Raw genomic sequence first — 57671 nt, 5'->3', positions numbered from 1 at the left:
GTCTATTTTCAGGTTGTTTTATGCCGAAATGAGCATGTTTCACAGCTAATATAGAGTTAGTCTCCTTCCTAACTGTTTCGAGTGTGCGCCATTCTTATGATGCAATAATATTGGATAAATCAGTTACTGTTGCCTGGTGGCGCTATGCAGAGGTTTTCTGTATAAGTGTTATTGACCTGTCTATAGCTTCATAGTTTAAAGTAACGACTTCACTGCATAGGGCTTGGCCATGTATCGGATTTCAGAATTAGCAGAGCAAGTGGGGCTATCGCGCTCGACCTTACTGTATTACGAGAAGCTGGGCTTGATAGCCGGAAAGCGGCTCGACAACGGTTACCGCAGTTATAGCGAGCGGGACCTACAGCGCCTGCGTTTATTGCAGCAGTTGCAGGCCGGCGGGCTGACCCTCAAGGAATGTCAGGCGTGCCTTGAGGCCAAGGTCGATCGTCAATTGCTGCTCAGCCGCATGCGTCAGCTAGAGGAAGAAATTGCCCAAAAGCAGCAATCCCGGGATCTGCTGGCTGCGATGCTGGGCGAGTCGGATATGACTGCATGGCATCAGTCGTTGGAGCAGACGGCCCCTGATGCACATTTGGATTGGTTAATGAAGCAGGGCTTTGATGAGAAGCAGGCCCTGAGACTGAAGTGGTTATCTAAAGATATGAATACACACGAACAATATATGGCGGACTTCAACACTATTTTTGAAAGTCTGGATCGCTGGGGGCCAGGCGCAGAATCGGATACGATTAAGGCGTTCAACTTGCTACCATCGGCGCCTCAGAAACTATTGGAGATCGGATGCGGTCAGGGCATAGCAACCACCGTGCTGGCCCGTCAGTCAGCGGCTGAGATCACCGCGATCGATAATCATGAAACCGCACTAAGCAGGTTGCAAGAGCGGGCAACTGAGGTTGGTGTCGCAGACAAGATCATTACCCAGTGTGCCAGCATGACCGATCTGCCATTCGGTGATGCGAGTTTCGATGTAGTTTGGGCTGAAGGCTGCGCTTATATCATGGGGGTCAACGCTGCCCTTAAACAGTGGCGGCGGTTATTGAAAGACGATGGCGTGCTGGTACTGAGTGATTTGGTCTGGCATCGCGAGACTCCAAGCGCGGAAAGGCAGGCGTTCTGGAGCAAGGAATACCCGGACATGACCACAGTCGATGAGCGAATCAAACAGGCGCAGGCTGCTGGTTATGAAGTGCTTAAGCATTTTACCCTGAGCGATGAAGCGTGGCAGGGGTATTTTTTGCCACTCCAACAGCGGGTAAATGAGCTGAAAGAGACCATGGCTGAGTCACAGGCGATAAAGGATATCCAAACAGAATTGGATATCTATCACCAGGGCTTCGAGCAGTTTGGTTACCAGGTGTTTATCTTGCAAAAAAGCTAGTGTAGGAAACATATCTAGCAGGATGGTTGAAGAGTAAAAATAGTAACGGCAGGTTTCGGTATACGTGAAACCTGCCGTTTTTTTATTGAATAAAGAGCTGCTTACGACAGCGTCTTCAGTGGGTTGAACTTGAACATGTTCTCAAAGGTACAGAATTCAACCGGCCCATGCTTAAGCAGGCCGAAGGTGGTTGAAAGACGCTCGGCAATGGCATCTGTTGTTGCTTTCAGTTCTTCTTTCTCATGCTCTTCCAGTTCGATCACCCGGTAGCTCAGGGTAATATGGAAGTGGTAGCTATCGAAGTCCGGCATATCAATGCCAGTCGCTTCGCGTAACTGGTTACGGCAGTTTGCAAGAGCGTCTGCCGTTGCGGTATTTGCTGGCTTGATACGTACTGCCGAGCCGCCAACCGGACAGTTGTAGACATAATCGAAAACCATTTCGAAGCCGGCATGGGTACCGAGGCTATCAATAGCGCTGGCAAAGAAATCGGTGGTTTGCTCAATAGGTGCTTCAAGCGGAAGCTTCGAGGTCCATTTTTCAGTTAATCGTACCTGATCGCAAACACCTTCGAAAATGGTCATGTGCATGGATGAAATAGGGAGATAGGCGAACTTATAACCGCACTTCATGGCTTTGAGTTGCTCTTGTGCCCAAGTTAATTCGCCAATGAGATCCAGCGTTGGGTTAACATGGCAAATAAAGGTATTGCCTGGAAAATGACGGACAGAGCCATCCTCGTGGAATTTAACTCCCACGCTCGGTGCGTATTTCATAGTTTGATGTTCCAGTGACGTTATTTATATTCCTAGCGTGCGGAATACCGGGTACATACAGGCCCCATAGGTATTCAGCGACGTCCCAACCTTAGTTGGGGATAAACGGGCTATTGGGTAATCTCGCTCAAAAGTGGCCCACTGGGTTTCCAAGTCCATCTCATCGATTAACAGTTGGCTCAAGTGGGCAGGACACTCGCCGGCAATAACCACACAATCAGGATCGAGCCAACCAACGGTCAGCATGATTAAGGGTTTTAGCTGGAGTGCCGCATGTGCAACCCAAGCTTTTACGACCGGGTTGGAGCAATCAGGGATATCGTTTGGATCTTGGATCGGGTAACCGGCATCGTTAAGCTGTTTGAGCAGGCCACGAATGGTTGGCTTTTTTTCTTCACCGATCACACTGAAGTAGGTACCGATTTCCCCCGCATTTTGGCGGCTTCCGCGGTACAGCTTACCGTTAACGATAGCGCCACCACCGACACCGTGACCGAGCTCCAGTAGCACCATATTCTTTACTTCTGGCCAGCGGCCGGAATAGTACTCACCGACAACAGCTGCGTTACAGTCATTGTCGATCCAAACCGGCCAGTCGAAGTATTTACCGAACTGATCAGCAAGCGGTTCGTTACGCCAGTGGGCGAGTGCATCGATAGTGTGCACACACTTACGATCCCCTTTAGCTGGACCCGGCATCGACACCCCAAGCCCGAGAATACGAGCATGTTGGAGCTTGTGCTTATCGACCAGATTGCGGATCTCGGTTTGGATATTGCCCAAGACCTCGTCAATCGGTGAGTCCTCTTGGTATTGAAGGCTGATCATATCGACCAACTCGCCACAGAAATTGGCGAGGCCAATATCGATACGCTGGATATGAAAAGCAATGCCAAACGAGAAGGCCGCATACGGGTTTAGTTCCAGCGGAATGATTGGCTGACCACGACCAATACGCACCCTGGCGCCTTCTTTGATCATGTTCATTGCCAATAGTTCTTTGGAAATACTGGTTACACTGCCGCTGCGCAGTCCCGTCAGCTCGACGATTTTCGCCCTGGACACAGAGCCCTGCTGGCGGCAAGTGGCCAGTAGCTTCTTCTGTCCTGGGGTAAGTTCAAGTTGAACGGGTTTGATTGGGTGCAACATACCTATGTATTTCCTTAAATGGCTTCTAAACCAGCTTCATTTACCAGACGTTTCAACATGGCAATATCATCGTGGCTCAACATGTCGATGAGGCCACTTTGTATCCAGTCGATGATTTCACTGTGAACATCGTAGCCATAATACTGATTAAACCATTGGGTGGTATCTAAATTTTTGTCTTTATTAGGTAAGTAGAGACGCGTCGATAGCCCTGCATCTTTATAGCATTGCAGGATCGCTTTGGTGGTGTAGGGATACTCCACACAGACACTGTCGGCATTCGAAGCTAAGACTGCACCGATCTGATCGGCATATTGGGCAAGGGTAACAACTTGAATTCTCAAGTCAGGAACCAGATCCTTGGCACGGTTTACTAAACTGTGGTCAAAGCCTAGCAACACGATTTGGCTAAGCCCTTGCGGATATTGATACAGTAGCTCGGCGAGTACTTTGGCAAATTGCTCATGGCGACGGCGCTGCTTTGCCTCTACGACTAAGCCGACGTTGTGGGTAATGGCCCAGCTTAGTACCTCTTCAAAGGTGCTGATACTTGTGCCTTTATAGGCATTATCAAACCACTCGCCGAAATCAAGCTGTTGCAGTTCGGCAAGGGTCATTTGCTCGACATGACCAGAACCATTCGATGTGCGATCGACACTGGGATCATGGATCACCACCAGTTTATCGTCACTGGTCATCGCGATGTCTATCTCTATACAGCTAGTACCTTTGTTTATCGCGCTCTGAAAGGCAGGCATGGTATTTTCCGGGCAAGCCAAGCAGTCACCACGATGCGGGTTGATCAGTACTTTACCCTGATGGGCTGTATGAAAGTTGAAAGCCATTACACTCAATTAAACTATCCAAAAAAGTTTAATAAAGATTACTCTCTTCCTCACAGCCTTGTCAATGTGATGGCTATCGCAAAAAATCAAAAATAAAAATGTATTTAAAATCAGATGCTTGATTGTTTTATAGTGATCTAAGTGTGATTTTTAGGCAAATTCTATCGCTTGGAAATAATTTTGAAATAAACTAAAAATAGTCTAATGGAAAAGTTAAACTTTTTAATAAAGGTTAATATGAGCATCTTAGAGTTACGTTCTATCACAAAAAACTATGGTGACTTCTTCGCGTCGAAAGACATCTCATTCGAAGTAAAAAAAGGCGAGTTTGTTACTTTGCTAGGCCCAAGTGGCTGCGGGAAGACAACCTTATTAAAAATGATTGGCGGTTTCCAAACCCCGACGAATGGCGACATTCTGATCAATGATAAAGTGGTTACGAAAGTACCGCCCGAAAAACGTGAAACCGCGATGTGTTTCCAATCCTATGCTCTGTTCCCACACCTGAGTGTCTCACACAACATCTGTTTCGGTTTGGTGCAACAAAAAATCGACAAACGCGAGCAGCACCAGAGGCTGGCAGATATTCTGGAACAAGTTGGGCTGATGGACCACAAGGATAAGCTTCCTGGGCAGCTATCCGGCGGTCAGCAGCAGCGAGTCGCTTTGGCCCGTGCCATGGTCACCCGCCCTGATATCATCTTGTTCGATGAGCCCTTGTCTAACCTTGATGCCAAAATGCGCGAAGGGGTGCGTTTTGAGATCAAAGAGCTCCAGCGCAAACATAACCTCACTTCGATCTATGTTACCCATGATCAAGCTGAAGCGCTTGCAATGAGCGATCGCATTGTGGTGCTCAACCATGGTCAAATTGAACAAATTGGCACGCCGGAAGATATCTATTATCGTCCAAACAGCCGCTTTGTGGCTGATTTCATTGGTGCAGCCAACATTCACACCGCTTTTGTCGAAGAAACGGAAGTGCCTGAAAGCTACACTATTAGCTGCAACATGGGCGAATTGGATGTTCAATCAGAAACGACTCCACGTGATCAGCAAGTGTATATCTGCTGGCGCCCTGAAGATGCCGTACTGTGTAAAGAAGGCGAGGCAAACAGCTTTGCAGTAACGGTTGACTCAACGGCATTCCAAGGTAACAACTTGGATGTCTTCGGTTGGGTAGGGGCAATGCAAGATCAGAAAGTACGCTTGCAGCTCAGTGGCCGTGTGACTGCCCGCAGCGGTGATGTCCTCCATGTGAAAATTCCAGCCCATTGTATCCGCTTCCTCGAAGAGGTGGGTGCATGAATCTCAAACCCTACTTGCTGCTGATCCCCGGGGTCGGCACCATTACCTTGCTGATGGGAAGTGCCCTCTATGTGGTGGTGGCACAGAGCTTTGGCATGTTCAGCATGATGGGAGAATCTAATCCGACCATTGAGTACTGGGTGACAATGCTCAATGACCCGATTTTGTGGCGTTCGGTGAGCTATTCCTTGCGTACCTCCATCTTGGGTACGTTAGGGGCAGTCACGCTGGCCTACCCGATTGCCTTGTGGCTACAGAATGATGTGCCGGGTAAACCTGCCATTATTGGTGTATTGCGAGCGCCGATGTTCGTACCGGGGCTGGTTGCCGCATTCTTGTTGATGAACGTGATTGCCTACCACGGCATTTTCAATGAATTGCTATTGACGCTTGGTGTGATTGATAAGCCAATGCGTTTGGCGAACGATGATTTCGGCTGGAGCATTGTGGTGCTGCAGATTTGGAAGAACTTGCCATTCGCGCTGATCCTCATCACCGGTGCGATAGCCAGTATCCGTACCGACTTGCTGGATGCCGCACTCGATTTGGGCGCGACGCGTTGGTCACGTTTTAAAAGTGTGATTTTCCCGCTAACTATTCCAGCCCTGCAAGCGGCTTCTATTTTGGTGTTCATTGGTGCGCTAGGTGATTTCTCGTTTGCCGCCGTTGCCGGATCACGCAGCAGTTATTCGTTAGCGATGCTAATGAATATTACCGCGACTCAATACTACGAATGGGAAAATTCAGCGGTGATCGCCATGGTTATCATGATTCTGGCGGGTATCTCTGCGGTGGTACTGACTCTTCTCACACAACCTTTCGCAACGCGTAAGAAACCGGTTATCCATTCGGAGGCAAGCAAATGAACCGTTTAAGACAACTGTCGAATACTCAGTTGGTGATGGCGATTTCAATCGGTTTCTTTGTACTGGTGAATATCGTTTGGTTGGGTATTCCGTTTGCAATGGCTATCCTGTGGTCGCTGGTGGATCCGGCACACCCATGGAGCTACCCGGATATCTTCCCTCAGGTACTGTCATTTGGCCGCTGGGCGGAAGTGTGGAACAACACTTCACTGCCTGAAGCTCTGCGAAACAGTTATACCGTTGCGCCTGCTGTGGCTTTGCTGACAATTACATTAGCGATGCCGACCGCCTATGCTTTTGGTCGAATGGAATTCAAGGGCAAGAAAATTGCCGAAATGGTGTCATTGCTCCCGATGGTGATGCCGTCGATGATTCTGGCGGTCTTCTTCAGTGCGATGCTGTTGGAGCTGGGTTTGACCGATCCGTATATCAATATCGTCATTGCCCACACGGTACTGGCTCTGCCTTACGCTATCCGCATTTTGTCGGCAGGGTTCAAGGCTATCCCGCAAGATTTGATTGATGCATGTGCTGATATGGGGACGGGCAAGATCGGTACCTTCAAGCATGCATTCTTGCCTATGCTTAAACCGAGTCTGCTGGCCTCGACCATTTTCTGCCTGGTGATCAGTATTGAAGAGTTCAACATGGCTTTCGTACTGGGTGCACCAGACTTTATTACGGTTCCAACTATCTTGTATTCGTTTTTGGGTTATTCCTTTATCCGTCCAGATGCCGCCGTGGTATCCCTGATTCTGGTGATCCCAAATGTATTACTTATGCTTTTAATTGAACGATTATTGAAAGGAAACTACCTGTCGCAATCTACGGGTAAAGCTTAATCCAGAGGATATTATGAAGAGAACATTGTTATCAGTGCTGTTTGCCGCTACTTCATTCTCAGCAATGGCCTACGACGTAAACCAGATGAGCTGGGAGGAAATTGAAGCCCAGGCAAAAGAAGAAGGTTCTATCACTTTCTCTGTCTGGTATTTGCAACCATCATGGCGACAGTTTGTGCAATCCTTTGAGGAAGATACGGGCATTAAAGTGCGTATTCCTGAAGGGACGCACGATGGTAACCGTAATAAGCTGCAGGCTGAAAGCCGTCGCGACAAAGGCTCAATGGATGTTGTGGCACTTGGGCCAACCGCTCTTAAAACGTTCAATATTGATAATACGTTGCTGAAGCTAGAGAAATTGCCAAGCTTCGATAAGCTGCAAACCAATGCTGAAGGTGTAAATAGTCAAGGTTATGGTGTGACGTTCTGGGGCAACCAGACCGGTATCGCTTATGACTCGGGCCGCATTGATGAGGCAGATCTTCCACAAACCTTCAGTGAAGTGGAAAGCTACATTCAAGACAACCCGCAAAACTTTGGGGTGAATGATCCAAATGGTGGTGGTGCTGGTCTGCGTTTCATTGAATCAACGATTCGCCATGTAAATGGTAACTTTGAAATGACCGAGAAGCCGGATCCGCAGGTAGTGAAGTCATGGTCCAAAACATGGGATTGGTACCAGTCGAACAAGGAAGATATCCTTATCACTGCGTCCAATGCAGATAGTCTGACCCGTATTAATGACGGTGAAATTATCATGGCACCGGCATGGGAAGATCATCTTGCCGGTTTGCAGAAACGTGGTGCGATCACTGACCGTATCAAGTTCTACATCCCAGAGTTTGGTATGTCTGGTGGCGGTAACTTCGTCACTGTTGCTAAGAACAGCCAGAACAAAGCGGCGGCTTTGGTGTTCATTAACTGGCTGACTTCACCGGAAGTACAAACGGCGCTGAATGCAGAGTTTGGTTCGGCACCGCAACACCCGGATGCGGATTCTTCGCAATCATTGTTACCGCAAGAAATGCGTGACCGTGCGACTGAACCGTTTAACTCTGAATATAGCGCAATGCTAAAACGACAGTTCACGCGCAATGTGCTGATGCGTTAGTAAAAACCAGTATCCGAATTCATTAATAAAGAGATTAAAATGAAAAAACTATCTTTAGCAATCCTTGCTGCTTCTCTTATTGCTGGTCCAGCATTCGCATTGACCGACGCAGAACTTGAGTCTGCAATTTCAGCAAAATTGGAAACGCAGCTAAAGGACAAGGCTGTTGCCGACTACACTGCTGAGTTCATCATGGAAAACCTGCTTACTTGGGAAGGGGAGCCGTTAGAGTTATCTGAAGCAGATAGTATTATGGCTTTTGCTTTTGGCAACCGCCTAATGGAAAATGGCAACCAAGTTCCTGGTCCAATGAACGAGCAACTGGCTGACACTGTCGTTGAAGTGTACAAAGCGACGGGCAAGCCTGTTTATGCTCAGTGGGAAATTGCACAGTCTATTGGTGACCGTATCCCAGCGGATAAGCTGTTCTCTATTAACCCAGTCATTGCAGCCGATGGAACGCTTACTTACCTAAGCTCAATCGGTGTTGCTGATACTGCCGTTCAAATGGCGGGCGGTGATCTTGGCAAAACAGTGGTTGTTGCATTCCGTGAACATAGCCTACGCACACTGACCACGGCAAAAGCATTTGGCATTGACGCTTACGCGCCAGCTGGTGTTGAGTTGCCACACAAGTATGATACCCAATCTGGACAAGGATGGACCCGTGATCAACAAACATTTGTTTTCCACGAGCTCACATACCGTAGCAAGGCAGAGCGTGATCGCTTAATTAAGGAAGCGAACAAGTAAGAACGTTCCACTACATTCTTGATAATGCATTTTAAGACAGAATGCGTACTTGCTTAGAATGAAAAATCCCTACCAGTGCTCTGGTAGGGATTTTTTTATTTGCGATACCGATTGTTATTTCTGCTGTGTTTAATGCTTGAATCCCTTTAACCAAGCTTGTTGGGCCTCAACCATTTCATTAAACATCTCATCGATCTGCGACAGGGTACAGATAGAGGCGGTAACAGGATCCAGTGCTAGTGCATAGCGGGCTGCCTCGAGGTTATGGCTTAGCGCGGCTTCGACAATCAACTCCTGGACTGCGGTATTGGTCTTGATCAAGCTGGCGCATTGGGTCGGCAGGCGATCCATGTGTTGAGGCTGCAGGCCTTTTTTATCGACCCAGATAGGCACTTCGACAACACAGTTTTGTGGCAGGTTATCGATGAGCAGGCCATCAGGCTGGTGGTTGGCGACATTACCGTTAATGCGAGTACGTTCACCGCTGATCATTGCGTTGATAAGTTTGGGCGCATTGAGCATATTAGGTGCGATAACAAATTTAGCCTTGCCTGCTAGCTGGGCATCGATTTCGGCTTTGCCTGCGGCATGAACCTGTTCTTCCAGTGCCAACAGGTTCCAGCGCTCAGGAAGGAAGTGGTTGATCATCTCTTCATTTTTCCTGAAATAGGGTACGTAATCACTGCAATGCCAGTGGTTTTCGGTACACCAATAGCCGAAGAACTTCAGCATTTCGCAACGTACACCGTCAGCCTGGTAGACTTTCGGATCATTGGCTATATCAGCAAGGTTTGCCAATAGATCCTTACCCTCTGCCTGCATTTTGGTTATCCAGGTCATGTGGTTTATCCCAGCAAACTCGTAATCGATATGCTCGGGGACTTCGTGGTACATCAGCCGTTGCCAGCGCTCAGGGGTAGAAGGGTGATCGACCCATGGGCCCTGCCTGAGATAGCCAGCCAACTGTGCTGCGGTGTAGCGTACGCCGTAACACAGGCCAACAGAGCGGATCGGGCTGAAGTCTTTGGCTGCCCAGGTAAGTGGTGCCAGTGGGTTGGCATAGTTAATAAAGATTGCATCGGGGCAGCTCTCTTCCATATCGCGTAAAATCGCCAGCATCGGTGGAATATGGCGCAGCGCACGGAATATTCCACCGGGTCCCATCGTGTCGCCAACTTCTTGGATAACGCCATACTTTGCGGGAATATTCATGTCCAGACGCCAAGGCTCCAAGCCGCCAACTTGAATGGCGTTGATGACAAAGTCCGCGCCTTGCAAGGCCTCTTTCTGGTTGGTGGACATCTTGACCGTCACCGGCACGTTGGCCTGTTCGATCATTTTTGCTACCACCTCGCCGCTTCGCGAGAGTACTTCGGGCTGGATATCCATCAGCACCAGGGTTGAACCTGCCAGTGATGGGTAGGACAGCAATGCGGAGCAAATCTGGCGGGTAAACATGATGCTGCCTGCGCCAATAATTGTTATTTGTGCCATATCGAATCCTTTTCTTTGAAAATCATTTACTGAAAACCAGCAATACACAGGACGAAAATGCGCCGTTAGGGTCTGGAAAGTAGCCTGCGCCACGTTCCTGAGTACTGCTTGAGTAGAATGCTGTGTACCACCAGAGAAAGGAGGATGATCACGCCGTAGATCAGGCGGGTCCAAAATCCGGCCAAACCGGCGCTGATTATGCCGGCTTCGAGAATACCAATGATGCAGGCGCCAAATAGCGTTCCTATCAGAGTGCCGCGTCCGCCTAACACCGAAGTCCCGCCGATAAATACCGAGGCAAAAACCAGCAGCATGTAGCCTTGTCCCTGATTCGGCCACCAACTGCTCATTTCCAGGCTGACAAATACCCCGACTAAGGCTGATATAGCGCCCATCTGCATGAAAAGCAGCATGCGGGTGCGTTCAACGGGCACGCCCATCATTTTCGCGGCTTTTGGGTTATCGCCGATAAAATTGACGTTGTCGCCAAATACATGCCAAGCCAGCAGCAACCATAGCAACAGCAGCAAAGCACCAGCCCATAGGACCTGTGCCGGGATAACCTCGGCGATACGCCCAACAAGCAGGCTATGTAGCTGGGTTTGGCGGATCTCGGGAATACTCATTGCGATACCGTCGGCAAGAACGGTTGTCAGGCCGCCGAGGAAGAACTGGGTGCCGATGGTGGCGATGATTGAGGGAATACGGAACACCACGACGAGGCAGCCATTGAGTACGCCACACACCGTCCCCGCAACCAATGCTCCGGCCAAGGCAATAACCGGTGATTGTGTTGCCTTGAACAGGGCGGCAAAGACGAAACCGCCGAGGGCGACAACCGATGGGAAGCTCATATCAATTTCACGGGCAATGATCAGCAACGTCAGGGCAAACGCCAGCATGGCCGTGAACGGGATCGTAGACATGAAAGAGGTATAAATACGCAGGTTAAAGAAGGTCTGCGGACTGAGGTAGGCAAAGATTGACCACAGGGAAACCAGTATCAATGCCGTCAGCGCTGGGATACGGTGGCGGGAAAGAAAAGTCATCATCATGCGCCCCTCCCAATCGCATCAAGCATTGCCCGGTGCAACGCTTCCTGCGTCATGTCGGCCTTATGGTATTCGGCCACGATTTGGCCTCTGTCCATTACCACAAATCTATCAGCGACCCGGAAGGCGTCATTCATGTTATGAGTGATTAACAGGCAGGCCCTGCCTTGCTCACGCAATGCTTCGATAAAACACAGCACCTTGTCGACTTCACCAACAGAAAGCGCTGTGGTTGGTTCATCCAAGATCACTACACTGGCATCAAAGAGCATGGCCCGGCCTATCGCTAAACCTTGTCGTTCACCGCCGGAAAGTAGGTTAACCGGTGCATCGATGTTGGCGCCGACGCCCCTGAAATCGAGTTTACGTAGCAGTGCTGAAGCTTGTCGGCGCTCTTCTTGTTGGTCGATAAAACCGAATTTGTTACGACGGTGGCGTCCTAGGAACAAGTTACGCCAAACACTTTGCTGCTCACCCAGCGAACCGGATTGATAGACAGTCTCAATGCCTAGCTGGCGTGCGATCTTTACGTTGTAGCTTTTCAAATCAACGGGTTGGCCACTGACTTTCATTTGCCCTTGTTGCAAATTACCTTGTTGTAAGGCTCCCTGCTCAATGGTCTCGGCACCGCTGATCAATTTGATCAGGGTGGATTTTCCGGCGCCATTGTCGCCAAGCAGGGCACAGACTTCGCCACGCCTCAGTGAAAAATGAATGTGTTTTAACGCGTGGACGGGGCCGAACCACTTGTTCAGCCCCGTAATTTCAAGCACATTGTCAGCCATTAACGAATGCCTTTGGCCGCAAGAGGTGCAATGAAGTCGATATTCGAGGCATTGACGAAACCCGCGCCGGTATTGATATCAAGGCCGGAAAAACCATACCGCTTGCTCAGCACCACCTGTACAACAGATAAGTAGCCCATCAGATAAGGCTGGCTGTCGGCTACAAGCTGAACATAACCTGTTTTGATTCCATCGGCGGTAGCAGGAGAGAGGCTAAAGCCTGCCACGAACAATTCGTGAGGTCGCACACCAGCGTTACGTAAATAGTTGCCCATCTGAGATGTAACTGCAGCATGATCGACCATGATTAATTTCACATCAGGGGTTCGGGCTAGGTAGGCAGACAGTACGCTGGTGCCGAGTGAAGGATCCTTGTCGACTTCAGGGGAAATTTGGATGAAGTCAACATTCAGTCCTGCTTGTTCAAGGGTGGAGATCAGACCTCGGGTGGAGTCGCTGCGCTCGGCGATATCTTTGATCCCCCACACCATGGCACGGTCTCCTGCTTTGAAATGCCCTTCGCGCAGCGCCTGATTGGCAAGCTGTACGCCGCGCTCTGCATTGCTGACGCCGACATAGCCAAATCCATCAGCTTGTTTACCAGCCATGGTTTCCGGTAGAGCGGTATCGACAGCGGTAACCTTAATGCCCTTGTCATAGGCTTCGTCGATTAATGGTTGGTAGGCGCTGTCGCCGGGGTGTCCCATTACAACAATCCCAGTCGGTTTTGCTGCCAGAGCTTGCTTGAAGTTCTCGACCATTTTCTGTGGCTGCCAGTCAGAATAGACAACCCGCAAGTCGACGCCGAGATCATCTGCAGCCTGAACCGCGCCATTTTGCACGACTGTTGCGTATGGGCCACCAACAGGGCCACCGACATCAAACCAAATTGACATGTCCTTGCCGGAAGGGGCGGCATTTAGCGATAGTGACGTTGTTGCGAGTAATGTGGCTGCGGTTAATGCAAGGCGGGATTTGCGTGTTTGATTGCAGAATAATGTCCTGATTTTGGTTGCCATTTTGGATACTCCAATGCTTCATATATACTAATTGCACATGATACTCCTACCATTGCTCATCAATATCAAAATAAAGCACTGAGAACTAAGATCTTATGGCATACCTTTTGTCGAAAAGTTTGACGGGTTTCTCAATCCGCATCAGTTAGTCGATGTTTGCTCAAGCCCCACCGACATCCATTCCCACCTGCGTTGTACCTCAAAGACTTTCTGATTGAGGATTATATCGCGTACATCAGCAACAAATTGCTGAAGTAGGGTATCTGATTCTCCCTTACGTGAGATCACCACCAGCTGTCGGGTCATGCTCGGCTGCGGAAGAGGGTGGCAATCGACGTGATCCAGTAAGTTAATCTGGCGAGCGAGGAAAGTGGGGGTTGTCAGCGACCAGCCCAGTCCTTCGGCGACCATGCCCAGCACATTGTCAGCTCGATCCAGTGAGTACTGGCTGCTGACATTGATATTTCGCCATTTCAGCCAGTTATTGGTTTGGGTTCCGGTCGGCGTCCAGTTTTCATAGCCGACATAGGGTTGGTTGTTGGCTAGTGCTTTGATATCGCGTTGCTTCCAGTCTTTAGGAGTGACGATGACATATTGCTCGTTTAGCAAAGGCATCATTGCCAAACTCTGCGGTACGTCCTGGTTCGACATTGTGATGATGATATCGCTCTTGCCTGCTTGTAGGGAGGCAAGCAACTCAGGCGCGGTGCCAGTAACCTGGTGGACATGGGCGACCTTGGGTTGCAAGTACTTGAGGATCTCGATGCCGGCCAATTGGGTGACAGAGTCCACCATACCTAGCCGTAACCGTGGTAATTTCCCTTTTTCTATCGAATGCATCCAGTCTTGCAGTTTTCGCGATTCGATCAGCAGCTTGCTACCTTGCTCATAGAGCTCTCGGCCAGATATCGTCAGCTGGATAGGGCGCTTGCTGCGGTCGAGCAGTTTGCTGTCCAGCGCCAGTTCAAGGCTTTGGATCAATTGGGAAACGGCTGATTGGGTCTGGTTGAGCTGTTTGGCAGCTTGGCTGAATGAGCCCGATTCGACCACAGAAATGAAAGTGCGTAACTGGCGGAGATCAAAAGCAATATTATCCATAACATACCGGCACTATAAGTTGAGCTAATAGTGTTCATTATATTCTCCACTGCTCATCAAGTACCGATCCACTTCAAATTTTCCTTACTTTATCTGAAATACAATTGCCTCAATTAAACAAATCAGTGGAATTGAGCAATGAGAAAAGAAGTTGATGTATTAGGGGAAATGATGTTGCCGGATGAGGCTTACTACGGCATCCAAACCCAAAGAGCGGTTGAGAACTTTGCGGTTTCCGGTCGTACAGCGGCACAAGTCCCTCATTATATTTGGTCGGTGGCTGCCATTAAGCAAGCGGCCGCGAAAGCAAACTGTCACATTGGTGCCTTGGATAAAACGGTTGCCGATGCCATTGTTCAAGCAGCTCAAGAAGTCATGGATCAGCGCTTCGATGACCAGTTCCCAATCGATGTGTTTCAAGGTGGTGGCGGTACATCGACCAACATGAATGCCAATGAGGTGATTGCCAATCGTGCCAACGAAATCCTAACGGGACACAAAGGCTATGAGGTGGTTCACCCTAACACCCATGTCAACATGGGACAGTCAACCAACGACGTGATCCCTGCGGCAATGAAGATGACTTGTCGGTTGAACCTGCATGCACTTATTGCCGAAGTCGCGGCACTTGAGGCCATGCTGGAACAGAAAACGCAGGCATTTGATCATGTCGTGAAGTTGGCACGAACTTGTTTGCAGGATGCGGTGCCAATTACCCTGGGTCAGCAGTTCAGCGGTTATCTTCACCAAGTTCGCCGTCTACGCCAAGCATTGATCACTGCCAATCAGCAAACATTGGATTTACCGCTGGGTGCGACTGCCGTCGGAACTGGCCTATCAACCCACGAAGGCTACCTCGAGCAGGTGTATGTAGAGCTTCAAGCTATTTCCAATGAGCCTTTTGTTGCCGAGGAGAACTTCTTCGACGGTTTGCAAAATGGTGATACTTACCTCGAAGTTGCTGCTCAATTGAAGAAGTTGGCTGCATTTTTGTCCAAGATGGCGACAGATTTCCGTATCCAAGGCAGTGGCCCTCGTGCTGGTTTCAATGAATTGTTTATTCCTGCTGTACAGCCGGGTTCAAGCATTATGCCGGGCAAAATCAATCCGGTTATGCCTGAGTTGATCAACCAGATCGCTTATCAGGTGATTGGTAATGATGTCGCTATCACTATGGCGGTAGAGGGTGGCGAGCTTGATCTCAATGTGTGGGAGCCGGTGATCATCAAATCCCTGTTTGAGTCTTGCACCTTGTTGACCAATGCGATCCCGCTGTTTGTCGAAAAATGCCTGAAAGACTTGCTACCGAATGAAGCGGTTTGCCGTGAATATGCTGAGAAAAGTACGGCACTGGCGACTGTGATTGCCACCCTATTCGGTTACAAAGTGGGTAGCAAAGTTGCGGTAAGGGCATTTGAAGAAAACCGCACTGTTCGTGACGTGGTATTGGATGAACAGTTGCTTACGCCAGAGCAAGCGGATTACCTGCTGGACCCGATGGTGATGACGGATCCAAAAGCCAGTGCGGCAGCTGTGAAGCGTTACCAGTCAGAAGTGAAAGCTGATGAGGCCGCTGTTTCAACAGCCACTACCTCGACAGATAGCGCAAAGGAAATGGCATGATGAGCACACCTCTATTGGCTCAAATCGCACGTTGGTGCATCAACCTCAAATGGCAGGATATACCCCAGCCGGTGGTTGAGGTGGCACGCACCGCACTGACCGATTATGTCGCGGTAACCATTGCCGGCAGCGAGATGCCGGTTGCCAAGAACATCCAGACTTTAGCGGCATCCAGAGTACCGGCAGGCCCTTGCAGTATTTTGGGGACAACCCAAACAGCCAATGCGGCCTATGCCAGTTATGCCAACGGGGCTGCCTCCCATGCCTTGGACTTTGATGATGTCAGCTGGGCGACGATTGGTCACCCGACTGTGACGGTTGCACCGGCTGCATTTGCACTGGCTCAGGAGCGCCAGTTAGGCGGTGACGCAATTTTACAGGCCTATATCGCAGGCGTTGAAGCCCAGCACCAGATCGCCCGTTGGCTGATGCCGGCATTGTCTCAGCAGGGCTGGCATACCACGCCGACGATTGGCGTATTCGGTGCCGCAGTAGCGGCGGGCTTGCTGATGGAGCTTGATGAAGAAACGCTAACCCATGCCTTGGCCATTGCGGCCTCGTCGGCATCTGGCGTGCGGGGTAACTTCGGCAGCCAAACCAAAGCCATGCATGCTGGTTTAGCTGCGTTCAATGGTGTTAATGCCGCTGAGCTGGCTCAAATTGGCATTACCGGGCAGCCAAACGTTATCGAGGCTGCCGACGGTTTCGGTCAGTGCTTTGCACTGCGCACTGATTTCTCTCAAGCCAAGATCACGCTGGGTAAGTATTGGGACCTGCTGGAAAACGGCTTGGTGTTCAAACAATACCCTTGCTGCAGTGGCAGTCATCCAGCTATCGATTGTTGGGATGAATTGTTGCAAGAGCGTCTGTTGGCGCCGGACGACATTGAGTTTATCCAGGTGGGTGCCAGCTTGTTGGGGCCGAGGGAGTTGGTTTGTCCTAACCCGCAAAATGCCATAGAAGCAAAATTCTCGATGCAGTATGCCTTAGCCGCCCGTTTGATTTACGGCGGGGTAGGGGGGGCAGAGTTTGATGATGCCAAAGTGCAGGATGAACGGATTCAGGCCCTGATGGCAAGGATCCAGATGCGGGTTGATCCGGAGCTGGAAAAGCTCGGCTTTATTGGTACAGCACCTGTCAAAATCTGGGTAACCCTGACCTCTGGCGAAACCCTCTCGATTGCTAATGACCTTGCCAAAGGCAATCCGGAAAAGCCCCTTTCAACCCAAGACATTGAGAAGAAATTCACGGCCTGTGTAGCGGCTAAAGTCGGCGAGGGGAAATGCCGTCAGTGGTTAGCGTTACTGGCTCAATTTGAAACGGCCAGCAGTGCCGACATGAATGAACTCCTGAAAATATAACGGGAGCGGAGGTATCCAATGATTATTATCCATGCGTGTTTACTATTAGGTGCAATTATTCTTGCCGCCCGCCTGGGCGGGATCGGGGTCGGTTTGGCTGGTGGCTTGGGGATGGCGATTGCAGTCTTTGTCCTAGGCTTGCCGCCGGGGGATATCCCGGTGTCAGTGATCTTGATTATTATGTCGGTGATCCTGGCGTTGTCTGTGATGCAGCAGGCGGGTGGGATGAGCTACATGGTCAATGTGGCCGAACGTATGCTGCGTAACCACCCTCGTCATATCAATATTTTGGCACCAGCCACGACATTCGTTCTGACAACCTTGGCAGGGACAGGTTATACCGCCATGTCGGTGCTTAACGTAATCCAGCAAGTTGCCAAGGAAAATGGAGTGCGCCCAAGCCAGCCATTGAGTTCGGCGGTGGTCGCATCACAAATCGCCATCACCGCTTCGCCTATCTCGGCGGCAACCGCGGCAATGTACGTCGTCGTTGAACAAATGGGTGTTAGCTTCGGTACGGCGTTGAGTGTGATTATGCCGGCGGCGTTGTTTGGGGTTATCGTGGCATCCTTTATTGCCAGCCGACAAGGTTGCGAGCTCAAAGACGATCCTATTTTCCAAGAGCGTGTAGAAAAAGGGCTGGTGAACTTTACCCCTGAACAGCAGAAGCATCAGGCGCCATCAGAAGAGGCGAAGCGCTCGGTATGGTTGTTCCTCGCTGGTGTTGTCTTCATTGTCGCTTTGCTGCTATTCAAGCCAATGCTAGGCCATGATCTGGGCTCGCGCGATATCATCGTTATCGTGATGCTGCTGGTCAGCTTCGTTACCGCCATGGTTTGCAAGGTGCCACTGACTTCTATTAAGAAAGCCCCTATTTTTGCCGATGGTGCCGAAAGCTTGGTGGTTATCTTGGGTATTGTATGGCTCAGCGCGACGATTATCGGGGTGCATATCCCATCCATTGAAGCGGTGGCTGGTGGTGTACTGGAGCAGTACCCAGCGTTGTTAGCGGTCGTATTCTTCGGGACATCGGCACTGCTGTTCAGCCAAGGGGCAACCAGTGCACTGCTTATTCCGATTGCGGCTGCTTTGAATGTGGATCCTGCAACGATTCTGGCGAGCTTTGTGGCCGTGAGTGCGCTGTACATGACGAACATCTACCCGACAACGGCATTTGCTATTGCCACCGATGATACCGGTTCATTCCTGAGCCGCCGCTGGAACGGCTGTTACATCGTTAACCACCCGTTCTTCCTTCCGGGCATGCTAGGCATTGTTGCTGCGGTACCGTTTGGTTTCCTATTGGCGAGTATGTTGGTTTAGTGAAGTAGATTGAGCGAATAGGCTCTGAGTGGAAAGCCCCAGCAATGTCATTGCTGGGGCTTTTTGTATTCGTTGGGCTGATGGATCCCGTCCATCAGAGATTAATCAGGTGCGAACGAGATCAGCTCTCGTTGCCGAAGTTGTAGTGGATGAAGCAAGCGGCTCCAGAGATCAGAGTTGCGAGTGAAAAAATAACAAATCCCATACGTTTCTCCCTTCAGGCTCATAAGTCTAAATAACTTCAAAACATGACTTATCAGTACCACGGCTGATGGGGCGGGAACATCATTTTTGATTGATCTGTCATCAATGATTCGCCCTTGCTCACAGATCACGATATTTTACACTAATGTTAATAGCGATATCTGTCTCCTAGAAGCGTTTTGTGTTGACTAGTGGCAGGGTGATGAAATCAATCTACTGCTAGTCAATGGTTCGATGGCCTCACCAGAGAGCTATTTCATTGCCCAAGCTTGGCCACCATCTCGAACGCCAACTTCACCGCCTCTTCTATCAATAAACTATCCGGGGTCGTGATATACGAAACGGTAAAGGTGAGGGGATTGGGAGTCCACTCTGAATCGATAATTGTCAGGCGTCCGTCTTCGAGCTGCTCTTTTATGACCTCCTTGGGCAAGGTCGCAACCCCGACGCCGCTTTCTACCAGTTTCACGCTGGCTGAGAGGGCACTGACTGAGTAGTACTGGACCGGATGGATTTTCTGCCCGGTAAAGTGGCGGTTTATTTCGTGGTAAGGCACGGTGTTACGGGCGTAGGTAATGATTGGCCAACGCGTAAAGGCTTGGGTTGAGCTGGTAGCACTCAATTCAAGGTCTGGGCTGGCGACCCAGTAAAGGGGATATTCACAAATGACATGGTTGATGACTGCAGGCTCAGATATAGGGCCTAGCAGGATGGCGATATCAATATTATGCGCGAGCAGCTCTTTGCTTAGGTTGACCGTTGCATCAACGATCAGCTCGACTTCGACATCTGGGTATTTTTCGTTAATAGAAGCGAGAAACTGAGGTAACCAAGTGTGAACAACGGTTTCAGAGACGCCGATCCGCAATAATCCTGATAGCGCACTGGCAGCATCGGCTTTATAGCAAAGCTGGGCGGTACTGTTGAGGATATTTTCGGCGAAGGGGAGTAACTCCCGTCCTTTGGCTGTAAGTGTGACTGCCCCCTTGTCACGGTTAAACAGTGTCGTGTTCAGGCTATGTTCGAGATTACTGATCCGGGTGGAGATGGCTGGCTGGGTGGTGCACAGGTGTTCGGCTGCGAGGCGAAAGCTTCCGAGGTTGGCGATCCACACAAAGGTTTCCAGCTGTTTTAGGTTCAGCATCAGGTCACTCCCTTCATTCCATTAAGGTATTTACAGCCAATCTTTTATGTCGACATAAATATTTTTTATCAATATACCCAAAAAATCACGAATAGACATTATCTAAATAAGCCGTATCTTTACTTGGTGTTAACAATTTAATTACCAAGGAGCGGTCACATGCCAGAGTCAGTATCACAACTCCCTCTTCCTGCGTTGCGCCAGCGTATTCGTGAAAATGCGTACACCGGCTCGACAAGTGGTTTTGCCAAGGGGTACCTGCAAGCCAATCTCGTGATCCTGCCCGCCGAATGGGCCAATGATTTCTTGCTGTTTTGCCAGCGCAACCCTGTGGCTTGCCCGTTGATCGGTATGACCGAGCCGGGTGAGAAGCACCTTGCGGCGATCGGTTTAGATATTGATATCAGCAGCGATGTGCCTGAATACCATGTGTTTTACGATGGTCAGTTTGAACAAGCCGCGGCTGATCTATCTCAGCATTGGCGTGATGACTTGGTGACGTTTGTTTTGGGATGCTCATTCTCGTTTGAAGAGGCCATGCTGCAAACCGGTTTGCGGGTGCGCAATATCGACCAACAGTGCAATGTTTCGATGTACGACACGAGCATCGCCTGCCAGCCAGCAGGGCGTTTTCAAGGCAACATGGTGGTATCGATGCGCCCATTCACGCCAGCCGATGCGATTCGGGCTATTCAAGTGACGACTCGCTTCCCTAAAGCCCATGGTGCCCCGGTTCATTTCGGTGATCCTGCCGCCATTGGCATCGCTGATATCAATGCCCCCAATTATGGCGATGCCGTAGAAATCAAACCGCAGGAAGTCCCGGTATTTTGGGCATGCGGTGTCACTCCCCAGAATGTCATGCGTAACAGTAAGCCGCCGTTTTGTATCACCCATGCGCCGGGCAAGATGTTGATCACCGACAGGCTCAATGACGAGTTCGCCTTCCTTTAGGCCACATAAGGAGCTAGGCAAGAAGCCAGACAAGGAGATAACAATGAAAATTAACTGTGATATGGGCGAGAGCTTTGGCTTATGGCAGCTAGGCAGCGATGAGCAGGTGATGCCTTATCTGGATATGGCCAATATCGCTTGCGGTATGCATGCCTCTGACCCGGTAGTGATGAAGCAGACTGTTCAGCTGGCCAAGCAACATGGGGTCATGGTTGGGGCGCACCCCGGTTATCCTGATTTACAAGGCTTTGGTCGCAGGCATATGGCAATGAGTCAAGATGAGCTGATTGCCTTCTTCATCTACCAGCTTGGTGCACTGCAGGCGATCTGCCAGAGTGAATCGACAGCGCTGGAGTATGTGAAGCCCCATGGCGCACTCTATAACGCCATGATGAAAAACGATGAGGTTTTTCAGGCGTTACTGTCTGGGATGAAGCAATATAATCCCGAGTTGCCTCTGGTTGTGATGGCTGTACCGGATCATGCCCGTTATCAAGATCTCGCTGCGACGTATGGCATTAAGCTGTGGTTCGAAGCCTTTGTTGATCGGGCTTATGGCGATGATGGGCGCTTAACACCTCGCACGGTCGCTGGCTCTAGTCATAGCTCGCTGGAAAAAATTGAACAGCAGGCCTTGCAGCTTATCGAAGATAAAGCGGTGACCACCTTGTCAGGTAAGACCGTGGAAATCCATGCCGATACCCTGTGTATTCATGGCGATGGACCATTATCACAGCCTACCGCACAGTTGTTGCATGCGAGGTTGAATGGCCTATGAGGATGTCCCCAGTCAACGAAAACACGGTCATGGTGTATTTTTCAGACGCGGTTAGCCCTGCGACAGCAGAGCAGATAGCAGCGGCATTACCTGTGATCCAGACTCACCTAGGGAGATATGTGGTTGATATTGTCCCTTCCTACACCTCTATTTTGATTAGCTTTGATCTCGTTGCAATTGGGCTGCGTGAGTTTAGCCAGCGGCTGCAATGGGTGCTGGCACAGTGCAACCATGCAGCGTCGAGCAGTCAGGTGAAGACCATTGAGTTACCGGTTTACTATGGCCCAGAGGTGGCGCTGGACGCTGAAGAGATTTGCGCGCATACCGGACTGACATTCGAAGAGGTGATCCAAATCCATGCCTCGACGACCTACCGTGTGTATGCCATCGGTTTTGCGCCGGGATTTGCCTATTTGGGCAATACCGATCAGCGGATTGAAATCCCACGCAAGCAAACACCAAGGTTGAAAGTGCCTACCGGCAGTCTGGCGTTAGCTGACCGCCAAACCGCTATCTATCCAAAACAGTCTCCGGGTGGCTGGCAGGTGATTGGCCGTACCCCGGTTAACCTGATCGATTTTGAGCGAGAAAACCTCACGGTATTTGAGATGGGCGCACAGGTCTCTTTCATCCCGGTTGATAAGGCGACATTCCTTGATATGGGCGGTGCCCTACTGCCTGAGGAAATCGCACAGGTAAGGAAGGTGGCATGACACTTCGAATTTTAACCCCTGGCCCGTTGAGTTTGCTGCAAGACCTTGGTCGCTTTGGCTATCAGTCTATTGGGGTCAGCACGGGTGGACCGATGGATGAACATGCTTTCCTTTGGGCTAACCGTCTATTGGATAACGATCGCAATGCTGCGCAAATCGAAGTGACGATGGGGCAATTTAGCGGCGAATTTTACGCCGCAACAACCATCGCTATTACCGGTGCCGATATGGCGGCAACGCTAAATGGTCAGCCGATTGTTCCTTGGCAGTCATATACAGTCAAGCAAGGCGATAGGCTGGCACTGAGGGGAGCTAGGGCGGGGATGCGGACTTATTTAGCGGTGAAGGACGGGTTCAAGGTGCCGAAGCCGCTAGATAGTTGCGCGACAGTTATCCGGGATGAGCTAGGCGGCATGCAAGGCTGTGGTGAAAAACTCAAGGCTAAGGACTTACTGCGTTACTCAGTCAGTAAGCCCATGCTCACCAAGCGGGTTCCGCACCAGTTTATTCCAAGCCATAGCCAGACATTAACCCTTGAGGTGATCCTCGGCTATCAGTATGAGGATTTCTCTCCCCAGCAGCGTGAGCGATTTTTTAATTCTACCTATACCCTGACACCGCAGATGGATCGGATGGGCTGCCGTTTATCGGGAGAGGCGATTGAATGCCAGCGTGACAAGTTGGTATCGGAAGGCATTGCCCTTGGCGCAATTCAGATCCCTGCTGATGGTCAGCCGATTGTTTTGCTAAAGGATAGGCAGACGATTGGTGGCTACCCAAAAATTGGCTGCGTGACGGCGAAGGGGGTGAGCCAATTGGCGCAGTGCCTACCGGGTGCTGAAATTCGGTTCGTGGAAAAAGATCTCTATCAGGCAGAGGCCGAGCGGATGATCGAGCAAGAGTTCTTCCAAGGATATGTGGGAAAGCGACGGGCACCGGCACTAGCCAGCGCAGAATAATTAGTACCAAATGCAGCATTAGGATGTCGCTGCAATGAACAATTACAGGAGTAACACATGGCAGCAGAAAAAGTGATTCAACAACCGGCAAGTGGGGCGATCCCGCAGCAGCCAGCACAAGGGCGCTTTAACTGGTCATTGATAATGGGGGCCGCTTTCCTGATGGCAACATCAGCGGTCGGTCCGGGCTTTCTCACTCAAACGACCGTTTTTACCCAGACCCTTGGGGCAAGCTTTGCGTTCGTGATTTTGGTTTCGATCATTCTTGATATCGGTGCCCAGCTAAATATATGGCGGGTGATTGTTGTCTCGAAAAAACGCGCACAAGATATTGCCAATGATTTGCTACCGGGCTTGGGGATCGCTATTGCCGGAGCGGTTGCACTGGGCGGGTTGGCGTTTAATATCGGTAACCTTGGTGGTGCCGGTATGGGAATGAATGTGCTGTTCCCGGGCATAACTCCTGTTGTAGGGGCCGCGATCAGTGCGGTGATTGCAATAACCATCTTCTTGCTCAAAGATGCAGGTAAAGTGATGGATCGCTTTACCATTGTGATGGGTGGGTCATTGATCGCGATGACGCTCTATGTGCTGTTTTCAACCTCGCCACCAGTGGGTGAAGCGCTGTATCGCTCAGTCTGGCCTGAAAAGCTCAACGTGTTGGCAATTATCACCTTGGTTGGGGGTACGGTGGGTGGCTACATTACTTTTGCCGGCGCGCACCGCCTGATTGATGCTGGTGTCACCGGTAAAGAAGCCTTACCGCAGGTAAACCGAGGCTCAATTTCTGCCATTAGCTTGGCATCGCTGGTACGAGTGATTTTGTTCTTGGCCGCGCTGGGTGTGATCAGCACCGGTGTTGTTCTAGACCCTGAAAACCCACCGGCTTCGATGTTCCAGCATGCCGCTGGTAATATCGGCTACAAACTATTTGGCTTGGTACTGTGGACGGCGGCGATTACGTCGGTGATTGGAGCGGCATATACGTCTGTTTCGTTCTTGAAAACGCTTCACCCCTTTATTGAGCGTAACTCCCGGGCCTTTATCATCGGTTTTATTCTCACCTCTAGCTTGATCTTCTGCTTTATCGGCCGGCCTGTCACGTTGTTGATTGTTGCAGGTGCACTCAATGGCTTCATCTTGCCGGTGACTCTCGGCATTATGTTACTTGCTGCGCGCAAGGCATCCATTGTCGGTGAAGACTACAAACACCCAGTGTGGTTATCCGTATTTGGGTGGCTTATCACCGTGATGATGGCAGGGATGAGCCTCTATACCCTTTACATCATGCTATTTGGTTAATTAAAAGCTACCCATGCAAAGGCCCCGGCTTACTGTTTGGTGAGCCGGGGCTTTTTATTGCCTCTCTTGTTTCTCTTGTCTCTCCCTTGTTCCGCGTTTGTCCTTGCTTTCACCTGTTACATCCTTAGCTGCAAAATTGAGTTGGTAGTGTGGCTAATGTAAGCTTGTCTATTTTATTGATTTATTTGATTAAAATATAAACATTAGTGCGAAGTAAAGAATATGAATAACCGATATTTAAGCGGTGTGGACAAACTGAATGAGCTTGATCCAACTGCTGTAGAAGCAATGACAGAACACTTCAGTGACGTTTGCCCGGATCTCGCCAGATACACCATCGAATACCCGTTTGGCGATGTACTACAACGAGACGGATTGGACTTCAAAACCCGTGAGCTAGCTACAATCGCCGCGTTAACCGCAATGGGCAACTGTCAGCCTCAGCTCAAAGGACACATCAAAGGCGCACTCAATATTGGCTGCACGCAAAAAGAGATCACCGAAATAATCTTGCAGATGTCGGTGTATGCTGGATTCCCTGCTGCAATCAACGGTATGAACACCGCCAAGGAAGTGTTTGAGGAGCAATAAAAAACAAAAGCCTCCCTTCCCCTTTGATGGCTATGTACTGTTGCCCTTGTTGTTGCCATGAGACCGCCGCGCTAATCGACTAGCCCAGAGATTGGCGCTGATCCCATGGGTGATCACACACAGGGTGACAGTACAGACCACAACGTCGATTAAGATTGATTCGCTTTGCAGTGGGTTGCTGATGGCTATAAGTAAGAAGACGATACTGGCGAGCCCTCTTGGGCCAAACCAGCCTAAAAAGAGCTTATGCTCCCAGCACTCATCAGTACCGTGCAGAGATATAACAATAGGGATAATGCGAATTACCGTTAGGCTTAACAGTGAATAGACTAGTACGTTGAGTGATATGCCAAGCCAGACCTGCCCGACAACCGCTGCACCAAAGATGACCCAAGTTATCATGACAATTAACTCGGCGAAGCCTTCACTGGCAAGCACCAATTCGTGGGTGTCTTTTTTTGCAAGCTTGCCAAATAACAGCCCACCAACGAACGCCGCAATGTATCCACTGCCATGCAAAGTTTGCGCGACGGCAAAGCAACTCAACGCCAAGGCGATGACAGGAATTTGCAACCATATACTGGTGAACCATCCCTTGAAGTAGCAATATTGCACCACGCCAGCCCCGATCCCTGTTAAGACCAAGCCGACTAGAGCTCCGATGCCAATCTCTTTGATAAATAACGTTAGCGCCAGAACTGTGCCTTCGGTTTGGCTATTTACTGCCAAGGCGATGAATAAGAAAAGCACAGGAACACATAGCCCATCGTTGAGGCCACTTTCCGCATTGAGCCCTTCCCGGAGGCGGGCAGGAACAGCCTTGTTGCTGACCACGCCTTTGCCCAGAGCCGCATCGGTTGCTGCCAGCATGGTCGATAAAATGCAAAGTTCGAAAAAGGGGATCTGAGGGAAGAAGAGCCAGCCGACCACTACCCCAAGGGCAATAGTTAAAGGCAAACCAATAATCAGCATACGGCCGGGAATGTGGGAAAACTTACGCAACAGGGATAAATCAGCATTGGCAGCATCGATAAATAAGACTAGGGCCAGTGCTAAATCTGCCACGATTCGAAGTTGGACGGCGTCGACTTCAATATTTAAAACGCCCAGCATCATCGGTCCGCTGATGAGGCCAAAGCCGATAAAAATCATAGGGCCGGAAATAACACTCCTTTCAATGCGTCCAGCTACAGCACTAAAAAGGAAGGCGAATATCGCAAGGACAGCAAGGTTGTAGTACATACCTAACCACCGATTGTCAGTAGGGGCGATGGACTATCAATCATTTTAGCTTGCTGGACGTATGCAATGTCCTATTGCTGAGAAACTAATTTGCCGGACACCTCAACTAAAATAGCTATACAGGAAAGTGCCCACTTTTTTATTCCACCGTAACCGTCGTTTACTGAGATGGCCCCGATAGCGAGGGAAGTTGACGGTTCACTATATTCGTAGCTGAGTGATCGCGATGCAAGAGAATGAAAGCGCAGAAGCGGAATCAGAACCAACAAAAGATAGCCATAACAATGACGAGCATGAGGCTCCCAAGCATGGCCATAAGGCCACATTGATTGTGGTATCGCTGACCCTGTTTTTCATGGTCTATTACCTAATCTCTGATCGCTTTACCCCCTATACCACCAACGCCCGTATTCAAGCTTATGAAGTCCCCGTTGTCCCTGATGTGTCGGGCTATATTGATACGGTGTATGTGAAAAAGAACCAAGCGGTAAAAGCCGGTGATATGTTCTTTAAGATTGAGCAACGCCGCTTTGTCTATGCGGTTGAAGAGGCCAAGGCGCAGCTTGCTATTGCCGGTCAAAAGATTGGTTCAGATACCGCAGTGGTTGCCGAGGCTGCAGCCAAGGTGAGCGAGGCTCAAACCATGCTGGATGAAGCAATAACCCAAGCGGCTCGTGTCTATGCATTGGAGAAAAAAGGGATATACCCCAAAGCGGAAGGGGATTCGGCAAGAGCGAGAGTGAAAGCGCTCCGTTCACAAGTCAAAGCAGCGGAATCCCAACTTGAAAGAGCGCGGCAGGAGCTGGGTGACAAAGGCCAGAATAACCCCAAACTGCGTCTTGCGGAAACGCGTCTCGAACAAGCTTTACTTGATTTATCCCGGACCGAATTACGTTCCGCTTCTGACGGTTATATTGGTTCGATTAAGCTAGAGCGTGGCAACTATGTGACTGCGGGCCAGCCCATTATGAGCTTTATTTCTACCACGGATCTATGGATAGAGGCGTATATGTCAGAAAACAATCTGGGCAATATACGAGTGGGTAATCCGGTTGAAATTTCACTCGATGCGTTTCCTGGCAGAGTTTTCAAAGGGAAGGTAAAAAGCACGGCTGTGGCTGTATCGACCGGAAAGCCCTACGCCCAAGGCTCGCTCAGTGCTGCTCCAAAGTCTACAGGTTGGCTGCGAAGCCCCCAGTTGTTCTCAGTTATTATCTCGCTAAAAGATTACCAATTGCCAGAGGATGAGATGGTTAACCTGCGTCACAATGGTCAAGCCGATGTGGTCGTCTATACCAGTGATAGCGTGATTTTGAACTCTCTGGCACATCTATGGCTACGCCTAATGAGCATACTGTCTTTCGCTTATTGATACAGATCTTACATGATAGGTTATTTATGATTGGTAGCAGAGCATGACTGGTGGCAGAGCATGGCTGGTATAGCTCCCTCCACGGAACATTGGCCACGCAGAGCCAAGCGCCTTGCTGTTGGCGCGACGGCAGCACTTCTGCTTTCCCAGCTTATACATTGGAAGTTCGGCTATATCTGCCCGTTGATGACAGTGATCTTGTTACAGGACTCAAAAGCACAAACGTTCAAGCAGATCTTGAACACCCAGTTGTGGGTAACCCTGCTGTTATTTAGCCAGAGTTTTATCTTTTTATTTCTATCCCCATACCCACTGGTGTTTCTTGTTTATGTCTGCTTGGCGCTGTTCTGGTTCTACCGCTGGGCGCTGGAAAGTGGGGTACATATCCTTGCCATTGCCGCCGGGGTGATCAGCCTAACGGCGATTCCGGTCGTGGTGACGATAGACCCAATCACAGCTTGGAAGAGTGCCAATGGCTTATGGGTTAACTTCTTGGTTGCTATGTGTCTTTCCAAATTATCTTTTTGGTTTTTGCCGCCGAAATACCAAGGAGGTTTGGATAATAGCCTCGGTCATCATCACGGTCCACAGGGTGACATCACAGCAGTTGCGCTAACCATGGCTGTCACCATGATGCCGCTGGTGGCTTTTGTCATCACCTTTAGTATCACTGACTTACTGATACCTATTTTTGCAGCCTTTTTTGCAATGGAGCTGAGTAGTGTTGGTGCATACCGTGAAGGCCGGGCTGGTGTGTTGGCCAATATGTTTTTTGCTGGTATCGGCTCGGTGATTTTCTATGAACTTATCGTGATGTTTCCGCATCCCGTTTTTTTGGGCCTTTTTGCCATGTGCTTTGTTTTGTTCTGGGGAGGGAAAATTTTTAGAATGACCAAAACGTCTTTGTTTTGGTCATCCGGTCTCAATGGGTTCCTAGTGCTTATTGGCGGAGCAATGTATTACGAAGACAGTGATGTGGGTATCAGCCTATTGAAACGGGTGGTACAAATATTACTGGCTGGCGTGTATGTGTGGATCGCGTTTAAGGTAATGGATATGTGCCGGTACTACTTATCACGATTTTCCTTCAAGCGTTCAAAAAAAGCTTAGCAAGATAGCAGTTTCTGCTAAGCCCTTTAATCAAGCTCGTAAATATACGTATGCTTTTAATTTGTAGACAAAAGTCACTGCATCAAGCTTTTTGACTTAATGGCTTTTTTGGATAGCTCTTTGGCGAACTCGGCAATGTCTTCTTCGATGGTGCGGACTGCCTGTTGCATCTCATCCATATCGATATTTTGGATTTCCCGATCTGCCATCACGATGTCGCCATTGACGATAGTGGTGCTGACATTGCCCGGATTGGCTTGGTACACCAAGGTCGCGTATGGGTTGTAGTTCGGCATCATGTTCGGCGATTGGGTTTCGACAATGATGATATCGGCTTTTTTGCCGACTTCCAGCGAGCCGATTTTATCTTCCATATGCAGTGCCCTTGCCCCACCAATTGTGGCCAACTCGATGACTTGCTCTGGGATCATAATGGTACGGTCATTGTGCTTGAGGCGTTGCATGTTGGCGGTATAGCTCAGGGATCGCCACAAATCGACTTGGTTTGAGCTCATTGGCCCGTCAGTGCCTAACCCCAAGCGTAGGCCTTGGCGGTACATCTCCCATGCAGGGGCAATACCGGTTGCGCCTTTGGCATTGGCCATCGGGTTGTGGGCAACGCTGGCATCAGCTTCTTTGATAAGCGCAATGTCGTTTTGATCAAGATGAATACCGTGGGCTAGCACCATGCGGTTATCAAGCACACCGATCTCTTTTAGCCATGCTACAGGACTAAGCTGCTGGTCATTGCCCTCGATACGTTCGGCTTCATTGCCGAACTCGGCAACGTGGATTAAGACCGGCGCATCAAGCTTGGCAGACAGGCGGTTGATTTCTTGCAGCTTCTCTTTAGAAACCGTATATACAGCGTGCGGTGCGAAGGCCGGGGTGATCAGCGGATCGTTTTGGTACTCTTCGATAAACTGCATGGCATAGTCAATACCGCCGTAAGGCTCGGGCGCATCTACCACCGGGAACTTGATCACGGTTTCACCCAGTACCGCACGAAGACCCACTTCCTTGGTCGCACGGGCCATATCATCAACGTGATAATACATATCGGCATAGGTGGTCACGCCGCTCTGGGCTAGGTCGACCGCGCCAAGTTTCGTTGCTTGGTAGATCAAGTCACGGCTGAGCTTCTCTTTTTCCAGTGGGAAGAAGTAGGCAAACAGGCGGTTTTCGATCCCTTCTTCGCCCAACCCACGAAAGGCAATCATCGGCAGGTGGTTATGGGTGTTGATCATCCCCGGCATGACAATGCCATTTTCGGCGTCAATGACCTCAGGGGCTTGGTATCGATTTAGTAAGCTTTCGTCACCAACAGCGATGATGGTGTCGTTTTCGATGACAATCACCCCATTATCAATCACGTCTTTTTGATCGTTGATTGTCAGCACTTGACCATTGGTGATGATCAGGCTGGCGTTGTAGTTCGGTTGGATGTGCGTTTGGGTGAAGGTCGAACAACCTGCAAGCAATAGCGCCGCAGTCAGTAGGGAAACGGTGGTTTTCATTGTTGTTTATCGCATCTTGAACAAAGGCGGATGCATTGTAGGAATCATTATTCCAATTGGCAATCGTTTGCTTGGTGTGGGTCGTGCCTGTTTCACAAAACTGAACAGGTGTCAGATATCAGGTATCGGCTGGTTGCTAAGCCAGTGCTGGCTAACTCATTGGCGTCCGAACTCGAACTGTACGCCATCAAGGCTCAGGCACTTGGGGTTGTAAGTCATGCTATCCATAGCCTGCTTGGTAACAATCGCCATGGTGCCGTCGGTGTAGGCGATTTCCGCTGAATCTATCATGGCACAGGCAATGGTTGACGAGCTCGATGGGTCTTGGTTCCAGTCGTTTTGTGTCCATGCGCTTGCCCACATAGGATGAGCGCCAGCACCTGACTTAAGCCGTTGGTTGAAACGTAATAGTTTCAAGCTGTTGGCTTTATTCTTTCCGATAGGATGACCATTTTTTCCATAGGCTTGCACATAAAAGGCAATAGTCTGGATTTCACGCGGCGAGCTATTGCGCAGATAAACTCGAAAGCCTGTTTCGCCCTGTCCATTGGTTGGTGTGGTGCCGTAATGGGTGATGGCAATCAACTTTAGTGGATCGGCCTCGGCTTCTAATTCGAATTGATTTCTCATTTCGCAGCCTGATATTAGAAGCAGAGAGAGCAGGAATAAGCCTTTGGTCATTATCACGACCGCTTGGCTGATTTAGGCTGGCTGGAATCTCGGGTGAACAGCTTGGTCGGAATGACATATTCAGGTTCTTGGTCATCCTTAAGCAGGGCATTGATAGTAGTCTCTGCCATCGCTTTATAGTCAACCGCAACAGAAGTCAGGCTCGGTCTCTGGTATGCATTAAATGCAATGTTGTCAAAGCCAACGATGCCAATCGACATCAGGTAGCTTTCGTCTTTTTCACGTAGGCGGTTGATCAGGCCATAGGCAATAATATCAGAAGCACAAAGCACAGCATCGATGTGCGCTTTCTGGGACAGTATGGTGTCAGCGGCCTTCGCCCCCAGGCTCTCAGAATAACCACAGTCAATGATATTAGCGGTGAGAGAACTCTCTTCTATTGCTCGCAGGTATCCGTTTTCACGACTTCTTGCCGATTGCTTTGCAGGGTCTCCGCCGAGCAAAGCGATATCATGGTAGCCATTGGTAATAAGGTGCTGGGTAGACAAGTAAGCACTTTCTTCATCATCGGTAGTGACATTAAAAGCTGACTCGGAGGTCGACACTTTCCTGTCGATAGCGGCGATGTTATAGCCGGCATCAACCAACGCATCGATAAAGCGACAGTTGTCGGTTAAACCAAGAAAGACGGCGGCACAAATTGCTTTGGAGTCGAAATTGTCTTTGATCTGACGGGCGATCTCCGCTTGATCTTCGTTTTCATGGATCAACTCGACCATCAGGGAATGATCGTGCCGTTTGGCTGCAAAGATGAAGTGGGAGATGATCCCCATCACGTACGATGAATCGAGGTTGTCGAGGTGACCTGCTTCCATGTCATTCTTTGTTGCGTGGATATACAGAGCGACCACCTTCTGCGGTATCCCTTTCAGCACTGATGCAAACTTGTTTGGCTTGTAATCATGCGCTTCGATGACGGCCAACACTTTCTTTTTTGTGTCCTCAGGAATATCAGGGTAGTTGTTGATCACCTTGGATACGGTACTTCGAGACACACCTGCCAGTTTTGCAATTTGTGAGCTATTTATCGCTCTCTGATTTTTCATCGTAACTTCAGTGAATTAGAAACCCGTTTACCCATAATACCGAATCACGCTACGCAATAAAATTCAAAATTATTATACCTGTCACAAATTACGAACAGCTGTTAGTGCTACTATTTTGACCAACGAACAGCTGTTCTTGAGTTCAAGAAGACAATTCCAAGATGGGTCGATTATGAAAAAATTGCTATCAGTCGGTAAGTTCAATGTTTGCCTAGAAGTCGGGGATCCCTCTGATTCACTGCGTTATGGCCTGAGTTCCAGAATTGAAGGGGATGTCATTTTTATCGATATCTCGCTTAAAGCCGAATCACCAAGAGTTTTTCCTGAGTGCAAGCTGGATGTGGCCTGCGACTTGAACGACATGCATTCATTGTGGACGCCTTGCCTGCATGGCCACCCCAAGTCGATTCGCAACAAGGGGATCCCAGAGATATGGCCCCATTTTTCCAGCCATATCAGCCATGTTTCACCCGTTGGCTGTTTCTACAACCTTGAGGGGAAAAATAAAGTCGCCTTTGCCTTCTCGGATATGAAGAACATTGTCCGTGTCCATGCCGGTGCATACGAGGAAGATAAAGCCGCCAAGATCATCATGCACCTGTTCTCGACGCCGACAGAGCCGATGGCGGAGTATCACGCGACGTTGCGCCTTGATATGGCAGCGGTGAATTACCACCAAGCTCTCTCCGGCATCAGCCGTTGGCATGAAGAGTTAATAGGCAACAGCCAAATGCCGGTGCCAGCCTCGGCATTGGAGCCGGTGTATTCGACTTGGTATGCCTTTCATCAGCACTTGTCGCAAGACGACATTGAGCAACAGTGTCGGGTTGCTGCCGAGATGGGATGTAAAACCATCATTCTTGATGATGGCTGGCAAACCGACGACAGCAACCGTGGTTATAAGTTTTGTGGCGATTGGGAAGTCTCTGCCAACCGATTCCCAGACATGGCAGCCCATGTAGAACGGGTTCAAGCCATGGGGATGAAATACCTGCTTTGGCTGAGTGTTCCTTTTGTTGGCCGTGGATGCCGAGTTTGGCAGGAGTTTGAGTCTAGCCTGTTGTTTTACAGCGAGCAGAATCAAACCGGCACACTTGACCCTCGCTATCCGAAGGTACGTGACTTTCTTGTCGGGACGTATACCCGCCTTGTTCGGGAATATCACCTTGATGGGCTGAAACTGGACTTTATTGATGAGTTCGATATGAGCTTGGCGACAGGGAAAGCGTTAGTGCCTGACGCGGAGCGTGATACGGAATCCTTGCCTGAGGCGGTAGACCGATTGATGATGGCGGTCCGAGAATCGCTGCTGGCGATTAAACCGGACATCTTGATTGAATTCCGCCAGCGCTATATAGGCTCGATGATCCGTAAATACGGCAATATTTTCCGTGTCCACGACTGCCCTCATGACTCGATAACCAACCGAGTGGGGATCATGGATTTAAGGCTATTCTCTGGCAATACCGCCATTCATTCCGACATGTTTATATGGTCAGAGACTGATACTGCCGAAAGCGCCAGTTTGCAGTTTATTAATACTTTATTTTCTGTTCCTCAAATATCCCCCAACTTGATCACCCTACCGGATGAACATTTGCAGATGTGCAGGCATTGGCTGTCATTCTGGAATGAACATAAGCCGGTCTTGTTACATGGAAAGTTGAAATCGTGCTATCCAGAGATGCACTACCCCATTATCGAATCACAGCTGAATAAAAAGAAAGTGATCACATTCCATGCTGCGATGATATGTGACGTCTTTACCGGCCAAGAAGAGATGATCACCGTGGTCAATGGTGCAATGGCAGATTCTGTCTGTATTAAATCAGTAGAAACTGTTATGGCAAATATATCTGTATTTGACTGCCTTGGCCAAAAAGTGAGTGACATTCAAAATATGGAATTGAATGGGATTAAGGAAATACCCATTCCAAAATCCGGTTATTTGAAAATTGAAAAAGTGAACATTTAATAACAGCTCCACTTAACAACAGCACCATTTAACAGCAGCACCATCTAGTATCCAACAATAATAGGTAACGCTATGATTAATGCTATAAGTAATAAAGTAGATTTAAGTACAAAGATAAGTTTTGGTCTGGGCGGTTTTGGTAAAGACTTCGGGTTAAATGTTATTAATGTCTTTCTGTTCTTTTACTATACCGATGTCGTAGGTGTTTCAGCAGCCTTTATCGGCACCGTGTTTTTGATTGCTCGTGTATGGGATACCGTCAATGATCCTATGATGGGATATATTGTTGCCAAAACCAAAACGCGATGGGGGCGATACAAGCCATGGATCTTGATCGGTAACATCTTGAATGCCGTGTGTATCATCGCTTTGTTTTCGGCCCACATGCTCGAAGGTACGACGCAGTTAGTCTTTATAGCCGTTACCTATATTGCGTGGGGCATGACCTACACAATGTTAGATGCACCCTTTTGGTCGTTAGTACCCACTATCACGTTAGATAAGTCAGAGCGAGAGGGGCTGATGCCTTACCCTCGATTATTTGCCACCGGTGCGAGCTATTTGGCTGGTGGTGCTGGTGTGTATGCCGTCAACTACCTAGGCAATGGCGATCAGGGACAAGGTTATATGTTGTTTGGCGTTATTGCTGCAATATTGGCGATTGTCAGTGCCGTGATCACCTGTGTCTGGACCAAACAGAACTTCGAAGAAGATCCGGAGGCGGCAAGCAAGTTTGATTTAAAAAGTGCCCGTACTGCGATATTCAAAAACGATCAGTTTCTCGCCTTGATTGTTATGGCGCTATTTTATAATGTGGCTGTTAATTTAATGAATGGCCTGAATCTTTACTTCTTCCAGTATGTACTGGGTGATGCAAAGTTATTCTCTATCTCCATGCTGTGGGGAGGAATATTTGGTGTCGCCTCGCTGATTGTATTCAAGCCATTAGTTAACCGGTTCGGTCGTAAACGCCTATTTAATTGCTCACTGCTTATGCCGTTAATGGCGGCAGTAACATTATATATAACGGCTAATTTCGCACCTACCTCAACCGTGTTGGTCGGCTTGGCAGGTATATTTAACGGGTTATCTTCTGCCTTATATTGGCTGATTGTGTTAGTGATGGTTGCTGATACTGTAGACTATGGTGACGATAAACATAATGTTCGTTCTGAAAGTGTATTGTATTCGGTGAATACGCTGGTGAGTAAATGTTCTGGTGCTTTGACGGGATTTCTTGTCGGTATTTCACTAACTCTTATCGGGTATGTACCCAATCAAATGCAAACAGAAGCAACAACGGCAGGGTTACAGGTTATATATCTTGCACCGGCATTGCTGTGTCTTGTTTCCTATTTTATTTATAACAAAATGTATTTATTAAATGGTGATGAGCTTGACCGAATTCAGACTAACTTAGAGCTTAAATATAGTTAGATTGAATGTTTGTCAGGAAAAATGAACCCCCACCTGATGCACATCCGGTGGGGGTTGTTTAGTGACAATTGAAAGCTCAGCCTACAGCCAATTTATCCTCGGCCTGCCGGATTTCAATGTGGTCATTGTTAAGATTAAGCACGATATTTTCCTGATCAGAAAAAATGGTTAGCTTCTGATCTGCACCGAGCTGATAGGCGATCGGCTGTTTCTCACAGCATGAAATCACCAAGTGGTCTTTTTGCTCAGGCAGTGGCCACTCAAGGTGATACATGTGCTCACTGGCATCCGAGAGCACAGGCTCATCATGTGACTTGTCTTCGTCGTAGCCATGCGACAGCGTCGGCTTGATATGGCCATGGCTTGGTAAGCCTACTTGGTAGTTCTTACCTTGCCCTGAGAGGTTAACCTTGCTGCCTTCCACAACCGCGTTACGAGGCGAGTGTAGTCGCCATTGTATCGCCTGCGGTTTGTGCAGCGAGATCTGATCGCAAATCAATACCCCTCTGCCAGCCAGCATTACCAGAGTACGGGTAAAGCGGTTGGTATCTTCATAGGCATGGTCAAGTTCGAGCTGAACCAGTGACCAATCGGTACCCTGCTCTTGCCGTAGTACCTTGGCGGTCGCTGATTCGTCATCAAGGATTTGGCCTTTTCCTCCGATCTCATGGCTGACCGTTTCTTTGTCGACGAATAGCGGTAAGTTATGGGCTTGGGTGGTGCGGGTCCATTGGTTGTGATGACCGCTGCCAAACCGGTAGCCGTAACTGCCGCTCGGGGTGAGGATGCTTTCGCCCTCATCAAACAAGGCGATATTACCTTGATCGGCATGACGGTGTGAGCTGTTACCAAATTGGCTCGCCCGGTAGTAAAGCGCTAACCCTTCGGTTTGTGCTTTGCCGAGTCCAGCAAAGGGATAGTATTGGCTATAAACCGGTTCACTTTGGCTACTTGCCTGCTCCTCAGCTTTACTCGCAGGAGTGGCATCACTCTTTGCAAAGGCTAACTGCTTAACTGTCGGGACGATATCAAGCAAATGCAGGTGGAACACGTCAATCTTCGCTTCCAGTTGCTGGCAGGCTTTGCGGGCTTGTTCGTTACCGAAACGCTCGGCGTAAATCCGCAGCGGGTTCTGGGCAAAAAAGCCCGGCCACTCTTTTCCATCGCGTCTGCACCAGAAGCCGTCACCAAACGGGTGAATCTCTTGCTCGGGAGCGACAAAGTCCATCGCAAATTGGCAGTAATTTTTATAGAACGGATGCTCATAGAAAGAGAATCCGCTGATCCGCTCGACCGACAGGAAGAAGGGGTGATGCCACTTGCTATAAGACGATGAATAGAAAGGCCCTTCAGCCCAGCTGCCATCTTCACCACCGTAAAACGGCAACACACTTTGATAGATCATCAAGGCGTAGTTGAGCCAGCGCTCGCACACCAGTTCGTCATACTCCTTGTGCAACACCAAAGCAGCCACACCCAAATAAGCGGGCAGGCGAGAAGTATGGGAATGCCCGGGGAACTGCTTGAATTTATCTTGCTCCAAACGCTGTTCCATCTGGTAGGCAATGCGTACTAGCATTGGTCTGACGAACTCTCTTTCACTATCGGTCAGTAGCGGCGATAACCAATGGTAGGCAAGGTAGAGGTTCCGAGCCAGAGACAGGCCAACTTCGTCGCCCCAAGTGCACGGGCGCAGTAGCGAAGCTGGGCCTTCAGGGCTCCATTCAGCTAATCGCAACATAAGTTGTACGGCTTGCTCCCCGTTTTCCTCCTCGCCCCAGATTTTGTAGAGCAGGGTCAGCGCCATCAAGTCGCGATCAATCCAGTTGCGCACATTGGTAATAGCGGTGCGCTTGCCTTCTTCTTGGCCGCGGCGATAATGGGTTGGGTAAGCGATGGCATCGATATCGACCAGTGTCGCTGTGTTTTTTAGTGTCTCGTAAAATTGCGCTGATGCATCGCGAACCTCAGTAATATCATGGCCAAAATACATCAAGAACTGATCATGTTCGGCGCACTGTTCAAACAGCTCCTTGGCACTGGGTGGCAAGTATTTCTCTGTTTGGCCATCAATCGCAAACGTCATCCACTGTGATGTGTTGTTCAGGGTATCCTGTACTCGCCAGCGATATTGGCCTGAAGAAAGCATGAACGGAAGCCTGAAAGGAGAACTGACGTTTTCCCAACGCCATTGAAGTTGCTTTTCAACATGTTCCAGCTCGATGTTATATACATCGTGATAGTCTGACTGCGGCCAGTTGAAGCTCGGCGGGTTGACCTGTGCGGGCTTGTTTTGTTCAGGGGTGACGAACTTTTGAAAGTCATGGGTTCGGCGTAGAGACAGCATATTACACCTCCTTGTTATACCAGGCGTATTCGCCGCTTTGCGGATTGATTTCCCCGATCTGTTTGGCGGGGGAGCCTGCCACAATGGCATGCGGAGCAACATTGCGGGTCACCACGGCATTGGCACACACTAACGCTGCTTTTCCAATCGTTACACCGGGGGTAACGACCACACCGGATGTCAGCCAGGCGCCATCTTCGATAGTGACTTTACCGTTTTCGAGGCTGGTACGGCCGCTGAAGTGGCCTGTGGCTGGATCGAAAAGGTGGTTTGAAGCCACAATCGATACATGTGGACCAATCAACACATTCTCACCGATGGTTACATCGCCGTTGATATAGCAGTAAAGGCCGACATAAGCGTTTTTAGCGGGTTGGTTGTCGCCAATACGAACAATGGCTCCTGGAGCAATACGTACTCCTTCGTTTTGGAATCCGAGGATTTGGGCACGGGTGTTATCATCCTCGAAATTACCGCTTTGGGTGGTATAGAGCGTGAATTTTTTGAATTCTTCTTCGCTCAGCTCGCCACCGAATCGTTTTTGTACTGACATGTTTGTCTCCCAAAAGAGATAGGAGCAAGGTGCTCCTACCTCAAGTCGTTCAAAATAATATTTAAAGATGCTTAGTTCGTTACCAGCTTGGCATCAACGGCTTCATTCAACTTGCGCTTAGAGCGCAGGAGCAAGAAGCCGATAAAGCCGACAATTGATGCAACCACAATAAACAGTGCACGGCCCCACAATGGGTTTGGCACAAGGGCCAATGCGGCCAAGAATAGTGATGCAGTCAGCAGCATCTTGCCTAGCATATCGTGCTGTTTGTTATCCATTACGATGCTAGCTTCGGTGTCTTCAACCACCACTTCGGTATCGACGTTGTTGAAGAACTTGTTGATTTCAGCAGCACGCTCAGGTGATGGTTCTTTGTAGAAGAAGCGAGATAGGACAAAGAACGGCAACGTAATCGACATGTGGCCGATAACCCCCAAGGTGACTGACTTCATTTCAGCGAACTCACGGGCGCTGATTGGCGCATCTAGGCCCAGCAAGGCTTCAATGGTTTGCGGTGTGATACCGAAGGCTATGATGGCAGATACACCCATACCGACAAGGATTGTGCCCCAGCCAGCCCAGTCAGGCGTTTTGCGGATGAAGAAACACATGATGGAAGGAATAAGAACCGGGAAGCCAACCAAGGTACCGACCAGCATCATCAGGTCAAACAGGCCGAACTCTTTCAGTGAGGTCAGGAACAGGCCCGTAATGATGATCACCACACCGAATACTGCAGTCAGGATCTTACTGGCAAGCATCAGGTGTTTTTCAGAGAAATCTTTACAGAAGTATGGTTCATAGACACTTTTCAGAATGATACCGGCGTTGCGGTTCAGCGCTGAGTCCATTGAAGACATGGTGGCTGCAAACATGGCTGCCAGCATCAAGCCAACCATACCGACAGGCATTTCGCGGCTAACAAAGATGTAGTAGGTCGCATCGGCCACCTTGTCGCCGAGCCCTTCCAAGCCCCAAGTAGCTACATCTGGATAGTTACCCGCGACAAACCATGCAGGTAGGAACCAGATCATTGGACCAAGGATCATTAGTGAACAAGCTAGAAGAGCGGCTTTACGGGCGTTCTTGGTATCTTTCGAGGCAATAAAGCGGTAAGAGTCGACCATGTTGTTGGTGCTGAAGAACTGCTTGATGAAGATACAGATAAACCAGCCAACGAACAGGTGGGTGTAGCTGTAGCCATCACCGATAAGCTGCTGGGTAGGCAGGCCAACTTCCATCAAGTTACCGACACCACCCGATTTCCAAATCGCCACCATGGCTGCGACGAACGTCATCACGGTGATGATGATCATCTGCATGAAGTCCGATGCGATAACCGCCCAACTTCCCCCGACCAACGACATGAACAGTACAACCAGACCGGCACCGATGATGGTTTGCTCAAGGGGTACCCCGACAACGGCACTGGTAAACACCGCCAAACCGTTTAGCCAGATTGCGGCCTGAAGCACACTGAGTGGTACGTTGGCCCAAGTGAAGACCTGTTCGTTCACTTTTCCCAAGCGTAACCTTACGCCCTGAAGTGGGCTGATCACACGCATTTGGCGCGCTTTAGCGGCAAAGAAGAGGTAGTTACAGAAGTAGCCGAGGGCGTTGGCAATAAATACTACACCCACTGACATGCCGCTGGTTAGCGCTTTTCCCATCAGGCCGGTAAAGGTCATGGCGCTCAGTGCCATCATAAAAGCACTGGAGCCAACCATCCACCATAGCATGCGGCCGCCTCCCCGGAAGTATTCACTGGTATTGGCTGCTGCTGAGCGGAACACCCAGCCGAGGCTCATTAGAAAGATGAAGTACACGAGTACGACAAGAATATCGATATCCATATTGGTAGGTTCCTATTGTGATAGGGCAGAGGTGTTATAAGACAATGTTGAGATGTCTCGTCCCTTTCGTTGTTTTAGTGCAAGTAGCCATGCGAGAAAAAGCATGAGACCTGATACACGTTTCACTATAGAGATCCTTATCAATCGGTGGAAATGATATTAATGTATAACAATAATACAAATAACGAATGGTAGTTGGATGGATATAAAAACACTCAGAACTTTCATCACCGTAGCGAAATTAAAGAACTTTTCAGCCGCTGCGAGGGAGCTGCATACGGTGCAGCCAACAGTCTCTCGCCATGTGTCAGAGCTGGAGAACGAACTGGGTGTAAAGCTGTTCCAACGTACAACTCACCAGGTTGAGCTGACGCAGGCAGGGGAAGTACTATTGCCAGAAGCGCTGAATATTATTGCCAACGATAAACGGGTGAAATCGCTGGTGGGGCAAACCACCGAGCAAGGGGAGTGCCAGATCAATATCGGTTATCTGGCAACGGCGTGTTCGTTCTTCTTACCGACCTTGTTAAGCCGGTTTACGGCGTTGAATCCCAACACCCAGACCAGCCTTTATGAAATGGCCGCAGATGAGCAATACCAAGCGTTAACCGAGAACAAGATTGATATCGCCTTTTCCCGCCGGCAGCCGAAATTGGACGGTAATCAGTTTATGGTCGAGAAGATCTATTCAGACAGGCTAATGGCTATTTTGCCCTTGACCCACCCGCTGGCAGATCGTAAAGCGCTGTCGTTGAGTGAACTGCGCAATGAGCGGTTTATTCTGTTCCGGCCCCACGAGTGGACCGAAATGTACGAACATATCCAGCTGCTTTGTCAGGAAAATGGCTTTTCGCCCAACATTACCTGCCACCCAGATAATATGCGCCACTTGGTGACCTCTGTGTCCTCTGGTTTGGGTATATCCATTGCGCCGAAGTGTATTAAATTCATTGCCCAGGATAACTGTGTCTGTGTTCCGATTGATGAAGTGAATTTGGTATTACCCTTGTATATGTATTACAAGCGTCAGGGGATGGCCCCCCAGTTATCGGAGTTGGTGAAGGCGTGCCTGAACAAAGTCCCAGATATTCAGTTGATGCTGCAAAGCTAGTGCAGACATAAAAAAACAGGCTTACCGAGGTAAGCCTGTTGGTTGGTCCAAATGTGGAGCAGTTGGAATTTGGTGGAGCAAATGGATTATGCGTTTGCTTGTGCTTCAGTAGCTGCAGGAGCAGGAACTTTCTTGCCAAGTTTCTTGGCCATCACTTCTTCCATTTTCTCCAGACTGACACCTTTGGTTTCTGGAACGAACTTGACCACAACAAACATACAAATCAGTGACAGGATAGCGAACAACCAGAAGCTGAATGCACCGTTGAAATGTTCTCGCAGGAAGGCATTGTCATTCAGCATCGGGAACGACTGGGTGACGATGAAACCGGTGAACCACTGTGCACCTACCGCGATAGACATTGCACGGGAGCGGATGCTGTTCGGGAAGATTTCAGAAATCATGGTCCAGCATGCACAACCCCACGAGGTCGCGTAGGAAACAACGTACAGACACAGTGCGAACAATGCCGCGTAGCCTTCAGTGCCGGTGTAAAGCACATAACCGACTACCGTCATACCTACCGCACAGCCGAAGGTACCGTATTTCATCAGCGGCAAACGACCGACTTTATCGATGAGGTACATACCTAGTGCGTTACCTAGGATGAAGACAACACCGACGAAGGTGGTCTGGAACAGGGCGTTTTCAGTACTACCGGTAATTGGTCTTAGGATTTCCGGCGTGTAGTACATAATCACGTTGATACCCGTTAGCTGCTGGGCGGCAGCAACGAAGGTACCGATCACCAAGATAGCAAACAGAAGCGGTGAACGCAGGCTGACTTGCTTCTTGCCCGGTGCGTTTGAATCTGCCAATGAGGCTTGGATCTCACCGATCAACTGGTCAGCATGCTTAGGATTGGAAATTCGCGATAGGGTGTCTTTAGCCTCATCGACTTTTCCTTTCAGTACCAACCAGCGTGGTGACTCAGGGATAAGGAACAACAGACCCGCAAACAGTGCGGCTGGAAGCACTTCTGAGCCCAGCATCCAGCGCCAGCCCATATCAACCAACCACGCTTCACTCATGCCTTTGGCAATCAGGTAGTTAACGTAGAACACCCCTGTCTGACCAATAACAGCAGATTGCTGGAACATACTGACGGCACGGCCTCGGAAGTCTTTCGGCGCCACTTCAGACATGTACATAGGTGAAACCACACAGGCTAAGCCAACGGCTATACCACCAACGATGCGAAGCATGACATAGAAAGTAAAGGTAGTCGCCAGCGCAGAGCCGATGGCGGAAATCATGAAGAGGATGGCTGCAATGAAGAGGGTTTTACGACGGCCATATTTGAGGGCGGACCAGCCAGCACTGACGGCACCGATAATACTACCTAGAACAACACTTGATACGGCCCAGCCAGTTTGTGCAGAGGTTAACCCGAAGTGCTCTCTGATAGGACCAATAGCGCCAGAAATAACAGCGGTATCATAACCTAATAAAATTCCCCCTAGGGCTGCGATACAACAAATTCGAATAATGTAAGCAAAATTATGTTTTCGGGCCTCGGCCGCGGTTGTGGGTGACATGTGTTGCTCCTTGATATATTCCCCTTCTCTCACTCAACCATCGAATAAGCATGAGCTGGGTAGCGGTCCGATACGCTAATCACTGTAGGGTATGAGTATCGGCTGTTTTATTTCACCCGTTTATCTGTAGTAGTTATATATTGCTTTGAAAATATTTTTTCATAAGGTGATGGTTTTATCATATGGGCATCATTTGCTCTCGGCTATACCCAAAGTGGCTTTTTATTCGTAAATGATATCTCGATCAAATTAAGAAAAATATTTTTCAAAATTAATTTTTAGGGTAAGTATTTGTTTTTATTTGTATTTATTGGTTTGTGATCTTGCTCAAGAAATCGCCGTAGCCCGCGTGATTGCTGGGTTGTTTCTATTTTTTTCGAAAAAATGAAATGCTTTTCAATGATCGAAAAATATTTTTCATTTTGTTTTTTTTGGTTATAGTGATTTCCAAGTTAAGCGAACGGTGAACAGAGCGAAGTTCTTTACTTGGGTGTCAAAAAAGCATAATCCAGAGAATAAGCAAATCACCTCATCACGTTAAATTTTTTATTTAAGTTATTGTTGGAGAACAAACATGAGCAATGTGCAATACGGAATCAGCCCACTGACTTGGACTAACGATGATATGCCAGAATTGGGTGGTGAGATCCCATTGGAAACATGTTTGAGTGAGATGGCAGAAGCGGGCTTTACCGGTACTGAACTAGGGACTAAATACCCACGTGAGCCAGAAGTACTTATCCCTCTTCTAGAAAAGCACGGCCTGGTTCTCGCTTCTGGCTGGTACAGCGGCAACCTGATGACGCTAACCGCGGACGAAGAAATTGCTGCTATGCAGGAGCACATCAAACTGCTGAAAGCGGCAGGTTGTAAGGCGATGGTATTTGGTGAGGTGAGCAACACGGTTCATGGCGACATCAACACTCCTTTATCTCAGCGCGTCATCCTGACTATGGATGAGTGGAAAGCTTACTGTGAGAAGCTAACGACTGTTTCTGAGTACCTACTCAACGAGCATGACATCAAGCTGTCTTTCCACCACCACGTGGGCACTATCTGTGAAACAGAAGACGACATCAACCTAATGATGGAGCTCACTGGCGACGCAGTTCACCTAACGCTGGACACAGGCCACATCACATACGGCGGCGGTAACCCTGTCACCATGATCAAGCGCTGGGGCCACCGTATCGGTCACATGCACTTTAAAGACCTACGCCTAGACGTAATGAAGGCCGCTCGCGATGCAGACAAATCATTCCTTAACGCAGTTCTTGATGGTGTATTTACCGTTCCTGGTACTGGCGACGTTGATTATGACGACGTATTCGCTGCACTGAAAGAGCGTGACTACAAAGGCTGGCTACTGGTTGAAGCCGAGCAGGATCCTGCAAAAGCGCACCCACTGACTTTCGCTAAAACTGCCTTTGAAAACATCAATGGCTACGCGAACAAGTACGGCCTGTAATAAAGAACCCCTGGGGGTATTAGCCCCCTAAAGTATCCCCGGCTGCACCAATTGGGAGGTGGGGCTGGGGTAGGGATACCCCATCGGGTACTGAATATCGAGGAAGACAATGAATACTGTACGCCTGACTGTTGCTGAAGCGCTTGCTAAATACCTTGCAGCACAAATGATTGAAATTGATGGAAAGAAAGAACAACTTTTCGGTACGGCCTTTGCGATTTTTGGTCACGGTAATGTGACGTGTTTTGGCCAGCAGCTAAAGAATATCGAAGATAAAATCCCAACCTGGCGCGGTCAGAATGAACAGTCGATGGCGACAGCAGCCATTGCATACGCCAAGGCGAATCAGCGTCGCCGTATTGGTATTGCAACCAGCTCAATTGGTCCGGGTGCAACTAACATGGTTACTGCTGCCGGTATCGCACATACTAACCGTCTGCCTCTGCTACTTATTGCTGGTGATGCTTATGTTAGCCGTCTACCAGACCCAGTTTTACAACAGCCGGAGAACTTTGAAGATCCGTCTGTTACCTCTAACGATGCATTCAAGCCACTAACACGCTACTGGGACCGCGTGCTGTCGCCATCCCAGCTAATGCACACATTGCCGCAAGCACTAGATACCATGCTAGACCCAGCAACCTGTGGGCCGGTATTCTTAGGTTTGCCGCAAGATATCCAAGGTGTTGCTTACGACTTCCCTGAAGTGTTCTTTGCTGAGAAAGTGCACCGTATCCGCCGCCCAGAGCCTGAAATGATCGTGCTGGAAGAGGCAAAAGAAATTCTACTGCAAGCGAAGAAGCCGCTGATTATCTCAGGCGGTGGCGTTCACTACTCGCTAGCCACTGACGAGCTGGCGGACTTTGCTGGCAAGCACAACATCCCAGTGGTCGAGACCATTGCCGGTCGCGCCACCATGCTCCAAGACAATCCACTGAACGCAGGCCCAATCGGTGTAACCGGTTCAGATTCTGCCAATCACATGGCTAACGAAGCGGATGTAGTACTCGCTATCGGTACCCGCCTGCAGGACTTCACTACTGGCTCCTGGACGGTATTTAAGAATCCTGAAATGAAGTTGATTAGCATCAATGTCGCGAAATTCGATGCCATCAAGCACATGTCTTACCCAGTATTGGGTGATGCCAAAACATCGATGACCAAGCTATCTACGCTACTTGGCGATTGGCGTTCAGGTGATGAGTGGTCGGCAAAAGCCAAAGCAGAAGCCGATGAGTGGAAAGCTCTGGTTCACCGCCGTACCCACCCACAAGAGGGTGATCTTCTACCTGGCATGTCTTCTTACGCGGAAGTGATCGGCAAGCTAAACAAGTCAATGGAAAAAGGCGACACCGTACTGACAGCAGCGGGTGGTCTACCGGCTGAGCTTTCTATGAACTGGCAAAACTACCAGATCGGCAAGTTCGATATCGATTTTGGCTACTCATGCATGGGCTATGAAATTGCCGGTGGCTGGGGCGCAAAAGTTGCCAACCCAGACAACGATGTCGTGGTACTGGTTGGTGACGGCTCATACCTTATCCAGAACTCAGACATCTACTCATCAGTACTGACTGGCCACAAGATGATTGTGGTGGTGTGTGATAACGGCGGGTTCGCGGTTATCAACAAACTACAGAACAACACCGGTAACGAGTCATTCAATAACCTACTTGAAGACTGCCGCCGCCCAGATGGCGAACTGGCCCGTGTCGATTTTGCCAAGCACGCTGAAGCACAAGGTGCAATTTCCGAGAAACTGACGTCTGTTGACGAGTTTGATGCTGCCTTTGCCCGCGCGAAAGAAGCGGACCGCACTTATGTGATTGTGGTGGATATCGACCCTGTATCTCCTGCGGCATGGTCCAAGTGTGACTGCTGGTGGGAAGTAGGTTTACCAGAAGTGACTCGCAACGAAGAAACGGCGAAGAAAGTCGCGGATTGGGAAGAAGGCCGAGCTACCCAGAGACGAGGCGTCTAAGGCCTTGGTGTCTAAGGTCTTAGAGTCTGGCCGATAACGAATTCCGAACATTTAATTTTTCATATTTCCAATAAATTACCCGCAGGTATCACGGAAGTCTTGTTTCATATCGCTTGAAGAAGTCGTGATGCCTGCCAAGGAGTGAACCATGTTTAATGAAGAGCGTCATTTTGACCAACCAATCCGCTGGGCAATGGTAGGCGGTGGCCGTGGTAGCCAAATCGGTTACTCACACCGCAATGCCGCACAGCGTGATGGTCTGTTCAAGTTGGTTGCCGGTGCATTCGACCTAGATCCAGCGCGTTGCCGCGATTTCGGTGAAAACCTAGGCCTAGAAGGCGACCGTTGCTACGCCAACTACCAAGAGATGTTCGAGCAAGAAGCGCAGCGTGAAGACGGTATCCAAGCGGTATCGATCGCGACACCGAACTCCACGCACTATGCCATTTGCAAAGCGGCGCTAGAAGCCAACCTTCACGTGGTATGTGAAAAGCCTATTACCTTTACCACTGAAGAAGCAGAAGAGCTGAAAGAAATCGCGGCGAAACATAACCGTGTTATCGGCGTAATGTACGGTTACAGCGGTTTCCCAATGGTTCAGCAGGCCCGTGAAATGGTTCAGCGCGGCGACCTAGGTGAAATTCGTGTTATCAACATGCAGTTCGCCCACGGCTTCCACAACGAAGAGTACGAACTGAACGATCCAGGCCTGAAGTGGCGTGTGAGCCCAGAAGTGTCTGGTCCAACATATGTACTGGGTGATATCGGTACTCACGCTTTCTACCTATGTGAAGTGATGACAGGCCTTGAAGTGGACCGCTTATCTTGTATGCGCCAGAGCTTCATCAAGTCCCGTACGCCGCTAGAAGATAATGCCCACGTAATGATGGAATTCAAGGGCGGCGCAGTCGGCACCCTTTGGGCATCAGCGGTGAACTCAGGCTCTATGCACCAGCAGAAGATCCGCATCGTCGGCTCTAAAGCCTCTATTGAGTGGTGGGATGAGCAACCAAACCAGCTTCGCTTTGAGGTACAGGGTGAGCCATCACGCGTGCTAGAGCGTGGCATGGGCTATCTGCACCAAGATGCGCCGGGTGTTGCATCAAACCGTGTTGGCGGTGGCCACGCAGAAGGTTACTTCGAGTCTTGGGCAAATCTATACCACCGTTTTGCTTTGGCGTTCGACGCGGCAGACCGTGACGATCAGGCAGCACTCGCTGATATCTGGTTCCCGGGTATTGATGCCGGTATCGAAGGCGTACGCCTGTGTGAGAAGTGCGTTGAGTCAGCAGACCAAAACGCAGCTTGGGTTGATTACGAGTAATAGGAACGGACCATGACAAAGATTGCACTTCAGCAAGACCGCAAGCTGGATGCCATAGTGTTGGGACGTGCGGGCGTAGATCTTTACGCCCGTGAATCAAACACGGACATGGCAGATATTTCAGGCTTCAACAAATTCGTCGGAGGCTCGGCGGCCAACATCGCAGTGGCGGTGAGCAAACTTGGCGGCAAGGTCGGGTTTATTGGTTGCGTCGCTGATGATGCTTTCGGCGGCTACGTGAAGCAGTACATGTCAGGCCAAGGTATCAACCTTGATGGCATGATGACAGACAACTCGGGCTCGCGCACTTCCGTTGCCTTTACCGAGATGAAGCCAAGCGACTGTACGGTACTGATTTACCGTAACAAAGCGTCTGACCTGACTATCAAACCAGAACAAGTCGACCCAGAGTACATCGCCAGCTCGAAAGTGTTGGTGGTAACCGGTACGGCACTGTCTGAAAGCCCGAGCCGTGAAGCCACGCTTATCGCGATGGAACACGCCCGTCGCAGCAACACGCTGGTTGTGCTTGATGTCGACTACCGTCCATATTCATGGCGTACCGATGTCGATGCTTCTATCTACTACGGCATCGCAGCAGGTCTCTCTGACATCGTGATCGGCAACCGCGAAGAGTTCGACATGATGGAGACGGTACTGGCCCCGGGCAACAAGGATGACGATGCTACCGCAGAGCGTTTCCTGCGTGCCAATACTCAGGTGGTGGTGATCAAGGCCGGTGAGTTCGGCTCTAAAGTCTACTGCCGCGACGGCCACAAGTTCCAGCAGGGCATCTTCCGCGTTGACGTACAGAAGCCATTTGGCTCTGGTGACTCATTTGCAGGCGGCCTGATTTGGACGCTGGTCAATGGTGGCGAGCTGGAAGATGGCGTTAAGCATGGATCAGCGGCTGCGGCGATTAATGTCAGTGGTAATAGCTGTACCGAAGCGATGCCAACCAAAGAGCAGCTATTCGATTTTATTGAGACCAGAGAACAAGGCCTTTAATTGTCGCAATTAGCGTCAAGTGAAAGCGTATTTTGGTCAGCCGGGTCAGTACCACTGGATTTTCAGTCTTCCATCGGTACACACCATCGAGACCCGGCTTTTTTATTCCCCTAAAAATTAAAACAACATAATTACAAGGCTGTACTGATCAATGGGCAAGGTTGATCAGGCAGTGAGGAGAGAGAACCATGGGTAAGCATATCCCGCCTTTTGATAATAAAAACCAGCCAATTGTTGATGTGAACGATGAAGTCACACCATTGTGTTATTTCAACCAAGTTCATCTTTTACAAGGCGAGCAGCACCAGCACGTCGTGGAAGGCTATGAGTCAGTTATCGTACTGGCTGGCGGTACTTGTTCAATCAAGGTAACCAATGGCGAGAGAACAGAAGTCTTCGACAACATCGGCCAGCGTAAGTCGGTGTGGGAAGGTAACCCTGAATCTGTGTACGTTCCGCTAGGCTGGAGTGCAGAGATTGAGTGCGTGAGCGATGCTGCTGACGTGATGATTGCCGGTGGTAAGTTCGAAGAATCACTAGAACCCTTCTGCAGCCGCCAAGATCAAGTCGATATCGTGCAATACGGTTCTGATGACACCAAAACTCACCGTAAGATCAAGCATGTATTGGGTCAATCCAATGCTGATAAGCGCGGTCGCCTATTGGTAAGCGAGCTGTTTACCGTGGGTGCGGGTGGCTGGTCTGGTTTCCCTCCTCACAAGCATGATGAAGACCGTGTTAAGCCTGATGGCAGCAAAGAGACCCTGTACGAAGAAGTCTACCAGTTCCGCTTCAACCCTGATTTCGGCTTCGGTGCCCAGTTCCTGTATGAGCACGAAGATGATTTCGGTCCGGTTTACCATGTTCGTACCGGTTCAGTGATTGCCATCGATAAAGGCTACCACCCAAGCGTGGCAGCGCCAGGCTATGAGATGTATTACTTCACCATCATTGTCGGCAAAACCGAGAAGTCGCTTATCCAGCACTTTGACCCACACCATGAATACCAAGTAGAGACGATCCCTGGCATCAAGGACATGATCGCCAAGTTCAAATAACACGGAGGCTTACTAATATGCTCGCTAATCTAAAAGATCTTTTGCCTGAGGCTGCAGCCTCCGACTATGCCGTCCCTTGCTTTAACGTGTTCGGTTACGAAGATGCCCGTGCTGTCGTCGAAGCGGCAGAAGAAGTGAACAAGCCGGTGATCCTCGCTTGTAACAAAGATGTCGCTGATTTCTACGGGGTTGAAACGGCAGCCGCGATGTTCCTGACATTGGCAAAAAATAGCTTAGTGCCTGTGTGTTTGCACCTAGATCATACTTATGAGGAAGAGATCGTTTACCGCGCACTGAAAGCGGGTTTTAGCTCGGTGATGTTCGATGGCTCGCAGCTATCACTGGAAGAAAACATTGCCCGTACTCGCGCCGTGGCAGAAGTCGCCCATGCAATGGGCGCATCGGTTGAAGGCGAGATTGGCTCGGTGCCTTACGATGAGGGCCGAGATCACATCAAGTCTATCTATACCGAAGCAGAAGAAGCCGCCCGTTTTGCCAAAGAAAGTGGTGCCGACTGTGTTGCTGTCTCGGTGGGTAACGTACACCGTTTGACTGAGCCGACCTGCACCATCGATTTTGGCCGCTTGGATAAGATCGCCAGCATGGTTGATGTCCCGCTGGTTATCCACGGCACGAGCGGTATCCGTAACGAAGATATGGAAGTACTCAAGCGTACCCGCGTATCGAAATTCAACATCGGCACCTGCCTGCGCCAAGCGCTGGGTCATGGCCTTCGTGATTTCATGAATGAAGAGCCTGAGAAGTTTGACCGTATTTATTTTATGAAGAAGGCAATGCCTGCTGTAAAAGACGAAGCGATTCGTAATTTCAAACTGTTGTCGTAAAAACTGTCGTAATTAATTTGGCCCTGTTAATCGCAGGGCATTTTTTTCAGCGCAGGAGAATATCAATATATGGAAGTAGCCGAACTATTACCCACGGATTTGGACACGTTGAAAGATCAAATTGTCAGGCAATATGATGGCTTGAGCCCGCGTTTGCAGCAGGTTGCCGATTTCGCCATGGCGCAACCTATGCTGGTGGCAGTTGAAACTATGGTTACTATCGCTGAGCAAGCCAATGTGCCCTTGTCCACCCTTAGCCGCTTCTCCAGCGCGATGGGGTACTCAGGGTTTAGTTCAATGCAGGCTGTCTTTCGTCATCATTACTTTAACCGCCCACGTGATTACAAAGAGCGGGTACGCAAAGCCAGAAATGAATCAGAGTTTGGCCCTGAGTCAGCGGCGGCCATTTTTCATGATTTTGGTGCGGCAAATATTGAGGCAATGGAGCAGCTACAAATAACCGTGTCGCCGCAAAAGTTAGACCGGGCTGTGGCTTTGCTCGAAAGAGCCGAAACGATATATATCCAAGGTATGCGGCGGGCCTACCCAGTGGCATTTTATCTCTGGTATGCCCTGATGAAATCCAACAATGACGTCGTGCTGATTGATGATAACGGTGGCATGTTATCGCCATTGACCCGATTAATGAGCGACAAAGACGTGTTGGTCACCTTTACCTTCAGCCCTTATGCGGCAGAAACCACCGAGGTTATTGAACTCGCGCATCAGAAGGACGTTCCTATTATCGCGATCACCGATAATCAGATGATGGAGCAGGGCAACAAGATGGAGGTCTGCTTTGAGGTGGAGGAGGGCGACAACTTGGGATTCCGCTCACTCAGTTGCTCGGTCTATCTGGCCCAGACGCTGGCGGTAAGTTTGATGTGCAAAGATACAAAATAGAGCCTCGCCTGAGGCTCTATTTTTATGATTGGATTAACTAGAAGCTTTTACTCGCCACACTCTTTGCTCAGATACGCCATAGCAACCGCTTGGGCCTCGGCATTGGTGTTTACCGTTTCTTTCTCGCGTAGCTCAAGGTAAAGCGCGACACACTTCTTCACCGCTTTGGTCAAAGAGGCCGGTTCAGGCTTTGCGATGGTTTCTTCTAGCTGCTGGGAAAATTCCGGTAGGTACTTTTCTACCTTACGCACACCGAATGGCGTGAAACCGCCTTGTTTAAGGGCCAATGGTGACAGCACCGTCTGGCGGATAAAGGAAATAAACTCCAAGGTTTCAAAGTATTCGCCACGGGCAATTTTGGTTGCCGCGTAGTGGGTCCAAATCCAGAAACGGTCCTCAATCCATTGCGGGTCTGGTTGCGGGAAATGATGCTGGGAGTGTTGGTAAACATCCGATAGGTAACTTTCCCGTTCCCACACCACTTTCGTCTCATCAACACGGGTGGCAGCATCCGGCAGGGCAACAAACTTGAAGTCCACATGCACAGTATTTGGCTCGAATAGCGCGATAACTAGACGAGGTTCACCGACGTGCTCACCGGTAAAGGCGGCGAGTTTGCCATCAACACGGTCGATAATCTCGAATCGCTCTTTCATTATGATGTCGAATTGAGTTGGCTCGACCGCGATAACTAAATCGAGATCGCTGTATTTATCCATGGAATCAGAGGCAAATGAGCCGCTGGCACCAATGCCAAGAATACGTGGATCCTGAGAAAATACAGAAATGATCTTTTCTAAAAGCTGCTGATGAGTGCTTGGAAGTGATTGTGGAAACTTCATATTTTACCTATTTAATTTGTTGAAACTGCTGCGGCAGCCACTGCGGTAAAATGAGCGCAGCATTACAGAATGCCAAAAAAGAGAAGGGATTGCTACAGAGCGTTTAGAATTGGTTGTTGATGATGAAAAAAAGCCCGCAGCAGGGAGCTGCCACGGGCTTGAACAAAAAGAACGATAAGTAGATCTTATACCCAGACAAGATGGAGTCACTGGGCTATGTGCGTTATGAATACGGGGTTAATAATGTCAACGCATTGTGACAAAGAGGCGACTCTAAGATGACGATTTATCGAGCAGGCGATTCCACTTTCGGCGTATAGCCGGTTAAAGCACCTTGTGGATATTGGCGATTAGGTAATAGGCCCAACAGTTGATACCTGTATTTAACGTTGGAGCCTTCCATGTTAGTAGGCGAATACTAACCTAGCTTTGTAATTTCAAAGAAAATGCCGACGTGATGTCGGCATTTTTAGTGGTAATTGGTGATTACATCGTTTTAAGCTTGATCAGTACAAAGCGGTGAATTCTGTGATTTCTGGTTTGCCGCGAAGCAGTAGGAAATCGAGGAAGCGGCTAGTCGATGTGGTCAGGATCTGTTCTTCATTAACACCGTGTTTTTCCAGCAAGGCGATGGCGAGATCTAACCGGGCAATTTCTTCGCTGAAGTGGGCATCGGATCCAGTCGTGAAATACACGCCGATCTCTTTGCCGATCTCGACAATATTGCTGCAACGAACGTCGCTGCCTTTACGGCTTTTACCCGTGAGTGACGTGTTGTTGACCTCAACTGCCACGTTATGCTCCTTGGCACAACTTAACACCTGCTCGATATCAAACGGGTAATTGGGGTTGCCCAAGTGCCCTAGGACATCGACTCGGCCACTTTTGATGACATTGACCAGAGCGGCTGTATGCTCGGCTTCTGTCGCCGGTTTGAACACGGGCTCATGGAAACTGGCGATAACCCAATCAAGGTGCTGGTCAGTCGAAGGCGGCAGGTCGATTTCACCCTTCACATTGAGAGTATTGGCTTCGACCCCCCGCAAGATCCCGACATCATGCAAGAAGCGGGGTAGGATCCGCTGGTTATTGAAATGCCAATAATGAGGGGCTCCCGGCATTTCCGGAGCATGGTCGGTGGTGCAAAGCAACTTCAGTTTTTTATTTTTCGCGGCCTGGGCATTTTCAATAATGGTGCTGTAAGCATGTCCACTGGCAATGGTATGGGTGTGGCTATCTATCACGATATCCATAGTGATCTCCTAGTTCGGGTCCTTCAGAGGTGGACTGCTTATTGGATTTCAAATGAACCGTCGCGGTTCATAAACAAATTCAAATCAGCCTTGATGGAATGGTTGAGCACTTTCTCGACATTGACCGCATCTGATTGGTGGTAAAACGCCAAGGCGTCTTCTGGCGAACTGCCGCCGCGGATCTTCCTGTTGACCAAGCGCTCTTGCAGGAACTCCGCTTCGGTGTCGAGGAAAACGGAGAAGTCAGCGAGTTTATGTAGTCCTTGCCAAACAGGCTCATCGAGTAGCAGCCAGTTACCTTCTACCACAACAATATTGCGTTTAACGTCAATGGCATCATCAACCGGATCATGCAGGTTCCTGTCGTAGTAAGGCCACTTGGGGTCGTTGATTTTGAGCTGTTTTAGCTTGTCGATAAGCTCGGTCAAATTGAAGGTTTCGTATGAGCCTTTAATACTGCGTAGGGAAACACGTTCTCCATTTCGTTCAATACTGTTGTTGTCGAGAATTTCATTGGGGTAATGAAAGCCATCAAAAGGCAATACTTGCAAGGGTTCTAGGTGTTCATCTTGTTCTGATAAATGTTCCCAAAAGGCGGCAAGTGTTGATTTTCCACTTCCAGGAGGTGCACTGAGAAAAATAACTATACGTTGTTGTGTTTCTTTATAAAGGCGGGTGAATTTTTCAACCAGTGGCTGGTGGATGGTGCCGATATCTTTATCGGGAAATACGGCTTCGGTATCAAATCCACTGATGTTTAAATTTACTTTCATTGTGAGGCCTCACTGTTTTATCTCTCTTTCGATATTTTCAATTAACAGCTCACATGAAAGGTTAAGCACTGTTTTGATCAGAGATTCATATCTCATCTGTGAAAACGCTTCGAAAGAAGAAAACTTTAATTTGTTTATGGACTCAAGATAAAAGCCGTCTTGCTGTGTCGAGATCACCGATTGGCTTTTTATGAAGTCGTAAACGACATCATCACCGAAAGAAATTCTGTCTGAAGCAGACGCGGCATACTCTAAGGTTTGGTTGTACAAACCAATATCGGCATAGGTTTCCAACGAGATTTTACCCATAGCGAACATTAGTTTAGAGACGACATCAGTGGTTACTAACGGGCCGTCTTCCCGTAGTAATGGCTCCACAGCATACTCCATCACTAACTCGTCCTGAACGAAGACTTTAGGGAGTAATGCTTTTAACTTGAGGTTTATTATTTTGTTCGAAACCTGAAGAAACGAAGTGGCGTTATCGCACTCTTCCAGTTTCTTCAGTAATTCATATTCACGTGACAACGTTTGTGACCTCTTCATTATGTGGCAGCGCAAAGGCTACCACACAAATTCGTTGTAACTAAACCGCTAAGCTCACGTCATAAAACTCTAGTAACGCTTTTTCTGCGTGTTCGTTCCACACATAGTTGTTGGCTTTTAGAATAGCGTCCAACTCGGCGAAGAACGGGTTTTGATCAGCAAGTGACATAAAGTCATCAATAGCAGTCAGCGGAAGATCAATATGCGGGTAAATAAGCTTTTTGCCGCCAGGGATCTCCAGCTGGTTCAAAATCGTATGCGGTGCCGCTTGCAGGCCACCAACATGGGTGATCATATATGATGGGTTGATAAGGTGATCAGAAGATAAGTCGAGTGATTCGATCATATCGCCTGTTGAGCCGCCCGAGGTACCCACAATATGGGTTGCTTCGTAGTGCACGTTGTAGAAGTTGAACGGGACTTTGAATTTCTTGTCAGTCGGGCCGGCAAAGAAGTTCAGGCAGCCATCGTTGCCTAGAAGCTCATCGGCTTGTTCCAGTACTTGTGAAACGGCGGCGTATACCATCACATCATCGTAGCCCTGGCCTTCGTTGAGCGATTTCAGATACTCAACCGGAGCGTCCACTTTCGCGGTATTCACATAGTGTAGCGCGATGCCTTGTTCTTGCGCAGTGCTCACTGGGATCAGGCTTTCAGCGCGATCAAGGCGGGCTTGGTCAATGTCGGTCACCACAATGATTCTTGGTTTAACCGGACCATTAATTGCGTAATCAATGGCACCGATACCCATCGGGCCTGCACAGGCTAGTAGAGCCAATGAACCGCCTTCTTTGATACCCATCTCGTGTTCGTAAACATACGGCGTGGTGTGGTAGCTGGCGTGGTAAGCACCGATGATGCAAGACATCGGCTCAGCCAGTGAAGCATCAGCAAAGTATTCACCTTTGTATGGCAGTACACAGCCTAGGTCGATAGCGATTTTCGGAATGATAGAGTAGGTGGCGTTACCGCCGAAGGTCTCGTAGCTGTAACCGGCAGAGTAGCCTGATGGTAGGCCCATCGCAGGCTGCAGAACAAAAGAATCACCGGCAGTGAACTTGTCTTTCAGGTTTTCGCCTACTTCAACAATGATGCCTGCGTATTCGTGGCCTGTCATTACTGGTACTTCAGCGATATTTTCTGGTACACGTTTGTGCTTAGTACCTAGTAGAGCCGCTTTGTAAGTCGATAGACAAATACTGTTTGAGATGTTCTTTACCAGTAGCTCGTCTGGTGAAATGGTTGGCAGTTCGAACGTTCTTAGTTGAACATCTTTTTCGCCACAGATAACCGCTGCCGTTGTTTGTACCATGATTTCTCTCCAAAGTAGGGCGGCGGGCCGCCCTATAATGCAATTGTTAAGCTTGTTGTTCGATAGTTACCATCAGCTCATCAAGAGCAGGGTCGTTCAGGAAGTTTTTGATAGTGATGACCGGAAGTCCTGTTGCGTTAACCGCTCGGCTTTCCAGACTTTCGTGGGTTACCACGATGTCGGCGTCACTTGGGACTTTCTCGATAGCAAAGTTCTTCACTTCAATATCAATCCCTGCTTTGGTTAATTTGCGCTTGAAGGTTGAGGCACCCATCGCACTGGAGCCCATTCCCGCATCACATGCGAAGGCGACGAATTGGATAGCTTTTGTTTCTGCGGTAGTACCTGCTTCAGCTGTTGTTGCTGGTTTCAGCGCACCTTCTGATTTCATGTCTTTCATGTCAGTGACAGACTGTTCGAACTCTTTCTCTTTGTCTTCTGACTTGCTCATCTTCAGAATCGCACTGGCGACTAGGAAGGATACGACTGTTGCTGATACCACACCGGCAATAGTTGCGATGAAGCTGCCTTTTGGTGTTAGTGCCAAGTAAGAGAAGATAGAGCCTGGGCTAGGACCCGCAACCAGACCTGCATCTAGTAGGTTGAATGTTGCGATACCAGTTGCAGCACCGGCAATCATTGCCACAATCATGATTGGCTTCATCAGCACGTATGGGAAGTAAAGCTCGTGAATACCGCCGAAGAAGTGGATGATGATGGCACTTGGTGCTGAGCGCTTACTTAGGCCTTGGCCGAATTTCGCGTAAGCCAGCAACATACCGAGACCTGGACCTGGGTTAGATGCCACCATGAAGAAAATAGATTTGCCGGTTTCTGCTGCTGCCTGTAGACCCAGTGGGTAGTAAATCCCTTGGTCGATAGCGTTGTTCAGGAACAGTACCTTGGCAGGTTCGTTGATAATTGCCAGTAGCGGTAGGAAGCCGGTTGCAACTAGCGCTTCGATGCCTGATTTAACAAAAAGGTTAGCGGCTGTGACTGCAGGACCAACAATTTCGTAGGCGAACAAGCACAGGATCATGCCGACAATACCTAGCGAGAAGTTGTTTACCACCATCTCGAAGCCAGAAGGAATGCGGTGCTGGATACGCTTATCCATT

General features: G+C 49.3%; 50 protein-coding genes (1 of these 50 cut by a window edge). 27 read left to right on the top strand and 23 right to left on the bottom strand.

Going from position 1 to position 57671, the window contains the following annotated elements; translation table 11 throughout:
* Positions 1-229: 229 nt before the first annotated feature.
* On the top strand, positions 230-1399 hold the full coding sequence (locus tag L4D79_RS08720; RefSeq protein WP_428650060.1) for a MerR family transcriptional regulator: 1170 nt from the start codon (positions 230-232) through the stop codon (positions 1397-1399).
* A 101-nt stretch (positions 1400-1500) separates the two neighbouring features.
* Here the strand turns inward: L4D79_RS08720 and L4D79_RS08715 are convergent, their stop codons facing one another.
* Genes L4D79_RS08715 through L4D79_RS08705 form a run of 3 tightly spaced genes read right to left on the bottom strand, consistent with a single transcriptional unit; the run spans position 1501 to position 4169 of the window.
* Positions 1501-2175 (bottom strand): DUF1868 domain-containing protein, encoded by a 675-nt coding sequence (locus L4D79_RS08715; protein ID WP_428650057.1) that lies wholly within the window; start codon positions 2173-2175, stop codon positions 1501-1503.
* A 24-nt stretch (positions 2176-2199) separates the two neighbouring features.
* Positions 2200-3324: an ROK family transcriptional regulator gene (locus L4D79_RS08710; protein WP_428650054.1), complete on the bottom strand. Its 1125-nt coding sequence runs from the start codon at positions 3322-3324 to the stop codon at positions 2200-2202.
* 14 nt (positions 3325-3338) lie between these two features.
* The gene (locus L4D79_RS08705) at positions 3339-4169 is read right to left on the bottom strand and encodes a glycerophosphodiester phosphodiesterase (RefSeq protein ID WP_428650052.1); all 831 of its coding nucleotides are present in this window, start codon (positions 4167-4169) and stop codon (positions 3339-3341) included.
* Between the two features lie 237 nt (positions 4170-4406).
* On the opposite strand from L4D79_RS08705, the gene L4D79_RS08700 reads away from it, so the two are divergent.
* The 5 genes from L4D79_RS08700 to L4D79_RS08680 are packed head-to-tail and all read left to right on the top strand — an operon-like array spanning position 4407 to position 9049.
* Complete coding sequence (locus tag L4D79_RS08700) at positions 4407-5477, top strand: ABC transporter ATP-binding protein (protein WP_428650049.1); 1071 nt, start codon at positions 4407-4409, stop codon at positions 5475-5477.
* Entirely contained in the window at positions 5474-6343 is an 870-nt protein-coding gene (locus L4D79_RS08695) for an ABC transporter permease (protein ID WP_428650046.1), read from the top strand. The genes L4D79_RS08700 and L4D79_RS08695 overlap by 4 nt, the downstream gene beginning before the upstream one ends.
* The gene (locus tag L4D79_RS08690; protein WP_428650043.1) at positions 6340-7185 is read left to right on the top strand and encodes an ABC transporter permease; all 846 of its coding nucleotides are present in this window, start codon (positions 6340-6342) and stop codon (positions 7183-7185) included. Before L4D79_RS08695 ends, L4D79_RS08690 begins: the two co-directional genes overlap by 4 nt.
* A 13-nt stretch (positions 7186-7198) precedes the next feature.
* Positions 7199-8296 (top strand): extracellular solute-binding protein, encoded by a 1098-nt coding sequence (locus tag L4D79_RS08685; RefSeq protein WP_428650040.1) that lies wholly within the window; start codon positions 7199-7201, stop codon positions 8294-8296.
* Positions 8297-8335: 39 nt separating this feature from the next.
* Positions 8336-9049, top strand: a complete 714-nt coding sequence (locus L4D79_RS08680; protein ID WP_428650037.1) for a hypothetical protein — start codon at positions 8336-8338, stop codon at positions 9047-9049.
* Positions 9050-9178: 129 nt separating this feature from the next.
* On the opposite strand, the gene melA is transcribed toward L4D79_RS08680, so the two are convergent.
* The 5 genes from melA to L4D79_RS08655 all read right to left on the bottom strand — a co-directional run bounded on the left by melA (position 9179) and on the right by L4D79_RS08655 (position 14497).
* The gene (melA, locus tag L4D79_RS08675) at positions 9179-10543 is read right to left on the bottom strand and encodes an alpha-galactosidase (RefSeq protein ID WP_428650034.1); all 1365 of its coding nucleotides are present in this window, start codon (positions 10541-10543) and stop codon (positions 9179-9181) included.
* Positions 10544-10608: 65 nt separating this feature from the next.
* Positions 10609-11598, bottom strand: a complete 990-nt coding sequence (locus L4D79_RS08670) for an ABC transporter permease (RefSeq protein ID WP_428650032.1) — start codon at positions 11596-11598, stop codon at positions 10609-10611.
* Positions 11595-12380, bottom strand: a complete 786-nt coding sequence (locus L4D79_RS08665; RefSeq protein ID WP_428650029.1) for an ATP-binding cassette domain-containing protein — start codon at positions 12378-12380, stop codon at positions 11595-11597. Before L4D79_RS08665 ends, L4D79_RS08670 begins: the two co-directional genes overlap by 4 nt.
* Positions 12380-13399, bottom strand: a complete 1020-nt coding sequence (locus L4D79_RS08660) for a sugar ABC transporter substrate-binding protein (protein ID WP_428650026.1) — start codon at positions 13397-13399, stop codon at positions 12380-12382. The genes L4D79_RS08665 and L4D79_RS08660 overlap by 1 nt, the downstream gene beginning before the upstream one ends.
* A gap of 141 nt (positions 13400-13540) precedes the next feature.
* A complete protein-coding gene (locus tag L4D79_RS08655; RefSeq protein WP_428650023.1) occupies positions 13541-14497 on the bottom strand; it encodes a LysR family transcriptional regulator in 957 nt (318 codons plus the stop codon).
* 138 nt (positions 14498-14635) lie between these two features.
* On the opposite strand from L4D79_RS08655, the gene L4D79_RS08650 reads away from it, so the two are divergent.
* From L4D79_RS08650 to L4D79_RS08640, 3 genes are read left to right on the top strand one after another with little or no spacing between them, the layout of a single operon-like run.
* A complete protein-coding gene (locus tag L4D79_RS08650; RefSeq protein WP_428650021.1) occupies positions 14636-16120 on the top strand; it encodes an aspartate ammonia-lyase in 1485 nt (494 codons plus the stop codon).
* The gene (locus L4D79_RS08645) at positions 16117-17481 is read left to right on the top strand and encodes an MmgE/PrpD family protein (RefSeq protein ID WP_428650018.1); all 1365 of its coding nucleotides are present in this window, start codon (positions 16117-16119) and stop codon (positions 17479-17481) included. The genes L4D79_RS08650 and L4D79_RS08645 overlap by 4 nt, the downstream gene beginning before the upstream one ends.
* Positions 17482-17499: 18 nt before the next feature.
* Positions 17500-18804 carry an anaerobic C4-dicarboxylate transporter gene (locus L4D79_RS08640; RefSeq protein ID WP_428650015.1) on the top strand — a complete coding sequence of 435 codons (1305 nt, stop codon included), beginning with the start codon at positions 17500-17502 and terminating at the stop codon, positions 18802-18804.
* Positions 18805-19264: 460 nt separating this feature from the next.
* Here L4D79_RS08640 and L4D79_RS08635 read toward each other — a convergent pair whose 3' ends face one another.
* Positions 19265-20152: a LysR family transcriptional regulator gene (locus L4D79_RS08635; RefSeq protein WP_428650011.1), complete on the bottom strand. Its 888-nt coding sequence runs from the start codon at positions 20150-20152 to the stop codon at positions 19265-19267.
* A 159-nt stretch (positions 20153-20311) separates the two neighbouring features.
* Between L4D79_RS08635 and L4D79_RS08630 the strand changes: the two genes are divergently transcribed.
* From L4D79_RS08630 to L4D79_RS08605, 6 genes are all read left to right on the top strand, one after another.
* Positions 20312-21106: a putative hydro-lyase gene (locus tag L4D79_RS08630; RefSeq protein ID WP_428650008.1), complete on the top strand. Its 795-nt coding sequence runs from the start codon at positions 20312-20314 to the stop codon at positions 21104-21106.
* A 43-nt stretch (positions 21107-21149) separates the two neighbouring features.
* Positions 21150-21884: a 5-oxoprolinase subunit PxpA gene (locus tag L4D79_RS08625; RefSeq protein WP_428650006.1), complete on the top strand. Its 735-nt coding sequence runs from the start codon at positions 21150-21152 to the stop codon at positions 21882-21884.
* Positions 21881-22597 (top strand): 5-oxoprolinase subunit PxpB, encoded by a 717-nt coding sequence (gene pxpB / locus L4D79_RS08620; protein ID WP_428650003.1) that lies wholly within the window; start codon positions 21881-21883, stop codon positions 22595-22597. Before L4D79_RS08625 ends, pxpB begins: the two co-directional genes overlap by 4 nt.
* Positions 22594-23556 (top strand): 5-oxoprolinase subunit C family protein, encoded by a 963-nt coding sequence (locus tag L4D79_RS08615; RefSeq protein WP_428650001.1) that lies wholly within the window; start codon positions 22594-22596, stop codon positions 23554-23556. Before pxpB ends, L4D79_RS08615 begins: the two co-directional genes overlap by 4 nt.
* A gap of 57 nt (positions 23557-23613) precedes the next feature.
* Positions 23614-24858: an NRAMP family divalent metal transporter gene (locus L4D79_RS08610; RefSeq protein WP_428649999.1), complete on the top strand. Its 1245-nt coding sequence runs from the start codon at positions 23614-23616 to the stop codon at positions 24856-24858.
* Between the two features lie 222 nt (positions 24859-25080).
* Entirely contained in the window at positions 25081-25449 is a 369-nt protein-coding gene (locus L4D79_RS08605) for a carboxymuconolactone decarboxylase family protein (protein ID WP_428649997.1), read from the top strand.
* A gap of 30 nt (positions 25450-25479) precedes the next feature.
* Here the strand turns inward: L4D79_RS08605 and L4D79_RS08600 are convergent, their stop codons facing one another.
* The gene (locus L4D79_RS08600; protein WP_428649995.1) at positions 25480-26691 is read right to left on the bottom strand and encodes a cation:proton antiporter; all 1212 of its coding nucleotides are present in this window, start codon (positions 26689-26691) and stop codon (positions 25480-25482) included.
* 226 nt (positions 26692-26917) lie between these two features.
* Between L4D79_RS08600 and L4D79_RS08595 the strand changes: the two genes are divergently transcribed.
* Positions 26918-28063 carry an HlyD family secretion protein gene (locus L4D79_RS08595; RefSeq protein WP_428649993.1) on the top strand — a complete coding sequence of 382 codons (1146 nt, stop codon included), beginning with the start codon at positions 26918-26920 and terminating at the stop codon, positions 28061-28063.
* A 60-nt stretch (positions 28064-28123) separates the two neighbouring features.
* Positions 28124-29173 (top strand): DUF2955 domain-containing protein, encoded by a 1050-nt coding sequence (locus L4D79_RS08590; protein WP_428649991.1) that lies wholly within the window; start codon positions 28124-28126, stop codon positions 29171-29173.
* 74 nt (positions 29174-29247) lie between these two features.
* On the opposite strand, the gene L4D79_RS08585 is transcribed toward L4D79_RS08590, so the two are convergent.
* From L4D79_RS08585 to L4D79_RS08575, 3 genes are all read right to left on the bottom strand, one after another.
* On the bottom strand, positions 29248-30690 hold the full coding sequence (locus tag L4D79_RS08585) for an amidohydrolase (protein ID WP_428649989.1): 1443 nt from the start codon (positions 30688-30690) through the stop codon (positions 29248-29250).
* A gap of 156 nt (positions 30691-30846) precedes the next feature.
* Complete coding sequence (locus L4D79_RS08580; RefSeq protein ID WP_428649987.1) at positions 30847-31320, bottom strand: hypothetical protein; 474 nt, start codon at positions 31318-31320, stop codon at positions 30847-30849.
* 53 nt (positions 31321-31373) lie between these two features.
* Positions 31374-32426, bottom strand: a complete 1053-nt coding sequence (locus L4D79_RS08575; RefSeq protein ID WP_428649984.1) for a LacI family DNA-binding transcriptional regulator — start codon at positions 32424-32426, stop codon at positions 31374-31376.
* A 172-nt stretch (positions 32427-32598) separates the two neighbouring features.
* On the opposite strand from L4D79_RS08575, the gene L4D79_RS08570 reads away from it, so the two are divergent.
* Both L4D79_RS08570 and melB read left to right on the top strand, forming a co-directional pair.
* A complete protein-coding gene (locus tag L4D79_RS08570; protein WP_428649982.1) occupies positions 32599-34401 on the top strand; it encodes a glycoside hydrolase family 36 protein in 1803 nt (600 codons plus the stop codon).
* A gap of 72 nt (positions 34402-34473) precedes the next feature.
* The gene (melB, locus tag L4D79_RS08565; protein WP_428649979.1) at positions 34474-35838 is read left to right on the top strand and encodes a melibiose:sodium transporter MelB; all 1365 of its coding nucleotides are present in this window, start codon (positions 34474-34476) and stop codon (positions 35836-35838) included.
* Between the two features lie 76 nt (positions 35839-35914).
* Here the strand turns inward: melB and L4D79_RS08560 are convergent, their stop codons facing one another.
* The 3 genes from L4D79_RS08560 to L4D79_RS08550 form a co-directional block, all read right to left on the bottom strand.
* Positions 35915-38185: a heparinase II/III domain-containing protein gene (locus L4D79_RS08560; protein ID WP_428649977.1), complete on the bottom strand. Its 2271-nt coding sequence runs from the start codon at positions 38183-38185 to the stop codon at positions 35915-35917.
* A 1-nt stretch (position 38186) separates the two neighbouring features.
* The gene (locus tag L4D79_RS08555; protein WP_428649974.1) at positions 38187-38738 is read right to left on the bottom strand and encodes an acyltransferase; all 552 of its coding nucleotides are present in this window, start codon (positions 38736-38738) and stop codon (positions 38187-38189) included.
* A 71-nt stretch (positions 38739-38809) separates the two neighbouring features.
* Positions 38810-40591 carry a sodium:solute symporter family transporter gene (locus L4D79_RS08550; RefSeq protein WP_428649971.1) on the bottom strand — a complete coding sequence of 594 codons (1782 nt, stop codon included), beginning with the start codon at positions 40589-40591 and terminating at the stop codon, positions 38810-38812.
* Positions 40592-40790: 199 nt separating this feature from the next.
* Here L4D79_RS08550 and L4D79_RS08545 point away from each other — a divergent pair, with 199 nt between their 5' ends.
* Positions 40791-41702, top strand: coding sequence for a LysR family transcriptional regulator (locus L4D79_RS08545; protein WP_428649968.1), 912 nt, complete (start codon positions 40791-40793; stop codon positions 41700-41702).
* 86 nt (positions 41703-41788) lie between these two features.
* Here L4D79_RS08545 and L4D79_RS08540 read toward each other — a convergent pair whose 3' ends face one another.
* Positions 41789-43240: a sugar porter family MFS transporter gene (locus tag L4D79_RS08540; RefSeq protein ID WP_428649965.1), complete on the bottom strand. Its 1452-nt coding sequence runs from the start codon at positions 43238-43240 to the stop codon at positions 41789-41791.
* Positions 43241-43814: 574 nt separating this feature from the next.
* Here L4D79_RS08540 and iolE point away from each other — a divergent pair.
* The 7 genes from iolE to L4D79_RS08505 all read left to right on the top strand — a co-directional run bounded on the left by iolE (position 43815) and on the right by L4D79_RS08505 (position 51827).
* Complete coding sequence (iolE, locus tag L4D79_RS08535; RefSeq protein WP_428649963.1) at positions 43815-44708, top strand: myo-inosose-2 dehydratase; 894 nt, start codon at positions 43815-43817, stop codon at positions 44706-44708.
* 109 nt (positions 44709-44817) lie between these two features.
* Complete coding sequence (gene iolD, locus L4D79_RS08530; protein ID WP_428649961.1) at positions 44818-46689, top strand: 3D-(3,5/4)-trihydroxycyclohexane-1,2-dione acylhydrolase (decyclizing); 1872 nt, start codon at positions 44818-44820, stop codon at positions 46687-46689.
* 148 nt (positions 46690-46837) lie between these two features.
* Positions 46838-48013 (top strand): Gfo/Idh/MocA family protein, encoded by a 1176-nt coding sequence (locus L4D79_RS08525; protein ID WP_428649958.1) that lies wholly within the window; start codon positions 46838-46840, stop codon positions 48011-48013.
* Positions 48014-48025: 12 nt separating this feature from the next.
* Positions 48026-49021 carry a 5-dehydro-2-deoxygluconokinase gene (gene iolC, locus L4D79_RS08520; RefSeq protein WP_428649956.1) on the top strand — a complete coding sequence of 332 codons (996 nt, stop codon included), beginning with the start codon at positions 48026-48028 and terminating at the stop codon, positions 49019-49021.
* Between the two features lie 188 nt (positions 49022-49209).
* Complete coding sequence (locus tag L4D79_RS08515; RefSeq protein WP_428649953.1) at positions 49210-50079, top strand: 5-deoxy-glucuronate isomerase; 870 nt, start codon at positions 49210-49212, stop codon at positions 50077-50079.
* A gap of 17 nt (positions 50080-50096) precedes the next feature.
* Entirely contained in the window at positions 50097-50924 is an 828-nt protein-coding gene (locus L4D79_RS08510; protein WP_428649950.1) for a class II fructose-bisphosphate aldolase, read from the top strand.
* A 69-nt stretch (positions 50925-50993) separates the two neighbouring features.
* On the top strand, positions 50994-51827 hold the full coding sequence (locus L4D79_RS08505; protein ID WP_428649947.1) for a MurR/RpiR family transcriptional regulator: 834 nt from the start codon (positions 50994-50996) through the stop codon (positions 51825-51827).
* Between the two features lie 47 nt (positions 51828-51874).
* Here L4D79_RS08505 and L4D79_RS08500 read toward each other — a convergent pair whose 3' ends face one another.
* The 6 genes from L4D79_RS08500 to L4D79_RS08475 form a co-directional block, all read right to left on the bottom strand.
* Positions 51875-52669, bottom strand: coding sequence for an aminoglycoside 6-adenylyltransferase (locus tag L4D79_RS08500; RefSeq protein WP_428649944.1), 795 nt, complete (start codon positions 52667-52669; stop codon positions 51875-51877).
* A gap of 506 nt (positions 52670-53175) precedes the next feature.
* Positions 53176-53922, bottom strand: a complete 747-nt coding sequence (locus L4D79_RS08495; protein ID WP_428649942.1) for a phosphatase — start codon at positions 53920-53922, stop codon at positions 53176-53178.
* Between the two features lie 38 nt (positions 53923-53960).
* Entirely contained in the window at positions 53961-54695 is a 735-nt protein-coding gene (locus L4D79_RS08490; protein ID WP_428649939.1) for a nucleoside/nucleotide kinase family protein, read from the bottom strand.
* Positions 54696-54704: 9 nt separating this feature from the next.
* On the bottom strand, positions 54705-55223 hold the full coding sequence (locus tag L4D79_RS08485; RefSeq protein ID WP_428651749.1) for an MltR family transcriptional regulator: 519 nt from the start codon (positions 55221-55223) through the stop codon (positions 54705-54707).
* 58 nt (positions 55224-55281) lie between these two features.
* Complete coding sequence (locus L4D79_RS08480) at positions 55282-56553, bottom strand: zinc-binding dehydrogenase (protein ID WP_428649936.1); 1272 nt, start codon at positions 56551-56553, stop codon at positions 55282-55284.
* 46 nt (positions 56554-56599) lie between these two features.
* Positions 56600-57671: the 3' portion of a PTS mannitol transporter subunit IIBC gene (locus L4D79_RS08475; protein ID WP_428649934.1), read on the bottom strand. It continues 338 nt past the right edge of the window; only the last 1072 of its 1410 coding nucleotides appear in the window; its start codon lies beyond the right edge, outside the window — the gene reads right to left on this strand; its stop codon occupies positions 56600-56602.

Origin of the sequence: Photobacterium satsumensis (genome assembly GCF_050336935.1) — a bacterium.
Lineage (GTDB): Bacteria > Pseudomonadota > Gammaproteobacteria > Enterobacterales > Vibrionaceae > Photobacterium > Photobacterium satsumensis.
The sequence above is the reverse complement of the archived record's forward strand: the minus strand, read 5'-3'. Positions and strand labels throughout refer to the sequence as shown.

What these genes read in the sequence shown, in the direction of transcription:
- L4D79_RS08570 (WP_428649982.1), top strand. Translation starts at nt 32,599, where the DNA reads ATGAAAAAATTGCTATCAGTCGGTAAGTTCAATGTTTGCCTAGAAGTC.
- L4D79_RS08495 (WP_428649942.1), bottom strand. Translation starts at nt 53,922, where the DNA reads ATGGATATCGTGATAGATAGCCACACCCATACCATTGCCAGTGGACAT.
- pxpB (WP_428650003.1), top strand. Translation starts at nt 21,881, where the DNA reads ATGAGGATGTCCCCAGTCAACGAAAACACGGTCATGGTGTATTTTTCA.
- L4D79_RS08630 (WP_428650008.1), top strand. Translation starts at nt 20,312, where the DNA reads ATGCCAGAGTCAGTATCACAACTCCCTCTTCCTGCGTTGCGCCAGCGT.
- L4D79_RS08700 (WP_428650049.1), top strand. Translation starts at nt 4,407, where the DNA reads ATGAGCATCTTAGAGTTACGTTCTATCACAAAAAACTATGGTGACTTC.
- L4D79_RS08600 (WP_428649995.1), bottom strand. Translation starts at nt 26,691, where the DNA reads ATGTACTACAACCTTGCTGTCCTTGCGATATTCGCCTTCCTTTTTAGT.
- iolD (WP_428649961.1), top strand. Translation starts at nt 44,818, where the DNA reads ATGAATACTGTACGCCTGACTGTTGCTGAAGCGCTTGCTAAATACCTT.
- L4D79_RS08610 (WP_428649999.1), top strand. Translation starts at nt 23,614, where the DNA reads ATGGCAGCAGAAAAAGTGATTCAACAACCGGCAAGTGGGGCGATCCCG.
- L4D79_RS08555 (WP_428649974.1), bottom strand. Translation starts at nt 38,738, where the DNA reads ATGTCAGTACAAAAACGATTCGGTGGCGAGCTGAGCGAAGAAGAATTC.
- L4D79_RS08515 (WP_428649953.1), top strand. Translation starts at nt 49,210, where the DNA reads ATGGGTAAGCATATCCCGCCTTTTGATAATAAAAACCAGCCAATTGTT.
- L4D79_RS08640 (WP_428650015.1), top strand. Translation starts at nt 17,500, where the DNA reads ATGATTATTATCCATGCGTGTTTACTATTAGGTGCAATTATTCTTGCC.
- L4D79_RS08645 (WP_428650018.1), top strand. Translation starts at nt 16,117, where the DNA reads ATGATGAGCACACCTCTATTGGCTCAAATCGCACGTTGGTGCATCAAC.
- L4D79_RS08685 (WP_428650040.1), top strand. Translation starts at nt 7,199, where the DNA reads ATGAAGAGAACATTGTTATCAGTGCTGTTTGCCGCTACTTCATTCTCA.
- L4D79_RS08580 (WP_428649987.1), bottom strand. Translation starts at nt 31,320, where the DNA reads ATGAGAAATCAATTCGAATTAGAAGCCGAGGCCGATCCACTAAAGTTG.
- L4D79_RS08575 (WP_428649984.1), bottom strand. Translation starts at nt 32,426, where the DNA reads ATGAAAAATCAGAGAGCGATAAATAGCTCACAAATTGCAAAACTGGCA.
- L4D79_RS08650 (WP_428650021.1), top strand. Translation starts at nt 14,636, where the DNA reads ATGAGAAAAGAAGTTGATGTATTAGGGGAAATGATGTTGCCGGATGAG.
- L4D79_RS08585 (WP_428649989.1), bottom strand. Translation starts at nt 30,690, where the DNA reads ATGAAAACCACCGTTTCCCTACTGACTGCGGCGCTATTGCTTGCAGGT.
- L4D79_RS08595 (WP_428649993.1), top strand. Translation starts at nt 26,918, where the DNA reads ATGCAAGAGAATGAAAGCGCAGAAGCGGAATCAGAACCAACAAAAGAT.
- L4D79_RS08660 (WP_428650026.1), bottom strand. Translation starts at nt 13,399, where the DNA reads ATGGCAACCAAAATCAGGACATTATTCTGCAATCAAACACGCAAATCC.
- L4D79_RS08540 (WP_428649965.1), bottom strand. Translation starts at nt 43,240, where the DNA reads ATGTCACCCACAACCGCGGCCGAGGCCCGAAAACATAATTTTGCTTAC.
- L4D79_RS08510 (WP_428649950.1), top strand. Translation starts at nt 50,097, where the DNA reads ATGCTCGCTAATCTAAAAGATCTTTTGCCTGAGGCTGCAGCCTCCGAC.
- L4D79_RS08605 (WP_428649997.1), top strand. Translation starts at nt 25,081, where the DNA reads ATGAATAACCGATATTTAAGCGGTGTGGACAAACTGAATGAGCTTGAT.
- L4D79_RS08710 (WP_428650054.1), bottom strand. Translation starts at nt 3,324, where the DNA reads ATGTTGCACCCAATCAAACCCGTTCAACTTGAACTTACCCCAGGACAG.
- L4D79_RS08625 (WP_428650006.1), top strand. Translation starts at nt 21,150, where the DNA reads ATGAAAATTAACTGTGATATGGGCGAGAGCTTTGGCTTATGGCAGCTA.
- L4D79_RS08680 (WP_428650037.1), top strand. Translation starts at nt 8,336, where the DNA reads ATGAAAAAACTATCTTTAGCAATCCTTGCTGCTTCTCTTATTGCTGGT.
- melB (WP_428649979.1), top strand. Translation starts at nt 34,474, where the DNA reads ATGATTAATGCTATAAGTAATAAAGTAGATTTAAGTACAAAGATAAGT.
- L4D79_RS08665 (WP_428650029.1), bottom strand. Translation starts at nt 12,380, where the DNA reads ATGGCTGACAATGTGCTTGAAATTACGGGGCTGAACAAGTGGTTCGGC.
- L4D79_RS08550 (WP_428649971.1), bottom strand. Translation starts at nt 40,591, where the DNA reads ATGGATATCGATATTCTTGTCGTACTCGTGTACTTCATCTTTCTAATG.
- L4D79_RS08635 (WP_428650011.1), bottom strand. Translation starts at nt 20,152, where the DNA reads ATGCTGAACCTAAAACAGCTGGAAACCTTTGTGTGGATCGCCAACCTC.
- L4D79_RS08525 (WP_428649958.1), top strand. Translation starts at nt 46,838, where the DNA reads ATGTTTAATGAAGAGCGTCATTTTGACCAACCAATCCGCTGGGCAATG.
- iolC (WP_428649956.1), top strand. Translation starts at nt 48,026, where the DNA reads ATGACAAAGATTGCACTTCAGCAAGACCGCAAGCTGGATGCCATAGTG.
- iolE (WP_428649963.1), top strand. Translation starts at nt 43,815, where the DNA reads ATGAGCAATGTGCAATACGGAATCAGCCCACTGACTTGGACTAACGAT.
- L4D79_RS08720 (WP_428650060.1), top strand. Translation starts at nt 230, where the DNA reads ATGTATCGGATTTCAGAATTAGCAGAGCAAGTGGGGCTATCGCGCTCG.
- L4D79_RS08705 (WP_428650052.1), bottom strand. Translation starts at nt 4,169, where the DNA reads ATGGCTTTCAACTTTCATACAGCCCATCAGGGTAAAGTACTGATCAAC.
- L4D79_RS08545 (WP_428649968.1), top strand. Translation starts at nt 40,791, where the DNA reads ATGGATATAAAAACACTCAGAACTTTCATCACCGTAGCGAAATTAAAG.
- L4D79_RS08480 (WP_428649936.1), bottom strand. Translation starts at nt 56,553, where the DNA reads ATGGTACAAACAACGGCAGCGGTTATCTGTGGCGAAAAAGATGTTCAA.
- L4D79_RS08505 (WP_428649947.1), top strand. Translation starts at nt 50,994, where the DNA reads ATGGAAGTAGCCGAACTATTACCCACGGATTTGGACACGTTGAAAGAT.
- L4D79_RS08560 (WP_428649977.1), bottom strand. Translation starts at nt 38,185, where the DNA reads ATGCTGTCTCTACGCCGAACCCATGACTTTCAAAAGTTCGTCACCCCT.
- L4D79_RS08715 (WP_428650057.1), bottom strand. Translation starts at nt 2,175, where the DNA reads ATGAAATACGCACCGAGCGTGGGAGTTAAATTCCACGAGGATGGCTCT.
- L4D79_RS08490 (WP_428649939.1), bottom strand. Translation starts at nt 54,695, where the DNA reads ATGAAAGTAAATTTAAACATCAGTGGATTTGATACCGAAGCCGTATTT.
- L4D79_RS08615 (WP_428650001.1), top strand. Translation starts at nt 22,594, where the DNA reads ATGACACTTCGAATTTTAACCCCTGGCCCGTTGAGTTTGCTGCAAGAC.
- L4D79_RS08690 (WP_428650043.1), top strand. Translation starts at nt 6,340, where the DNA reads ATGAACCGTTTAAGACAACTGTCGAATACTCAGTTGGTGATGGCGATT.
- L4D79_RS08670 (WP_428650032.1), bottom strand. Translation starts at nt 11,598, where the DNA reads ATGATGATGACTTTTCTTTCCCGCCACCGTATCCCAGCGCTGACGGCA.
- L4D79_RS08655 (WP_428650023.1), bottom strand. Translation starts at nt 14,497, where the DNA reads ATGGATAATATTGCTTTTGATCTCCGCCAGTTACGCACTTTCATTTCT.
- L4D79_RS08500 (WP_428649944.1), bottom strand. Translation starts at nt 52,669, where the DNA reads ATGAAGTTTCCACAATCACTTCCAAGCACTCATCAGCAGCTTTTAGAA.
- melA (WP_428650034.1), bottom strand. Translation starts at nt 10,543, where the DNA reads ATGGCACAAATAACAATTATTGGCGCAGGCAGCATCATGTTTACCCGC.
- L4D79_RS08590 (WP_428649991.1), top strand. Translation starts at nt 28,124, where the DNA reads ATGGCTGGTATAGCTCCCTCCACGGAACATTGGCCACGCAGAGCCAAG.
- L4D79_RS08695 (WP_428650046.1), top strand. Translation starts at nt 5,474, where the DNA reads ATGAATCTCAAACCCTACTTGCTGCTGATCCCCGGGGTCGGCACCATT.